The organism is Pantoea sp. UBA7232 (assembly GCF_002473195.1).
GTDB lineage: Bacteria > Pseudomonadota > Gammaproteobacteria > Enterobacterales > Enterobacteriaceae > Pantoea > Pantoea eucrina.
This window is the reverse complement of the sequence record NZ_DKTK01000006.1, coordinates 475938-532160: the sequence shown is the minus strand read 5'-3', so window position 1 is coordinate 532160 and position 56223 is coordinate 475938. Positions and strand designations below refer to the sequence as shown.

Annotated in this window: 53 protein-coding genes, 5 tRNA genes and 7 pseudogenes (1 of these 65 cut by a window edge); 25 read left to right on the top strand and 40 right to left on the bottom strand. The window is 53.6% G+C overall.

From position 1 onward, the window contains the following. Positions 1–194, top strand: the final stretch of a protein-coding gene (mdoC, locus tag B4056_RS05875; protein ID WP_039385787.1) for a glucans biosynthesis protein MdoC. It extends 937 nt beyond the left edge of the window; 194 of the gene's 1131 nt are visible here — the last part of the coding sequence; the start codon falls outside the window, past its left edge; it ends in the stop codon at positions 192–194. Between the two features lie 31 nt (positions 195–225). Here mdoC and B4056_RS05870 read toward each other — a convergent pair whose 3' ends face one another. Beyond that, the gene (locus tag B4056_RS05870) at positions 226–1686 is read right to left on the bottom strand and encodes a phospholipase D-like domain-containing protein (RefSeq protein ID WP_094111364.1); all 1461 of its coding nucleotides are present in this window, start codon (positions 1684–1686) and stop codon (positions 226–228) included. 148 nt (positions 1687–1834) lie between these two features. On the opposite strand from B4056_RS05870, the gene B4056_RS05865 reads away from it, so the two are divergent. Further along, on the top strand, positions 1835–2977 hold the full coding sequence (locus B4056_RS05865; protein WP_104084763.1) for a beta-glucosidase: 1143 nt from the start codon (positions 1835–1837) through the stop codon (positions 2975–2977). Here B4056_RS05865 and B4056_RS05860 read toward each other — a convergent pair. The 6 genes from B4056_RS05860 to B4056_RS05835 form a co-directional block, all read right to left on the bottom strand. Continuing rightward, the gene (locus B4056_RS05860) at positions 2965–3138 is read right to left on the bottom strand and encodes a hypothetical protein (RefSeq protein ID WP_158086437.1); all 174 of its coding nucleotides are present in this window, start codon (positions 3136–3138) and stop codon (positions 2965–2967) included. The two genes, B4056_RS05865 and B4056_RS05860, sit on opposite strands and share 13 nt — an antisense overlap. 39 nt (positions 3139–3177) lie before the next feature. Further along, a complete protein-coding gene (locus tag B4056_RS05855; protein ID WP_190289138.1) occupies positions 3178–3321 on the bottom strand; it encodes a hypothetical protein in 144 nt (47 codons plus the stop codon). Between the two features lie 143 nt (positions 3322–3464). Then, positions 3465–4838, bottom strand: coding sequence for an efflux transporter outer membrane subunit (locus B4056_RS05850; RefSeq protein ID WP_039383739.1), 1374 nt, complete (start codon positions 4836–4838; stop codon positions 3465–3467). Beyond that, the gene (locus B4056_RS05845; protein ID WP_113655738.1) at positions 4835–5926 is read right to left on the bottom strand and encodes an HlyD family secretion protein; all 1092 of its coding nucleotides are present in this window, start codon (positions 5924–5926) and stop codon (positions 4835–4837) included. Before B4056_RS05845 ends, B4056_RS05850 begins: the two co-directional genes overlap by 4 nt. Positions 5927–5937: 11 nt before the next feature. Continuing rightward, complete coding sequence (locus B4056_RS05840; protein ID WP_094111363.1) at positions 5938–7608, bottom strand: MFS transporter; 1671 nt, start codon at positions 7606–7608, stop codon at positions 5938–5940. Between the two features lie 2 nt (positions 7609–7610). After that, positions 7611–8042, bottom strand: coding sequence for a MarR family winged helix-turn-helix transcriptional regulator (locus B4056_RS05835; protein ID WP_039383731.1), 432 nt, complete (start codon positions 8040–8042; stop codon positions 7611–7613). Between the two features lie 430 nt (positions 8043–8472). Here B4056_RS05835 and B4056_RS05830 point away from each other — a divergent pair, with 430 nt between their 5' ends. Both B4056_RS05830 and B4056_RS05825 read left to right on the top strand, forming a co-directional pair. Beyond that, the gene (locus B4056_RS05830; RefSeq protein ID WP_288654102.1) at positions 8473–9972 is read left to right on the top strand and encodes a SulP family inorganic anion transporter; all 1500 of its coding nucleotides are present in this window, start codon (positions 8473–8475) and stop codon (positions 9970–9972) included. A 176-nt stretch (positions 9973–10148) separates the two neighbouring features. Continuing rightward, positions 10149–10319: a hypothetical protein gene (locus tag B4056_RS05825; RefSeq protein WP_039383726.1), complete on the top strand. Its 171-nt coding sequence runs from the start codon at positions 10149–10151 to the stop codon at positions 10317–10319. Between the two features lie 102 nt (positions 10320–10421). On the opposite strand, the gene B4056_RS05820 is transcribed toward B4056_RS05825, so the two are convergent. From B4056_RS05820 to uvrY, 7 genes are all read right to left on the bottom strand, one after another. Further along, the gene (locus B4056_RS05820; protein ID WP_288654101.1) at positions 10422–13235 is read right to left on the bottom strand and encodes a hypothetical protein; all 2814 of its coding nucleotides are present in this window, start codon (positions 13233–13235) and stop codon (positions 10422–10424) included. A gap of 461 nt (positions 13236–13696) precedes the next feature. Beyond that, a tRNA-Leu gene (locus B4056_RS05815) sits at positions 13697–13782 on the bottom strand. Positions 13783–13793: 11 nt separating this feature from the next. Further along, positions 13794–13867, bottom strand: a tRNA-Cys gene (locus B4056_RS05810). Positions 13868–13909: 42 nt separating this feature from the next. Next, a tRNA-Gly gene (locus tag B4056_RS05805) sits at positions 13910–13985 on the bottom strand. Between the two features lie 149 nt (positions 13986–14134). Then, complete coding sequence (gene pgsA, locus B4056_RS05800) at positions 14135–14683, bottom strand: CDP-diacylglycerol--glycerol-3-phosphate 3-phosphatidyltransferase (protein WP_039383718.1); 549 nt, start codon at positions 14681–14683, stop codon at positions 14135–14137. Positions 14684–14751: 68 nt separating this feature from the next. Beyond that, complete coding sequence (gene uvrC / locus B4056_RS05795; RefSeq protein WP_094111360.1) at positions 14752–16584, bottom strand: excinuclease ABC subunit UvrC; 1833 nt, start codon at positions 16582–16584, stop codon at positions 14752–14754. Continuing rightward, on the bottom strand, positions 16577–17236 hold the full coding sequence (gene uvrY, locus B4056_RS05790) for a UvrY/SirA/GacA family response regulator transcription factor (RefSeq protein ID WP_039383715.1): 660 nt from the start codon (positions 17234–17236) through the stop codon (positions 16577–16579). The genes uvrC and uvrY overlap by 8 nt, the downstream gene beginning before the upstream one ends. Positions 17237–17637: 401 nt before the next feature. Between uvrY and B4056_RS05785 the strand changes: the two genes are divergently transcribed. Next, a complete protein-coding gene (locus B4056_RS05785; RefSeq protein WP_039383713.1) occupies positions 17638–17865 on the top strand; it encodes a DUF2594 family protein in 228 nt (75 codons plus the stop codon). A gap of 29 nt (positions 17866–17894) precedes the next feature. On the opposite strand, the gene B4056_RS05780 is transcribed toward B4056_RS05785, so the two are convergent. The 3 genes from B4056_RS05780 to B4056_RS05770 form a co-directional block, all read right to left on the bottom strand. Continuing rightward, entirely contained in the window at positions 17895–18506 is a 612-nt protein-coding gene (locus B4056_RS05780) for an acyl-homoserine-lactone synthase (protein WP_094111359.1), read from the bottom strand. A gap of 123 nt (positions 18507–18629) precedes the next feature. Further along, positions 18630–19352, bottom strand: a complete 723-nt coding sequence (gene sdiA, locus B4056_RS05775; RefSeq protein WP_094111358.1) for a transcriptional regulator SdiA — start codon at positions 19350–19352, stop codon at positions 18630–18632. An 826-nt stretch (positions 19353–20178) separates the two neighbouring features. Further along, positions 20179–20877 carry an extensin family protein gene (locus B4056_RS05770; RefSeq protein ID WP_039385784.1) on the bottom strand — a complete coding sequence of 233 codons (699 nt, stop codon included), beginning with the start codon at positions 20875–20877 and terminating at the stop codon, positions 20179–20181. 286 nt (positions 20878–21163) lie between these two features. On the opposite strand from B4056_RS05770, the gene cycA reads away from it, so the two are divergent. After that, positions 21164–22555 (top strand): D-serine/D-alanine/glycine transporter, encoded by a 1392-nt coding sequence (cycA, locus tag B4056_RS05765; protein WP_039383706.1) that lies wholly within the window; start codon positions 21164–21166, stop codon positions 22553–22555. Between the two features lie 41 nt (positions 22556–22596). Here the strand turns inward: cycA and B4056_RS05760 are convergent, their stop codons facing one another. Next, complete coding sequence (locus B4056_RS05760) at positions 22597–23571, bottom strand: metal-dependent hydrolase (RefSeq protein WP_094111356.1); 975 nt, start codon at positions 23569–23571, stop codon at positions 22597–22599. 19 nt (positions 23572–23590) lie between these two features. Further along, positions 23591–24226 carry an HTH-type transcriptional regulator RutR gene (gene rutR, locus B4056_RS05755; RefSeq protein ID WP_071668717.1) on the bottom strand — a complete coding sequence of 212 codons (636 nt, stop codon included), beginning with the start codon at positions 24224–24226 and terminating at the stop codon, positions 23591–23593. Between the two features lie 292 nt (positions 24227–24518). Between rutR and rutA the strand changes: the two genes are divergently transcribed. From rutA to rutG, 6 genes are read left to right on the top strand one after another with little or no spacing between them, the layout of a single operon-like run. Next, complete coding sequence (gene rutA, locus B4056_RS05750) at positions 24519–25610, top strand: pyrimidine utilization protein A (RefSeq protein WP_094111354.1); 1092 nt, start codon at positions 24519–24521, stop codon at positions 25608–25610. Continuing rightward, positions 25610–26323 (top strand): pyrimidine utilization protein B, encoded by a 714-nt coding sequence (gene rutB, locus B4056_RS05745; RefSeq protein WP_039383697.1) that lies wholly within the window; start codon positions 25610–25612, stop codon positions 26321–26323. The genes rutA and rutB overlap by 1 nt, the downstream gene beginning before the upstream one ends. Positions 26324–26348: 25 nt before the next feature. Further along, positions 26349–26744, top strand: a complete 396-nt coding sequence (gene rutC, locus B4056_RS05740; protein ID WP_039383696.1) for a pyrimidine utilization protein C — start codon at positions 26349–26351, stop codon at positions 26742–26744. Further along, positions 26744–27547 (top strand): pyrimidine utilization protein D, encoded by an 804-nt coding sequence (gene rutD / locus B4056_RS05735; protein WP_039383693.1) that lies wholly within the window; start codon positions 26744–26746, stop codon positions 27545–27547. The genes rutC and rutD overlap by 1 nt, the downstream gene beginning before the upstream one ends. Before the next feature lie 16 nt (positions 27548–27563). Further along, a complete protein-coding gene (rutF, locus tag B4056_RS05730; protein ID WP_039383691.1) occupies positions 27564–28085 on the top strand; it encodes an NADH-dependent FMN reductase RutF in 522 nt (173 codons plus the stop codon). 45 nt (positions 28086–28130) lie between these two features. Beyond that, positions 28131–29456 (top strand): pyrimidine utilization transport protein G, encoded by a 1326-nt coding sequence (gene rutG / locus B4056_RS05725; protein WP_094111353.1) that lies wholly within the window; start codon positions 28131–28133, stop codon positions 29454–29456. On the opposite strand, the gene B4056_RS05720 is transcribed toward rutG, so the two are convergent. After that, on the bottom strand, positions 29453–30367 hold the full coding sequence (locus B4056_RS05720) for a DMT family transporter (RefSeq protein ID WP_039383685.1): 915 nt from the start codon (positions 30365–30367) through the stop codon (positions 29453–29455). The two genes, rutG and B4056_RS05720, sit on opposite strands and share 4 nt — an antisense overlap. A 269-nt stretch (positions 30368–30636) precedes the next feature. On the opposite strand from B4056_RS05720, the gene wrbA reads away from it, so the two are divergent. Genes wrbA through B4056_RS05705 form a run of 3 tightly spaced genes read left to right on the top strand, consistent with a single transcriptional unit; the run spans position 30637 to position 32912 of the window. After that, the gene (wrbA, locus tag B4056_RS05715; protein ID WP_065649652.1) at positions 30637–31236 is read left to right on the top strand and encodes an NAD(P)H:quinone oxidoreductase; all 600 of its coding nucleotides are present in this window, start codon (positions 30637–30639) and stop codon (positions 31234–31236) included. A gap of 18 nt (positions 31237–31254) precedes the next feature. After that, a complete protein-coding gene (locus B4056_RS05710) occupies positions 31255–31485 on the top strand; it encodes a YccJ family protein (RefSeq protein ID WP_039383674.1) in 231 nt (76 codons plus the stop codon). Positions 31486–31538: 53 nt separating this feature from the next. Beyond that, on the top strand, positions 31539–32912 hold the full coding sequence (locus tag B4056_RS05705; protein WP_288654096.1) for an NAD-dependent succinate-semialdehyde dehydrogenase: 1374 nt from the start codon (positions 31539–31541) through the stop codon (positions 32910–32912). 50 nt (positions 32913–32962) lie between these two features. Here B4056_RS05705 and agp read toward each other — a convergent pair whose 3' ends face one another. From agp to B4056_RS05690, 3 genes are all read right to left on the bottom strand, one after another. Further along, a complete protein-coding gene (gene agp, locus B4056_RS05700) occupies positions 32963–34522 on the bottom strand; it encodes a bifunctional glucose-1-phosphatase/inositol phosphatase (protein ID WP_288654094.1) in 1560 nt (519 codons plus the stop codon). 223 nt (positions 34523–34745) lie between these two features. Beyond that, positions 34746–34833, bottom strand: a tRNA-Ser gene (locus B4056_RS05695). A gap of 34 nt (positions 34834–34867) precedes the next feature. Further along, positions 34868–34955, bottom strand: a tRNA-Ser gene (locus B4056_RS05690). A gap of 223 nt (positions 34956–35178) precedes the next feature. Here B4056_RS05690 and yccA point away from each other — a divergent pair. Both yccA and B4056_RS05680 read left to right on the top strand, forming a co-directional pair. Then, complete coding sequence (gene yccA / locus B4056_RS05685) at positions 35179–35835, top strand: FtsH protease modulator YccA (RefSeq protein WP_039383670.1); 657 nt, start codon at positions 35179–35181, stop codon at positions 35833–35835. 100 nt (positions 35836–35935) lie between these two features. Further along, positions 35936–36262, top strand: a complete 327-nt coding sequence (locus B4056_RS05680; protein WP_094111453.1) for a TusE/DsrC/DsvC family sulfur relay protein — start codon at positions 35936–35938, stop codon at positions 36260–36262. Here the strand turns inward: B4056_RS05680 and yccX are convergent, their stop codons facing one another. Next, the gene (gene yccX, locus B4056_RS05675; protein ID WP_094111454.1) at positions 36263–36541 is read right to left on the bottom strand and encodes an acylphosphatase; all 279 of its coding nucleotides are present in this window, start codon (positions 36539–36541) and stop codon (positions 36263–36265) included. An 85-nt stretch (positions 36542–36626) separates the two neighbouring features. On the opposite strand from yccX, the gene rlmI reads away from it, so the two are divergent. Together rlmI and hspQ are read left to right on the top strand one after the other, a co-directional pair. Next, a complete protein-coding gene (rlmI, locus tag B4056_RS05670; protein WP_094111455.1) occupies positions 36627–37817 on the top strand; it encodes a 23S rRNA (cytosine(1962)-C(5))-methyltransferase RlmI in 1191 nt (396 codons plus the stop codon). Between the two features lie 59 nt (positions 37818–37876). Continuing rightward, positions 37877–38194: a heat shock protein HspQ gene (hspQ, locus tag B4056_RS05665; RefSeq protein ID WP_039383664.1), complete on the top strand. Its 318-nt coding sequence runs from the start codon at positions 37877–37879 to the stop codon at positions 38192–38194. Between the two features lie 38 nt (positions 38195–38232). On the opposite strand, the gene B4056_RS05660 is transcribed toward hspQ, so the two are convergent. Then, positions 38233–38649 (bottom strand): CoA-binding protein, encoded by a 417-nt coding sequence (locus B4056_RS05660; RefSeq protein ID WP_039383662.1) that lies wholly within the window; start codon positions 38647–38649, stop codon positions 38233–38235. 177 nt (positions 38650–38826) lie between these two features. Here B4056_RS05660 and B4056_RS05655 point away from each other — a divergent pair, with 177 nt between their 5' ends. Continuing rightward, complete coding sequence (locus B4056_RS05655) at positions 38827–39447, top strand: DUF2057 family protein (protein WP_039383659.1); 621 nt, start codon at positions 38827–38829, stop codon at positions 39445–39447. Positions 39448–39475: 28 nt separating this feature from the next. On the opposite strand, the gene helD is transcribed toward B4056_RS05655, so the two are convergent. From helD to B4056_RS05625, 6 genes and pseudogenes are all read right to left on the bottom strand, one after another. Then, a complete protein-coding gene (gene helD / locus B4056_RS05650; RefSeq protein ID WP_113655741.1) occupies positions 39476–41530 on the bottom strand; it encodes a DNA helicase IV in 2055 nt (684 codons plus the stop codon). A 228-nt stretch (positions 41531–41758) separates the two neighbouring features. Further along, positions 41759–41961 (bottom strand): annotated as a pseudogene (locus tag B4056_RS05645) (ogr/Delta-like zinc finger family protein); the annotation flags it as partial. Between the two features lie 239 nt (positions 41962–42200). Then, positions 42201–42966 (bottom strand): annotated as a pseudogene (locus tag B4056_RS05640) (phage tail sheath C-terminal domain-containing protein); the annotation flags it as partial. Positions 42967–43007: 41 nt separating this feature from the next. Beyond that, complete coding sequence (locus B4056_RS05635) at positions 43008–43166, bottom strand: hypothetical protein (protein WP_288654217.1); 159 nt, start codon at positions 43164–43166, stop codon at positions 43008–43010. A gap of 114 nt (positions 43167–43280) precedes the next feature. Further along, a pseudogene (locus B4056_RS05630) lies at positions 43281–43558 on the bottom strand (recombinase family protein); the annotation flags it as partial. A 556-nt stretch (positions 43559–44114) separates the two neighbouring features. After that, on the bottom strand, positions 44115–45107 hold the full coding sequence (locus B4056_RS05625; protein ID WP_113655742.1) for a hypothetical protein: 993 nt from the start codon (positions 45105–45107) through the stop codon (positions 44115–44117). A gap of 810 nt (positions 45108–45917) precedes the next feature. On the opposite strand from B4056_RS05625, the gene B4056_RS05620 reads away from it, so the two are divergent. Next, positions 45918–46097: a hypothetical protein gene (locus B4056_RS05620; protein WP_288654089.1), complete on the top strand. Its 180-nt coding sequence runs from the start codon at positions 45918–45920 to the stop codon at positions 46095–46097. 51 nt (positions 46098–46148) lie between these two features. Here B4056_RS05620 and B4056_RS17020 read toward each other — a convergent pair whose 3' ends face one another. The 4 genes and pseudogenes from B4056_RS17020 to B4056_RS05605 form a co-directional block, all read right to left on the bottom strand. Next, entirely contained in the window at positions 46149–46391 is a 243-nt protein-coding gene (locus B4056_RS17020; protein ID WP_376780637.1) for a tail fiber assembly protein, read from the bottom strand. A gap of 28 nt (positions 46392–46419) precedes the next feature. Next, a complete protein-coding gene (locus tag B4056_RS05615; RefSeq protein ID WP_233496311.1) occupies positions 46420–46737 on the bottom strand; it encodes a hypothetical protein in 318 nt (105 codons plus the stop codon). Positions 46738–46866: 129 nt separating this feature from the next. Then, positions 46867–47363: pseudogene (locus B4056_RS05610) on the bottom strand (baseplate J/gp47 family protein); the annotation flags it as partial. Continuing rightward, positions 47355–47885 (bottom strand): annotated as a pseudogene (locus B4056_RS05605) (phage baseplate assembly protein V); the annotation flags it as partial. The pseudogenes B4056_RS05605 and B4056_RS05610, both read right to left, overlap by 9 nt. A 150-nt stretch (positions 47886–48035) precedes the next feature. On the opposite strand from B4056_RS05605, the gene B4056_RS05600 reads away from it, so the two are divergent. Both B4056_RS05600 and B4056_RS05595 read left to right on the top strand, forming a co-directional pair. Then, positions 48036–49139 carry a ParA family protein gene (locus B4056_RS05600; protein ID WP_288654086.1) on the top strand — a complete coding sequence of 368 codons (1104 nt, stop codon included), beginning with the start codon at positions 48036–48038 and terminating at the stop codon, positions 49137–49139. Continuing rightward, positions 49136–49825 carry a RelA/SpoT domain-containing protein gene (locus B4056_RS05595; protein ID WP_288654084.1) on the top strand — a complete coding sequence of 230 codons (690 nt, stop codon included), beginning with the start codon at positions 49136–49138 and terminating at the stop codon, positions 49823–49825. The genes B4056_RS05600 and B4056_RS05595 overlap by 4 nt, the downstream gene beginning before the upstream one ends. 26 nt (positions 49826–49851) lie before the next feature. Here the strand turns inward: B4056_RS05595 and B4056_RS05590 are convergent, their stop codons facing one another. The 3 genes from B4056_RS05590 to lysC are packed head-to-tail and all read right to left on the bottom strand — an operon-like array spanning position 49852 to position 51021. Continuing rightward, entirely contained in the window at positions 49852–50304 is a 453-nt protein-coding gene (locus B4056_RS05590; RefSeq protein WP_288654082.1) for a phage virion morphogenesis protein, read from the bottom strand. Further along, entirely contained in the window at positions 50301–50768 is a 468-nt protein-coding gene (locus B4056_RS05585; RefSeq protein ID WP_288654080.1) for a phage tail protein, read from the bottom strand. The genes B4056_RS05590 and B4056_RS05585 overlap by 4 nt, the downstream gene beginning before the upstream one ends. Beyond that, a complete protein-coding gene (lysC, locus tag B4056_RS05580) occupies positions 50701–51021 on the bottom strand; it encodes an Rz1-like lysis system protein LysC (RefSeq protein WP_288654077.1) in 321 nt (106 codons plus the stop codon). Before lysC ends, B4056_RS05585 begins: the two co-directional genes overlap by 68 nt. Positions 51022–51093: 72 nt before the next feature. Here lysC and B4056_RS05575 point away from each other — a divergent pair. Beyond that, a pseudogene (locus B4056_RS05575) lies at positions 51094–52098 on the top strand (terminase large subunit domain-containing protein); the annotation flags it as partial. Further along, a pseudogene (locus tag B4056_RS05570) lies at positions 52098–53118 on the top strand (phage portal protein). The pseudogenes B4056_RS05575 and B4056_RS05570, both read left to right, overlap by 1 nt. Positions 53119–53184: 66 nt before the next feature. Here the strand turns inward: B4056_RS05570 and B4056_RS05565 are convergent. Both B4056_RS05565 and B4056_RS05560 read right to left on the bottom strand, forming a co-directional pair. After that, positions 53185–54213, bottom strand: coding sequence for a hypothetical protein (locus tag B4056_RS05565; protein WP_288654074.1), 1029 nt, complete (start codon positions 54211–54213; stop codon positions 53185–53187). Position 54214: 1 nt separating this feature from the next. Beyond that, a complete protein-coding gene (locus B4056_RS05560; protein ID WP_288654072.1) occupies positions 54215–56134 on the bottom strand; it encodes an AAA family ATPase in 1920 nt (639 codons plus the stop codon). Between the last annotated feature and the right edge of the window lie 89 nt (positions 56135–56223).

Sequence of the window (56223 nt, the reverse complement as noted above, 5' to 3'; positions counted from 1 at the left end):
TCTATCTCGTCCATCATCCGCTCACTATCCTGTATGGGATATATGTGACGCCGCACATCAGCAATAACACGCTGGGTTTCTTTGTTGGGCTGATAACGGTATTTGCCGCAGCGTTTGCGCTTTATGAGATCCACCTGCGTATCCCGCTGCTGCGCTTTCTGTTTTCCGGCAAAAAGGCGGCGCAGAAAGGGTGAGGCTGCACCGGCGGCGCGTTTCAGCGCGCCGCTACAGCAGCCACTCTACCGGCAGCCGCCATACCAGCCGCACCAGCAGGCGCTGCAGCAGCGTTGACTGCGGTTCATGTTTATGTACCACTTCTGCGCCCTGCTCATCCTGTTCTATCCAGTTCACCCGGCCCCACTTGTCCAGCCGCAGCGTCCAGGCCCGATGTTGCATACCGCGACTGAAGCGATCATGCGTCTGGCGCGCCAGGGCTTCACTCTCAATGACCAGTCCCATTTCGGTGTTCAGCACCGCAGAGCGGGGGTCAAAATTAAATGAACCCACAAAGACTTTGCGATTATCAACGGTAAACGTTTTTGCATGCAGGCTGGAGCCGGAGTTACCCGTTAACCCGCGATCGTGCGGTGGTTCGCCGGCGTGTGCCTGAGGTTTCAGCTCATATAGCGCAATACCGTGACGCAGCAACTTTTTTCGCCAGCGCGCATACCCGGCATGCACCACGGTGACATCATTGGCCGCCAGTGAGTTGGTCAGTACGGCGATACGCACGCCGCGCCGGCGCAGTGACAATAGCTGCGCCACCCCGGCGCGGGTCGGGACAAAATAGGCTGAGATAATATCGAACTGCTGCTGTGGCGTGCCGATGACCTCCAGCATCCGCTGCGGCAGCAGGCTGCTGCGTCTGGCTTTGCCCAGCCCTTTGCGCGGATCGTCGCTCAGCAGGCGCGCCTCAGCCCAGGTCATCGCCAGCGCGCCCTGCTCCAGCTGGCTGACAAAATCGGAGTGGTTAAGACGCGCCAGATAACGCTGCACCGCCTTGCTCTGCTGCCACTCCGGCGGCAGGCGCACCGCTTCGCCCTCATCGCTGCGCACGTCCACTACGCTGCGCAGCGGCGATACCGCCTGGCTATGCCAGTAGCGCTCGAAATCTGCGGTAACCTCATCGACGACCGGCCCGATGGCCAGCACGTCGAGATCGGTAAACAGGGGCTCATTGCCGGTACCAAAATATTCATCCCCGACGTTGCGCCCCCCCACCAGCGTTGCGGCGCCATCTACCGTCAGACTTTTATTATGCATCCGGCGATTGAGGCGCGCGAAGTCAGTCAGGTAGCCCAGCGCGCGCAGCGTGCGGAATGAAAACGGGTTAAACAGCCTGACCGAAATGTTCGGATGACGTTCCAGCTCCGCCAGCGTGTTATCCAGCCCCGGCGTATTGTTATCATCCAGCAGTAAGCGCACCCTGATACCGCGGCCGGCAGCGTCCAGCAGCGCGCTGAACAGCAGGCGTCCGGACATGTCGTTATGCCAGATGTAGTACTGCACATCGATAGTGTGCCGCGCCATGCTCATCAGCAGGTAACGCGCAGCAAACGCGTCAAGCCCGTCGTTAAGCGGATGGATGCCGCTCAGGCCGGGATGCTGCGCGCACTGCTGCGCCACGCTTTGCCGTAATTCATCGCCCGCGGCTAACTGGCCGGGCAGCGCTGCTGCTTCGCTCATACTGGATCCCTGAATACGTAATCACGCTTATTATTGGCATTGTCGCTGTGGCAGGCAACCTGCACGCCTGACCGGCAGAGCCGGCTGCTAATTTAGTCTAGACTTAGCCCGTGGTTCTGCATCGGGCGATTACCCTGAGGAGTGAAATATGACCGCGTTACTGCCTCATTATCAACCCCGGCTTTTTCGCAGTTTTTTTCAGGGCAGCTTTCCCTGCTCTACCGCCTGTCGCAGCGGCGGCCGCCGTCTGGATATGGTTGTCAGTAGCGGACACGATATGCTGCTGGACAAAGATTACGCCGCGCTGGTGCGGGAAGGTTTGCTCACGGCGCGCGACGGTGCGCGCTGGCATCTGATTGAAGCGACGCCTGACCACTACGACTGGCGCTCCTTTCTGCCAATGATCCATGCGGCCGCACGCCACAATATGCAGATTATCTGGGAGCTGGCGCATTTTGGTTATCCGGCACACCTCGATATCTGGAAACCGGCGTTCGTTGAGCACTTTGCCCGCTATGCACGCGCTATGGCACAGCTGATGCGCGATGAGGGCGTGGAGCAGCCGTTTTTTACCCCGATTAATCAAATCTCATTCTGGGCCTGGGCCGGGGCTGATGTTTCATGGCTCGATCCTTACGCCAGCGAACGCGGACGCGATCTGAAGCGCCAGCTGGTGCGCGCCTCGCTGGCCGCGATGCATGCGATCCGCGATGTCTATCCTGAAGCACGCTTTGTGCTGACCGATCCGCTGGTGCAGATCGCTGCGGATCCGGATAAGCCAGAGAGTGCCGGGCATGCTGCCCGGCAGCATGAGATGCAGTTTGAAGCATGGGACTGGCTGGCCGGGCGCGCTGAACCGGGACTCGGCGGACAGGCGGACTTTCTCGATATTCTGGGCCTGAACTACTATCCCGACAACCACTGGTTCTGGTCAGGCGATACCCTGCCACCCGATCATCCGCAGCGTCAGCCCCTGCACCAGCTGCTGCTGGCGTGCTGGCAGCGCTATCAGCGTCCGCTGCTGCTGGCGGAAACGGGGGCTGAAGGCGATGCGCGCGCGCCCTGGCTGCGGCACGTCAGTGCGGAAGCGCGGCTGGCGCTGGCTCAGGGCGTTGCGCTGGAGGGAATTTCACTCTATCCGGTGGTGGAGTATCCCGCCTGGGCGGACGATCGCCGCTCTCCCGGCGCCCTGTTCGGGCTGGGCGATCCTAACGGTAATCGTACTCTGCATGAGGGACTGGCCCTGGAGCTGCGCGGTCAGCAGATCAAATGGCAGCGTCAGGAGCGCTGAGCGTGACGGGAAGCGGGCGCACAGCTTCTGGCGTCCTGCAGCGTATCGGCAGGACGGCGCACATCGGTAAGCCAGGTCATGGTAACAAGAAAAATCACGCCAATCAGACAGGCACAGAGTAAGGCGATGATAGCGATCAGTTTATCGTCGCGAGCGTCCATTTAGCTCTCCTTGCAGGCGTTGATACTGCGTTGCAGGCGTTAGCTCATCCACAGAGTGAGCATCAGGACAAAGATTATAAGCGTTACCGAAGTGACCGCAAGAACCACGATAGCGAAGTGCGCATCATCAAGCGGTTGACGGTGAGACTCGTCGTTATCGTCAGGTGGGGACGGCAAACTCATGAAAACTCAATAGCGTAAGCAGAATCAGGGCAAAATTGCGCGCTGAGTGTAATGGAAAGTGATAAATATTTCACGACTATTTCTGTGCGAAACAGATACCGCGCGTGACTTTATTACTTTCCTGCTACCGCCAGGATCCCGCTTCAGGCGGCGTGCCAGCCGCCACCCAGCGCCCGATAGAGATCGATTTGCGCCTGCAGCAGATTATTTTTTACCGAGACAATATTAAGCTGCGTGCTGAACAGCGTACGCTGTGCATCAAGCTCATCAAGATACGAAGCATAACCATTCTGATAGCGATTCCGGGCAATCCGGTACGCTTCCGCTACAAACTGCTCCTGCTTTTGCAGTTCCGCCAGCTGCTCCTGATTACGGCGGATCGCATCCAGCGCATCCTCTGTTTCTGAGAAAGCGTTACGCACCGTTTTTTCATAGCTATAGAGCGCCTGATTGCGCGTAGCCATCTGCACGTCAACCTGTGCCGTCAGCGCTTCGCGATTAAGCAGCGGTGCCAGGATACTGCCCCCCAGGCTCCAGAGACGAAACGGATTATCCAGTAGCGTATGCAGCTCGCTGCTTTGCAGCGTGCCGCTGGCGGTGAGGTTGAGTGAAGGCAGCAGTCTGGCGCGTGCGGACGCCAGAGAGGCATCTGCTGCCAGCAGCTCACGCTGCGCCTGAACAATGTCGGGACGCCGGTTCAGCAGCTGCGACGGCAGCAGCGCGGGCAGAGCGTGCGGCCGGATGTTGTCAAAGCGATGGCTGCGTGCGATTTCACGCGGGTTCATGCCCGCCAGAACGCTTAATGCGTTCTCCTGCTGCGCGATCTGATGCTGCAGCTGCGGAATTTGCGCGCTGGCCGTCTGGTACTCTGACTCCGCCTGCATCCACTCCAGTCGCGACGTATAGCCGGTTTCAAACTGGCGCCGGGCAAGCTGGCGGGAGTTTTCGCGCGTTGCCAGCGTCGCCTGCGTCACGCGCAGCTGTTCATCCAGCGAGGCAAGCGTAACGTAGCCCGATGCCACTGAGCTGGCAACGGTAAGCTCAGCCGCCGCCGCAGCAGCGCGCTGCGCCTCCAGCGTCGCCTCCGCCGCGCGTATGCTGTTACTGCGGCTGCCCCAGAGATCGACCTCATAATTAGCCTGCAGTAAACCCTGAAACACCGCGCTTTCATAAGGCTGGCCGGTTGCCGCCGAGAGCGAACGCTGACGGCTGGCAGCCACACCGGCAGAGAGCGCCGGAAAGTTATCGCCCTGCGCCGCGCGCACCTGCGCCCGGTACTGATCGACCCGCGCCCGGGCAAGAAGAATATCGCTATTATATTTCAGTGCCTGACTGACCAGACGATTCAGATCGCTGTCGCCAAAGGTGCGCCACCATGCGGCTTCCGGCGGCGCCTGCGGTCCGGTCCGATCGCGCCACTGCTCCGGGATGGGCAGCGAAGCGGGCGCTTTTTCAACCTGGGTCGCACAGCCGCTGAGCAGCAACAGCGCAAGTGATAAAGGTAACAGTGGCTTCACGGCGTCTCCTTCGCCGGCTCTGCGGCAGTATCGATGCTGACCTCCACTGACATGCCCGGACGCAGCAGCTGCTGCGCATCGGGATCGAGGCCGATCCGTACCGGAATGCGCTGCGCAATCTTCACAAAGTTTCCGGTGGCATTGTCGGGGGAGATGGCGCTGAACTCTGAGCCAGCCGCAGGAGAGATAAACTCTACTCTGCCGCTGAAGCGACGGCCGTTAAGCGCATCAACGCTAAACGTTACCGGTAAGCCCGGGCGAATATGTGCCAGCTGCGTCTCTTTAAAATTGGCAATCACCCACTTTTTATCCGGCACCACCGAAGTGAGACGCGTACCGGCGGTAACATAGGTTCCTTTACGCACGGAGAGCTGTCCCAGCTGACCACTATCAGGTGCCACAATCCGGGTGTTAGCAAGGTCGATATTCGCCAGCTCCAGCGCCGCACGGGCGTTAGCCACGTCAGCTTCCAGCGAAGCGCGGTTTACTACCACGGTTTGCAGATTCTGTTGCGCTACGGCAACCTGCGCTTCGGCCTGCCGCATCTGCGCCTGCGCCTGCGCATCCGCGGCACGCGACGCATCACGCTCGCGCACCGAAAGCGACCCATCCGACGCCAGATTTTCCACCCGTTTCAGGTCGAGCCCGCTTTTCTGCCTCTGTGCCCGGGCATTCTCCAGCGCGGCTTTATTGCTGAGAATGGTCGCTTCAGCGCTTTTTCGCTGCTGCTGATTATTTTTCAGTGCCGCCACTTTCATCTCCAGCTGCGCCTGAGCCTGATGCACGCGCTGACGATAGATACGATCGTCAATGGTCATCAGCAGCTCGCCCTGCTTCACCGGCTGCAGATCCACAACTTCAACGCCGGTCAGATAGCCGCTGACCTGCGGACTGATAAAGGTGATCTGACCGCGCACATAGGCGTTTTCCGTGGTCTGTACGCTGCTGGTAAACGGCCAGAGCTGCCAGGCATAAAGAATTACCAGCACACCCACAATCACAATTCCCGCGCCAGCGGCGATGGAAAGCGTGCGGCGGCGATGCGTACGTTCGCGCTCAGCCACCTGCAGATCATCCTGTTGACTCATCTCTTCTCCGTTTAGTTCGCTGAGGGCGCTGTCTGACGCGGCTCATCATGATGATTTTTCGCCTGCCGCCACGCAAGATAACGCTGACGCGACAGCCGCCATAATACCCACAGCAGCGTGCACATCGCCAGGGCTGCCGTGAGCAGATAAGTGTCATTATACGCAAGGACGTTCGCCTGCAGCGTGGCGACGGTCTGCAGCTGGCTGCTGCTCTGGGCGCCCAGCAGCACGCTATCGGTCAGCTGACTGCGAAACAGCGCGCTGTACTGATCCAGCCGTTCCGTCACGTTAGGATCGAGCTGCGAGAGTTGGTCGGCCAGCAGGCTGGAGTGATACTTCTCCCGCCAGGTCTGAAACGTTCCGAGAATGGCTGAACCAATCAGCCCGCCCAGATTCTGGCTCATACCAAACAGCACCACAAAGCTGACCAGGTTTTTCGGCTGCGTCACCACGCTGCCGATCCCCAGCAGCATCGCTGGCGCCAGGAAAAAGGCGCTGCTGAAGCCCAGCAGGAACTGGCTAAAATAGAGGTTGTGCGCGCGCGTCAGCGGATTTGACTGCGCGTCCATCAGCGAAGCCACAATCATAATTGCCAGCGAGGTTACAATTGGCCAGTTAAGCTGGCCAGGCTTGATGGTCAGCGCACTGGCGATGATGCCGCAGATGACGCCGGCAATAATGGCCAGCGCCAGGCCATGCAGCTGATCGTTAAGCAGCCCCAGCTGCTGCAAAAAGCCGATCGCCCCGGTGTTCTGCTCAGCCAGCACAATACGGATCATGATCATGGCGATACCCAGCCGGACAATCATGCCGCTACTCAGCCAGCGGGTGTTGATCAGTGGATTGGTCCGGTTATGCTCCACCACAACGGCTGAAACAATCAGCACCAGCGCCAGCGCCAGACAAACACCCAGCCACGGCGTGGTAAACCACCATTCGATGCGTCCCAGTGACAGCACACCGCACAGCAGCGCCATACCCGGTGCCAGCAGCAGAAAGGTGACAAAATCGAGTTTTTCAAACGCTTTAATGCGGTCTCCTGGGGGCAGCCTGACCACCAGCACGCAGCCGAGCGCAATCAGCGCCAGCCCGAGCTCAAACAGATAGAGACCACGCCACTCCTCCAGCTGCAGCAGCTCGGTAGAAAAGAGTCGCGCCAGCGGGATCGCCAGCTGGGAAGCCGTGATACCGATCACCAGCGCTTTCAGCCGGTGTTTTGCCGGCCACGCCTGTACCTGATAGTAGATCCCCAGCGAACTGAGCGCGGCAGCCACCATTCCGTGTGCGGTGCGCACAATAATGGCGGAACTGAGATCGTTGGCGAACAGATGAAAAAACGCCACGATGACATACAGCACCAGAAACGCTTCGGTAAACAGCCGCAGGCCAAACTGCTGGCGAAATTTTACCAGCAGCAGGTTAATTGAAATGTTTCCCATCACATAAACCGCCGGCAGCCAGGCGATCTCATTGCTGTAAGCGGCAAACGTCCCCTGCAGATTGGTCAGGTTTGCCGTGACCAGCGCGTTGCTGAGCGCGCCGGTCAGCGTGATCAGCAAGCCAATCAGGCCAAACGCGACGCGCTTGCCTGGCGAATGCAGCGGCGTGGAGGGGGAGCCTGGCAGCATCGGCTTTTCATGCGGCAGCCATTCCCGCTGCGCGTAGGGATTACGTCTGGCCATGCTCAGGCGCTACCCAGACGATCGAGCAGCTGCTGCAGCACCGTCTCCGTGACAGCCAGCGCAGCGGGATCGATATCAGCCAGCAGCTGACTGCGCAGATCGTCTGCCTGCGCTTTGACCTGAGTAAACGCCTGCTCTCCCTGCGTCGTCAGCACCAGCAGACGCTTACGCCGATCTTCGGGCGTTTGCAGACGAGCCAGCAGCTGCTGCTTCACAAGCCGATCCACCAGTGGCACCACGCTCGCGTCCTCCAGACCCAGCTGCTGCGCCAGCGCTTTCTGCGTCAGCGGCTGACTGGCGGTGGCGACGCTGGCAATCGCCATCCAGCTGCTCATACTCAAATCGCTCTCTTTCAGCCGGCGATCGACCGCCAGCCGCCATGCGTGAGCCGTCTGATGTAAAAGCCGGGAAAAGGGCTGCGGGTAGTCGGTCAAGATTAGCCACCTAATGGTTAGATACCTAACTAAAAGAAGGCGTAATTATAATTCACGCCGCTATAAAAGGGAAAAGGTTGTATCGATTTGAGATAAACACCTGTACATGTCAGACCACAGCCTGCCGTAATCCCCGCTAACCGGCTAATATCGCACAAAATGCTTAAGAAATTAGTTGTACACAAACCCTGTTTTTGTATAACTTTAGCGCCATGAATCGGCTGACGATTCAGTAACGAATGATGCTTTTGCGTCGCCTCTGCAGGTGTTTTTGGATTTCCACCTGCAGAGGTTATTTTTTTACCCTGCTGCTCTCTCTCTTTCGCTGGTCTGGACCACCAATGACCGGTAACATTCGCACGCTAAACATCCTGTTTTTCTGCTGCCTCGCTGCCGCATACGCTTTATAACTTAAGAGTCCGCACACGTTATGAATTCACAAACCGATCGCAATAGTGCTGACGCGGGCGATTTAACGGTCGCCCGCGTTCTGCGTTCACCCGCCCTGCTTACCCGCGAATGCCTGGCCGGGGTGATCACCGCGCTGGCACTCATTCCTGAAGTTATCTCTTTCTCTGTTATTGCGGGTGTTGATCCCAAAGTCAGCCTGATCGCTTCGGTCGTGCTCTGTCTGACGCTTTCACTGCTGGGCGGGCGTCCGGCGATGGTGACCGCGGCGGCCGGTTCAGTGGCGCTGGTTATTGGCCCGATGGTTCATGCGCACGGCGTGGCCTATATTCTGCCTGCCGTGATTCTGGCGGGCGTTATTCAGATTGTGTTTGGCGTCACCGGCCTTTCGCGCATGATGCGTTATATCCCGCGTTCGGTGATGCTGGGCTTTGTCAACGCGCTGGGCGTACTGATTTTCTTTGCGCAAGTGCCGCACGTCTGGGGCCATTCCGCGCTGGTCTGGGGCCTGTTTGCCGCCACGCTGGTCATTGTGCTGCTGCTGCCGCGCGTACTGAAAAGTGTTCCCTCACCGCTGGTTGCCATTGTCGTGGTTACCGCCGTCGCTCTGCTGCTCGGTTATCGCGTACCCAGCGTGGGCGATGAAGGTCCGATGAGCGCCGGGCTGCCCGGGTTTACCGAACTGCTGGTGCCGCTGAACCTGCAGACGCTGCAGATCGTCTGGCCCGCCGCGCTCTCCGTTGCGTTTGTTGGCCTGATGGAGTCGCTGCTGACGGCAAAGCTGGTGGACGATCTTACCGACACGCCGTCAGGAAAACGGCGCGAATCCTGGGCGCTGGGCATTGGCAATATTCTCGCCGGTTTCTACGGCGGCATCGCCGGCTGCGCCATGATTGGGCAGACAATTGTCAACGTCGAACTGGGCCGCGCGCGTACCCGGATTTCAACCATAGCGGCGGCACTGGTACTGCTGCTGCTGGTTACTGGCCTGAGCCATATCATGGCGCAGATCCCGATGGTGGTTCTGGCGGGCATTATGATGGTGGTGGCGGTGAAGACCGTTAACTGGCACAGCCTGCAACCCGCAACGCTGAAACGGATGCCGTGGTCAGAGACGCTGGTGATGGTGGTGACTGTCGCGATCACCGTCTGGACCAGCAACCTGGCGATTGGCGTGCTGCTCGGCGTGATTCTGGCCATGATGCTGTTTGCCCGGCGTATCGCCCATGTTATTCATGCCGAGCGCACGCTCAGCCCGGAAGGGGATCGGGTTCACTACACCGTACGCGGTCCGCTATTTTTTGCCAGCAGTAATGACCTGTTCGAGCACTTTGATTATGGCCACGATCCGAGCCAGGTCACTATCGATCTGACGCACGCTCAGATCTGGGACGCCTCCAGCGTCGCCGCGCTGGACTCTATCGAATACCGTTATCAGCGTCACGGTGCCACAGTTACCTTTACCGGTCTGGATAACCGCAGCAGCGATTTTCGCGATCGCCTGAGCGGCAACCTCGGTTAATCCGCCTGTCAGCAGGGCGCCTCTGAGCGCCCTGCCCGCGCGCTCCGCGCTGTTTCTGCCCGTCCTTATGTCTTAAATCTCCCGTTTCGCTTGCAAGTTAGCCCTTCAGCGGCTTTGCTTAACGGCGCAACGCGCTGATTGGCAGGCGTATAAAAGCAGTTTATTAAGGGGATTGTATGTCGTGGATTATGAAAGCAGGTCTGGTAGCGGTTACGCTTTTTTCACTGGCAGGCTGCATGCAGCATAGTGATGCCGTGGGTGCCGACGGTCGTCCGCACGCGCCAAGTAACCAGCCGGTGCCAGGCGCCAGCGAAGGCGAAGGCCCGGTCGGCCAGCCGCAGGGTTAATTTTCGCTACCCGGCTGCGCCGGGTAGTTATTGCCCATTCGGGGTATTGACAGGCTCTCTTTGCTGACATTCCGCGTATGAAATCGGGGTTAGCTGTTAGCTTTACTCTTTGCCGACTTTGTCATAAGCAGACCGCGCCAGGGCTATTTTTTGCGGCTCTCTCTCAGCTCTTCTCTCCGATGACAGGTCCTGAAGCCCGTGAGTCCGGTTAATATCAGGGAGACGCTCTGTCATGACTTCCTGAGCTAATTGGCCTAACAACGTATCTACTTCTCTCTCATCCGGTCGCGCTACGGATACCTTTTTTTCTATCAGGCCTGCTACCTGATTGAACAGGTGCTGCTCTTCAGCAACCAGCTTTTCAGTAACCCTCTCCATGTCAGTCAGACGTTGCTTTAGCTCTCCCTCAGTGAGATTTTTCTGCAGAGCCCAGGTGAAAGCCGTAATAGCAGCGTCAGCTTCATTTCTTAACCGGTCTGCCGTACTGATAATCGGCCCCAGATTAGCCGGCACACTCGTCTTACGCGCTGCAGCCGTTCCGGATTTGGCTGCCAGCGCTTGCAGTATGGCCTGCATTTTCTTCCCCATCTCTTCTCTTGTACTCTGCCAGGCATCCATGCGGGCATGATAATCCCGGCTGACACGGGCATCGATTTCGCTTCTCTCACGGGCATGTCTGGCCCTGAGATCCTGCCCCCCGGCAACCATATTATCAACGTGGCGATTGAAGGCGTTCCACGCCTGGCGGTCCGCTTCCCTGCGTTTTGCCCGATCTGCTGCTGCCTTAAGTGCCAGCCTTTCTCTGTCCTGCTGAATATTCCTGTCTCGTCGCGAAAGAAGCCCGGTCAGCCTCTGCTCTTTCTGTATAAAACCTTCACGAGTGCTCAGCTGGGTCAACTTTTCTCTGATGCGCTCAGCTTCAGGCGATGGCGCTGCAGACGATCCGGGCTTCCATGCCGTGCCAATGTCAGGATCCCGCTCCAGCTCCGCAGATAATGCGCGCGCAGCTCGCTGAGCCTGCGCACCCTTTCCTGCCGTACTCAAAGTGCGGATTAACCCATCATTCCAGGGGTGCATATTTTGCTGACCACGGTTTTCCAGCAGATGATCCTTTAGCGGGTTGAGCATTGAGGCCAGGGGTGGGTCGCCTGTCGGGTTTTCTTCACTTTTAAGGGTATCGTCTAGTGTCTCAAAGTAATCCGTCGCCAGAGCCTGGCTGAACTCACTGCTCATTTGTGAATAGCCGGCAGGGGAAATATCTTTATCTAAAATAGTCTCAAGCATCTCTTTACCCGGATGGCGCGCCACATCAGCCAGCTGCGGACCCAATTTAAGCAGGGCATTGAGTTCGCGCTGCCGATCCTGGTTCGACATTCCGTGCTGATGTTTCAGCGTTGTCAGGATTCTGATTGAGCGTAATTTCTTTATTTCAGGTGAGGCGATCTCAGAAGAGGGGTTATCCGGCGCTGAGGCGAAACCAGCATGGCCGGCCGGCAGTGCATCGGACCAGGCCTTTTTCAGCTGAGAAGCGGTGACCGCAAAGCCAGCCTCTTTTAAATCCTTTAATACCTGTTCTTCACTGCTGCGGGAGGGTAATTCAGTTTCCTTTAGCCAGGTGCTCAGTGCTGAGCGCGTTACCGCACCACTGCTGCTGCTCGCCAGTGAGGCTAAGGGCGTCGGCCTGTTTGGCAAGACGGTTTCAGCGGTTTCAGCGGTTTCAGCGGATTTTGCGAAGGCTGATACATCGGGACAATGGTTGCCGATAACTCTGAAGTTGCTTTCGTTTACGTACTCAAGGCTATTTTTACTGACCAGAATATGGGACAACCGTATATCGGAGGTGTCAACCAACCGGATTGACGTATCCGGAAAAATCCTGCCTATGATTTTTTTTAACTTTGAGCGGGTATTTAACTCTTTATCAGACACGCCGATTTTATAAACAGAAAATGGAGAAGCGACAATAATCTCAATGGGTTTATTCGGGTTAAGCGCTTTTATTTCTTTCAGTACATCTTTAAGGGCGTTCTTATCTGCGGCTATTGTTAAGTGCGCTCCTGCTAAAAAATTTTCATGTCTGAAAGTAATCGTAAGGCAGCTGCTGACTCCCGGATAGCAGATACGATCGCGGGCTACGCCGGTTTTATCTTCTCTGAGCACCACGGCTGCCGCAACAGGCTCCTGGTCACGGGCCGCAACATGCGTAGTAACCGGCTGCGCCGCTTCACCAAAAGCCAGTTTATACGGGGGTAATTCGCCATATCGATAGCCATGAGGTTTACCAATATAAAAAAACTCACGCTCTCTGTTGTTGAGCTGATCGAGAGCAGAAAGCAGCGTTAGCTTGTCTATCTTTCCTGCTTTGAGCAATCGCCCGCCATGCTGCAGAATCAGTTGTGGTACGGAAATAAACTCGTTTTTATCCGCCTCACTATCAGCATCTACTTTGAGGAGGAGTTTCCCTTCTGCCATAAATTTTTTAGCTGTTTTCTCATGGCTACTGAAAGATAATATGGCTCCCTGGCTGCTGTGCCCGGCAGTATGCTCAAACAACTTTGCCAGATAATCATCAAAACATTCCTCCTCGTTTTCCTGCGTATTGCGGGTTACCCCCGCGCTTGTCACAGTATGCGGATCCGCATAGTGGGCACGATACAGAAACCCATCTTTTATAGCGTAATCGGCGTCTATTATTTTCTGTTCAGAATCAAAACAGACATCCCGCTTATTAAAAATATTGCTTAACAGCGTTCCCGACTGGTTTTTTTTCAGCGTCGCCGCCAGCGCCAGGTGCTCTATGACATAGGGATCGCTAAAGAATGAGTCCAGAGATACACAGTCCTCTGGTGCAGTGGCATCTGCCGGAGGCTGAGCAACAGGAACAGACTGCGCCGATGCTTTGTTAATAGTAAACATAGTAATCTCCATATCTTTACTGGCTTCGCGCCGGGATCCCTTCCGGCAGCAGCAATCACATTTTAAAGCGCAGACTTCTGACGTGAAAATCCGGAAAAATTGGGTTTATCGATAAGGTGGATGACTGGTTTGCCCGAAATCCGCGATGCGGCAAAAAGTATAGATGCGGCTTTTGAAGAACAACTTTCATAAATCGACCATTAACTACGCTATGCAGCGTTGCCAGCACCTGCCCGGCGCTTTATCAATTAATCGCAGGAAAAACATGAATCATGTCACCTGCGCAGGTTCTGTTTTGCAGTGAAAGATCAAAACGGCTGTTATCCAGGTATTATGATTTGGGATTGGTTATGCAGGCACGCACGGTGGGGCGTCAGGAATGAAAAACAGCAGACACAAAAAAACCGCCTGAAGGCGGTTACGACATTACTTATAGTGCTTTTTTAATTCGGTGTTTTGTATGGTGCCCGGGGCGGGACTTGAACCCGCACGACCATAAGCCGAGGGATTTTAAATCCCTTGTGTCTACCGATTTCACCACCCGGGCAGGGTATAAACTGGAGGCGCGTCCCGGAGTCGAACCGAGGTAGACGGATTTGCAATCCGTTGCATGGCCACTCTGCCAACGCGCCTTTATTCTGATGTGCAACCGGTCAGTGACCCATTGCTGAAACTGGAGCGGGAAACGAGACTCGAACTCGCGACCCCGACCTTGGCAAGGTCGTGCTCTACCAACTGAGCTATTCCCGCATAACTGCTGCTTTACCGAACTTGCTGTTTTTATTCAGCTTCTTGCAGCTGTGCTGCCGTTCGATGCGATGCATTCTACTTATCTCACGCAGTGAGTCAATAAAATTATCACCCACTGCGTCTGTTTGCTGCTTTTTGAATCGTATCGATCAGCTATCGAGCAGATCGCCGCGTGCTGCGCTCAGATACTGAAACATCGACCAGAATGTCAGCACTGCCGCGATATAGAGTGCGACCACGCCAACGCCTACTACCGTAGCATCAGGACGCCACAGCAGCGCAACCAGTGAGAGCATCTGCGCCGTGGTTTTGACTTTACCAATCCATGAGACGGCAACGCTGCTGCGCTTGCCAATTTCCGCCATCCATTCACGCAGCGCAGAGATAATAATCTCGCGGGCGATCATGGTGGCAGCAGGCAGGGTTATCCACCACGCGTGGAAATATTCCGCAACCAGCACCAGCGCCATAGCGACCATGACCTTATCAGCCACCGGATCGAGAAATGCACCAAAGCGCGTGGTTTGTTTCCAGCGACGCGCCAGAAAGCCGTCAAACCAGTCCGTTATGGCGGCAATAACAAAAATCAGCGCTGTCGCAAAAGGCGCCCAGTAAAACGGCAGGTAGAACGCCAGTACAAAAAAAGGAATCAAAAAAACGCGAAACAGGGTAAGACACGTTGGGATGTTATATTGCATATGCCAGTAACTGTCTGGTGTGTGTAGGGTTTAACGTATGTTCCTACATTGCCCCCCCTGTTTCAATGTTAGTGTTTCAGCGAGTGGTATATTTTTTCAGCCAGGGCAAAGGAGATACCGGGCACGCGGGCGATTTCATCCACGCTGGCGTTCATCAGCGGCTGCAGGCCTCCCATATACTTCAGCAGCTGCTGACGCCGTTTAGGTCCGATGCCTTCAATACTTTCCAGCGCGCTGGTGTTCTTCACTTTGGCGCGTTTTTTACGGTGGCCTGAAATTGCATGATTGTGAGCATCATCACGAATATGCTGAATGACATGCAGGGCTGGCGAATCCGGCGGCAGAGAAACGCCCTCACCTTCCGCTTCAAAAAACAGCGTCTCCAGTCCCGCCTTGCGATCGCTGCCTTTAGCGACACCAAGCAGAATCGGGTGCTGTTTATCCCAGCTGACATCCAGTTCCGCAAATACCTCTTTCGCCTGCGCCAGCTGACCCTTACCGCCATCAATCAAAATGACATCCGGAATTTTATCCTGCTCCAGCGCTTTGCCATAACGGCGGCGCAGCACCTGATTCATCGCCGCGTAATCGTCGCCCGGCGTGATCCCCTCGATATTGTAACGCCGGTAATCAGAACGCAGCGGGCCATCCTGATTAAACACCACGCAGGAGGCGATAGTCTGCTCACCCATGGTATGGCTGATATCAAAACACTCCATGCGCTGAATGCTCTCCAGCTTCAGCCAGGAAGCCAGCGCGGCAAGCCGCTGCTGAATAGTGGAGTGCTGCGACAGCTTAGTGGTCAGCGCCGTTGCCGCGTTGGTGCGCGCCAGCTTGAGATAGCGTGCCCGATCGCCGCGCGGCTTGGTCTGTATATTGACTTTGCGACCAGCCAGCGTACTGAGTGATTCAGCCAGCAGGTTGCGTTCTGCCAGGTTAAAATCCAGCAGGATCTCTCCGGGCAGGGTGCGCGCCTCGCTTCCCTGCAGATAAAACTGCCCGACAAAGGTCTGCACCACTTCCGTCAGCTCAGTGTCAGGCGGGACTTTGGGGAAATAGCTGCGGCTTCCCAGTACTTTCCCCTGGCGGATAAACAGCACGTGCAGACAGGCCATGCCCGCATCATAGGCCACGCCCATGACATCAAGATCGTCACCCTGATTTGAGACAAACTGTTTTTCAGTAATGCGGCGTACGGCCTGAATCTGATCGCGCAGCCGCCCCGCCTCTTCAAAACGCAATCCCTGACTTGCCGCCTCCATATGCACTACCAGCTGGTTGATGACCTGATCATCTTTACCGGCCAGAAACAGCCGCACATAGTCTGTCTGCCGGGCATACTCCTCTTCGCTGACCAGACCGGCTACGCACGGACCGAGGCAGCGTCCAATCTGATACTGCAAACAGGGACGCGAGCGATTGCGGTAGACGCTGTTCTCGCACTGGCGAATAGGAAAGACTTTCTGCAGCAGGCCGAGCGTCTCGCGTACCGCGTAGCCATTCGGAAACGGACCGAAATATTCACCTTTGGCGTGTTTGGCACCGCGATGCATCGCCAGCCGGGGGTGTGTATCACCGCTGAGAAAAATATATGGGTACGATTTATCATCGCGCAGCAGCACGTTATAGCGCGGCTGGTAAAGCTTGATGTAGTTATGCTCCAGCAGCAGCGCTTCGGTCTCAGTATGCGTAACCGTAACGTCGATATTGCAAATATTACTGACCAGCACATCCGTTTTACGGCTGCCAGTCTGCGCACGAAAGTAGCTGCTGAGGCGTTTTTTAAGGTCTTTGGCTTTACCGACATAGATCACCGTACCGGCCGCGTCATACATTCGGTAGACGCCAGGCTGGCTGGTTACGGTGCTGAGAAAGGCTTTGGGATTAAAGAGTTCACTCACTACTTATTAATGGCTCCGCGTTGAACAGACCATGACGAATGGCCAGATGCGTTAACTCTACATCACCGCTGATGTTTAGCTTACTGAACATACGATAGCGGTAGCTGTTAACGGTTTTCGGGCTCAGGTTCAACTGTTCGGATATCTCCGTAACTTTTTGTCCCCGGGTAATCATCAGCATAATCTGCAATTCCCGTTCCGACAAACAACTGAAGGGCGATTCCGCTTTCTGCGGCTCGATTTGGCTCAGCGCCATTTGCTGAGCGATATCTGAGGCGATATAGCGCTGTCCAGCGTGGACGGCGCGAATGGCGCTGACCACCTCCTGAGGCGCAGCGCCTTTGCTCAGATAGCCTGAGGCGCCCGCCTGCATTACCCGGGCCGGCAGCGGGTTTTCGGTGTGAATAGTCAGCATAATGATGCGAATATCGGGGTTGTAGCGGACAATTTTGCGCGTCGCTTCCAGTCCGCCGATACCCGGCATATTCATGTCCATCAGAACGACATTCACCGTGTGCTGACGGCACCATTTTACTGCATCCTCTCCGCACGCCGCTTCGCCGGCAATGACCAGTCCTTTGATATCTTCCAGAATGCGACGAATACCGGCACGTACCAGTTCATGGTCATCAACAAGCAGCAGGCTGATCAACGGGACATACTCCGCAGGTTAGAAAGGTAATTAAAAAAGAGCGTAATCTTAGCGTTTTTTATGCGCATTGAACATCAGACATACCAGAACAACCTGCGACGCAATGATCTAAATCAAATAATTAAATCTTTTCAGAAAAAAATCCATTTTCTGCAAACTAAACAGCTTTTTTATTTAACATTTCATTGAATAACAGCATGTTGTAATAAATCTGCCTGTTTTCTTTTTTTAAGCCGAAAAAGTATCAGGCGAGCCAAAACGGTCTGCACTGCCCTGCCTTTAACTGGATCGAATAATGATTTTTCTGGCCTCTGAATGAGAAAGCAAACCTATGATATACTCTCTGTTTTATGCACGGAAAGACAGAATCTGTGTAAATCGATACCACCAGGGAGTTGAAGATGAGTGATGAAGATTTCGTAACGTCGCGTGACACTCAGGCACTGGCTGATGAAGTTGCCTGCCTCAAAATGATGATTACTCTGATTCTCAAAGGCATGGGACAGGCAGACGCCGGTAAAGTAATTATCAATATGGAACGCTATGTGCAAAATGCGCTGGCTGATAAGCCCCAGGCTGAAGTATTCAGCAACACGATCCGTCAGATCAAAACCGCTTACCGTCAGTAAGCGGCCAGCCCCGTGCGCTGCACGGGGTATTAATTGTGCGCCTGCCAGTTAACGGAGACGCCGAGCGAAGGCAGCACCTCTTCCGGACTAAAGCGCCGCGTGCCGCGATATTTTTCCGCCAGTGCCGGCTGTTCAACCGGGATACGGATAGCGAACAGATTATCCTCCGACTGGATCAACCCTGGCGTCAGCGGTTCATAAACCACATTATGCTGTGCAAACATCTTCTCCAGCATCGGCGTGGCCGAGCTAATCAGATACTCCATGCCGCTCAGCTCTGCCAGCTGCACCGAGTGCCACAGGATATTCAGCGGTAATTCCGCATCCACCTCCAGCCGTGCTGAGTAGCGTGACATCTCCCAAACCTTATCCTGCGCAAACGGCAGAAGAATACCTTCAGCCACTTCCGGTTCATGCCACGGCAGTAATCGCGCGCAGCCACAAATGCCTTTACGTGCATTCCAGGCGATAAGCCAGGTCACGTCTGAACGGTCGTAGCGATCGTACTCCTGCCCCGGTGTGCTCAGCCGCGGAGGAATTGACCAGCCTTCGCCACGCGCAAACACGCTATAACGATAGGTACCCAGTTCGGCTAGCAGTGAGGAAGGCATATCCTTTAGCTGTGTTTGAATTATTTTCATCATGCGCCTCTGACATCCCCATGTGTGCAATGATTTTTATCGTGCCAGCCTGGCTAAGTTTCCGGCGCAGGGTAGACAACTCAATACGGATAGGGAACTACCAGTATTAGTAGTTGCCTTTTGCTATATCAGACCTGTCGCTGCGGCATAACACGCTATCTGCGTTTTATTTGAAACGTTAAAACGTTTTTGCATGTTTTTTTGGTGAAAATTCACCGTATGTTCTGATATTGCCAAAATAAGCGAAATCTCTGCCGAGGTTTTTCCTTCAGCTGTCCATTTCAAAATTTCCAGCTCCCGCTCGCTAAATCCCTTAGCCAGCACCACCATTGAGCTATCTTTTAAGCGCTCAAGAACCCGTAAGCTCAGGTCCGCCAGAAAGTTTATCTGTACCTCAAGCTCAACGGTGCGGTGCCTGGAGCGTCCGGGCTGACGTGATGCTATTGATAATATACCAATGGCACGATTTGATGCCATCGCTGAGCAAGAAAAGCCGCTCAGGATTCCCGCTGCCTGCGCATCTGGCCAAAGATTAGCCGCCCCGGTGAAAATCTCAGCACACCACTCAATCCCTTTTCCGGGCTGCTGACAAAGCCGCAGTACAGGATCGACGGCATAGTAGTTATGCCGCTCATAATGCAGGATCCAGGATTCAGGGTAGGTGCTGAACAGGAAAAAACGCGGTCGGGTGAAGGGAACCGGCTGCTGCACAAAAAAGGCAAAGAAGTCGAATCCCAGAGCGACGATTTGCTTTTGCAACAGTGCTTTTAATTGCACCACCTCCGTCAACCCCTGAAACGCTTTTGCTGTTTCGGCTCGCCAGACAAAATAATTATCGGTAGTCATTATTATCCTGACGTATTTAACGTCTTTTATTAACCTGATGCTTGTCCGATTATATCGGTGAGACGTAATCTGAACAGAATGAATAAAAAGGCTCCTGCTGTAGATTGCGTTATACAGCCGGAAAGTTATCGAATTGTTGCCATAAAGCGAGCGCCGCAGTGACCTGACTGCCGGGCCTCAGGCGCATAAAGATACGTGAAACCAGCATAGGATTTTTCTGATAAAGTTTCAATCTTCCACCCATTAAAATTAATTATTAGATGGATAAAAGTTTAGCATCGATTTTAAGTAAAATAATGATTAGCAGAGACATTTACCTTCAGTTAAAAGCGCTAAATGATTTAGTCATGGACGATTTTTAATTCCACTGATAAATAAAGTTACCTCCGGCAATCGGCAACCCTGAGCTATCTGTATCCGCACCACGCTGATGCCTGCGCCATGCGCGACTACGCATTTTATCGGCATAAACTGCCTGCCGCAGTTGCATACGCTGTCATCAGCCGCTGGAATGAAAACAGAGTGAGGCGGATAACCAATATAATTCTGTTTTAACGCGATGATGTCCGCTGCAGATAGCCTGAACAATCTGACGCTGGCACCCGGTTTTTCTTTTGGAGAGTAAATAAATTCACCGGAGATATCTCATTATTAAAACAGATGAGTGTTATTTAAGGCAGACTTATTTCAAACATAAAAATTAGTCGGGTAATGGTTCTCATTTGTAATCACGCCTTCTGCGTCTTTGAGGAACTGGATCTAAAATAGCGTTGGCGCAAATTAACTATTAAGCCTGCCCGGCTTTTAAAATTAACAGCCTGCCGCATCAGCGGCAGAATCCACCGCCGCGCATGCCCAGATGAAAGTGTGTGGTATGAGCTGCGTTGTAGTCTGGTCCCAGTGCGTTTCCAAAGCTGGCACAGCCGTTGCGCCAGAGTGCATGCAAACCCGCCGCGCTGCTGGCGGGCTGCTGCCAGTTTCTGGCGACCCGTAACCAGCGGCCATCGGCCAGCTGAAAAGCGGTGACATCCCACGCCTCTGCCGTAGCGTGTTCGCTGCGGCGTCCCTCCTGGCGATGATAGACGTTGCGGCAGGCGTAGCTGCCAACATGCTCAATACGCCGCAGCGGACTGGTGATACCCGCCTGCTGTAATGCAGCATTACTGCGCGTGACATACATCGTACTTGCCACGGCCATCGGACAGCTGGCAAGAAAACTGCTGCTGAGCGTAACCGGCCCAAACTGGCTGATACGAACCGGCTGTTCAATTGTGCAGTTACCCCGCACCGGAGGCGTCGTGCGAAAACTTACCCGTCCCTGCGCACTGGCGCGCTCCAGCACCGCCAGACAGGCGGCTGGATCGTGACGCAGTTTCTCCAGCTTGTAACGTGTTATCCAGCCTGGCGCATCCGTGACGTTAAGCGGAATAAACGGATTCCACTGCGCCGGAAGCTGCGATTTCAGCCAGGGCAAGCTCCACCACCCCACCAGAGCAATTATTCCTGTCGCAATGAGTGCGCGCACGGTCTCTGCCTTATCACTTTGCAAACCTGTGACTAAGTGTAGCTGGCTTGCCTCATCTGCCTGTTCTTCCGGGAAAAAGTGCTGCTTATTTACGCAAAGTGACTAAAAGAGCAACCATGTAAATATTTGCTGACAGAGCAAAAAACGCAAAAGGTCACAAAGGTTAAAAAACAATTACCAGACCCGGTGGCCTTTCCTCTATCTTATGCGCTCTAGCCCTGTGCAAAGGCACGTATTTCAACAGCCATCAGAGCTGACACAACATCAAGACAGGAAAGCTATCTTTATGGTTGATCAATCCAAAGCAGCCCTCAGTGAGGCTGAACAGCCGGAAAAACTCCGGCGCAACCTGCATAACCGTCATATTCAGCTTATTGCGATTGGTGGCGCTATCGGAACCGGGCTCTTTATGGGGTCAGGCAAAACCATCAGCCTGGCGGGGCCGTCGATCGTTTTTGTTTATATGATCATCGGCTTCATGCTGTTTTTTGTTATGCGCGCAATGGGAGAGCTGCTGCTCTCTAATCTGGAATATAAATCGTTCAGCGATTTCGCGGCCGATCTGCTCGGCCCGTGGGCGGGCTATTTTACCGGCTGGACCTACTGGTTCTGCTGGGTCGTTACCGGCATCGCTGACGTGGTTGCCATCAGCGCCTATTTTCAGCTCTGGTTCCCCGGATTCTCTATCTGGATGAGCGCGCTGCTGTGCGTCTTTGTCTTTCTGGCGCTGAATATTGCCACCGTCAAACTCTTCGGGGAAATGGAGTTCTGGTTCGCAATTATCAAAATTGTCGCCATTGTTGCCCTGATTATTACCGGTATTGTGCTGGTCAGTACGCACTACCCTTCACCCGGCGGCAGCACGGCATCGCTCAGCAATATCTGGCAGCATGGCGGGATGTTCCCGAAAGGGCTGAGCGGCTTTTTCGCCGGCTTCCAGATTGCCGTGTTCGCTTTTGTCGGTATTGAGCTGGTAGGCACCGCCGCGGCAGAGACCAAAGATCCGCACAAGGTCCTGCCCCGCGCCATCAATGCCATACCGCTGCGCATTATTATGTTTTACGTGCTGGCACTGCTGGTGATCATGGCCGTTACGCCATGGAATCAGGTGATGCCGGATCGCAGCCCGTTTGTAGAGATGTTTGTGCTGATTGGCCTGCCCGCTGCTGCGAGCATCGTTAACTTTGTGGTACTGACCTCAGCGGCCTCGTCAGCCAACAGCGGCATCTTCTCTACCAGCCGCATGCTGTATGGCCTGGCAGAACAGGGGGTAGCGCATAAGGCGTTTGGTCGTCTCTCCGCGCGCGCCGTGCCCACCACCGGCCTGTTCTTCTCCTGTCTCTGTCTGCTGGGCGGCGTCGCGCTGATCTACCTGATCCCGGACGTGATGACGGTGTTTACCATGGTGACCACGGTATCCGCCATTCTGTTTATGTTTGTCTGGACCATCATTCTCTGCAGCTACCTGGCCTACCGTAAACAGCATCCGCAGCGTCACGCGTCGTCAACGTTTAAGATGCCGCTGGGCAAAATTATGTGCTGGGTCTGCATGGCATTTTTTGCTTTCGTGCTGGTGCTGCTGACGCTGCAGGAGGATACCCGTCAGGCGCTGATGGTTACGCCGCTGTGGTTTATGCTGCTCACCATGGGCTGGCTGCTGCGACGCCGTAAAGCCTGATCCCGTTCTGTTTAAGGCCCGCATCAGCGGGCCTTTTTCATTTATAACCGCTGCCGGAACTGATGCCAGGCACGCTGGAGTGACGGGTGTGCGGCCGCCTCACGCTGCGGCGCCGCTGCTGGCGCTTCCGGCCTGCCAAGATTAAAAGTAAAGGTGTAATCGGGCGCCTCACCCATACGCAAATCGCTAATCAGCGTATTGCCTGCCTGCTGACGCAGCGCGTAAAAACCGTGACTGAACCAGACAACGCGCTCCGCATGCCACTGCCCTTTAAAAGGGGTCAGCAGCGCCATCTGACGATCGTGCCACGCAATCTGTAACGGCCGCCCGGGTGAAAACAGCGACCAGTACGCTTCGCCATAGCGATCGGGCGTAATAATGACCGTGCGCCAGACCAGCGTGTTGAACGCCGTCGGCGTGACCAGCAGCCGCTGTGATACAACGTGTTGCTGCGCCAGCTGCTGTTCAATCTGCCGCGTGGCGACGCCCTGTATCACCATGCTCCAGCCCAGATAAAGCGTGCTGATTAACAGGCCCAGGCGGGTCCAGCGCACGCCGGTGGCATCACGCCGCCATAGCGCTACGCCCAGTGCGATAAGCAGCGGCAGCGTATAGAGCGGATCGACAATAAACATACTGCCGATGGCAAACGGATAGTCAGTGAGCGGCAGCCCAAGCTGCGTACCATACACGGTAGTGAGATCGAGCAGCGGATGGGTGATCAGCGCCAGCCAGAGGGCCAGGCACCAGCTGCGCCAGTGCGCTTTGCTGCGGGTGATCCCGGCGGCCAGCCAGCCGGCCAGCGGCGCCAGCAGCGTCAGGATCAGCAGCGCATGGCTCTCGGTGCGATGCAGCGTCATATTGCGTATTGCGTCGCCGTGATCGACGAACACATCCAGATCCGGCAGCGTGCCGGCGACTGCCCCCGCCAGGGCCGCCTGCCATACCGGTACCCGGCGGTTCATGACGGCAACGGTAACTGCAGCGCCCAGCGCCAGTTGCGACAGCGAATCCATGCTTCTCCTCCCTCAATCGTTAGCGCACGCGAATGCCTTCGATAATCATCCGCTCTACGTTCTGCAACGTCTGTGCAAAAAAGTCGGGATCCTGCAGCGTCTGCCCGGTGACCGCCTCAACCTGGGAGGCAAAGTCAGCATAGTGCTGCGTGGTGGCCCAGAGCATAAAAAAGAGATGCTGCGGCTGAACGGCAGCCAGCTGTCCGGCGCTGATCCACTGCTCGACTATTGCCGCCTTACTCTCTACCAGTGCTTTCAGGTCGCCCGCCAGTTCACCACGCAGCAGTGGTGCGCCCTGCAGCATCTCCAGACAGAACAGCCGCGATGCCTGAGGATGATCGCGGGAGACCTCAAGCTTCAGGCGAATATAGTGGCGAATGGCCGTCAGGGGATCCTGGTCGGCGCGCAGCGCGCGCAGCGGTGCCAGCCAGACATCCAGAATCTCTTTCAGCACGGCGACATACAACACTTCCTTTGAAGGGTAATAGTAGAGCAGATTCGTTTTTGACACCTCTGCTCCCTCAGCCACCCGGTCAAGGCTGGTGCCATGAATACCGAACTGGGAAAACAGCGCCAGCGCCGCCTGCAGGATAGCGGCGCGTTTTGCGGTCGCCGCCTGCGAACGACGGCGCGGTTTTTTCTCATCATTTTTCATGCTGTTACCTCTCCCTGTCGTGAATTCACATCATAACACAGCTGGCAGATATGGCGGGCTGCACCTTTTTTGCCCGACGGCTGCCTGATTGCTGTGCATTTGTTTTGACCAAATGGTCTGAAAATCGCGGTGCCGTCCCGGCTGGCCGATCGGCGGTTCATATCCTGATGATAAATATAAAAATTATTTATGTGGCACGCGACTTGCAACTAAGAGAGAGCGCCGCCCGCAGGATGCGTGCAGGAAGCAGCGCAGCGCGTGAAACCGTCCTATCAATGCAAAGAGGTGACATATGAAAATTGGTGTCTTTGTTCCGATTGGCAATAACGGCTGGCTGATCTCTACGCATGCGCCGCAGTACATGCCTACTTTTGAACTCAATAAAGCGATTGTGCAGCGCGCTGAGCACTATCACTTCGATTTTGCACTCTCAATGATCAAGCTGCGCGGCTTCGGCGGCAAAACGGAGTTCTGGGATCACAATATGGAGTCCTTTACGCTGATGGCCGGCCTGGCGGCGGTCACCTCGCGGATTGAGATCTACGCCACGGCTGCCACGCTGACGCTGCCACCCGCCATCGTGGCGCGTATGGCTGCGACCATCGACTCAATTTCTGGCGGACGCTTTGGCGTAAACCTCGTCACCGGCTGGCAGAAACCAGAGTATGAGCAGATGGGGATCTGGCCGGGCGATGACTATTTTGCCAGCCGTTATCAATACCTGACTGAGTATGTCACGGTGCTGCGCGATTTATGGGGAACCGGCCAGAGCGACTTCAAAGGTGATTTTTTCACGATGAACGACTGTCGCGTCAGTCCACGGCCGCAGAAGCCGATGAAGGTGATATGCGCCGGACAGAGTGATGCGGGCATGGCATTTTCAGCTCAGCATGCCGACTATAACTTTTGCTTTGGTAAGGGCGTTAATACGCCAGCCGCCTTTGCACCGACCGCAGCCCGCATGAAGCTTGCTGCTGAGCAGGCGGGCCGCGACGTCGGCTCCTACGTTCTGTTTATGATCATCGCCGCCGAGAGCGACGAAGCGGCCCGCGCAAAATGGGAGCACTACAAAGCGGGCGCCGACGAAGAGGCACTCGCGTGGCTCACGACTCAGAGCCAGCAGGATACCCGTTCAGGCAGCGATACTAACGTGCGTCAGATGGCTGACCCGACCTCCGCCGTTAACATCAATATGGGCACGTTAGTTGGCTCCTTTGCCAGCGTGGCACGCATGCTGGATGAAGTGGCTCAGGTTGATGGTACGCACGGCGTGCTGCTGACCTTTGATGATTTCCTGGAGGGTATTGAAGCGTTCGGCCAGCGCATACAGCCGCTGATGCAGTGCCGTCGCAACGTGATCGCCGCGGCGCAGGAGGTAGCATAATGAAAACCGTCACCTGCGCACACACCGGCACCACACCGCATATCACTCTGCCCGCCCGTCCGGAGGCGATCGCCCTGCCTCCGGCTCAGAGCGCGCTGATTGTCGTCGACATGCAGAATGCCTACGCCACTAAAGGCGGCTATCTCGACCTGGCGGGATTTGATGTCTCTGCCACCGAGCCGGTTATCGCCAGAATTCATCAGGCGGTCACCGCGGCACGCGCTGCCGGCGTACAGATTATCTGGTTCCAGAACGGCTGGGACAGCGATTACACAGAGGCGGGCGATGCGGGCTCCCCCAATTTTCACAAATCTAATGCGCTGAAAACCATGCGCCGCCAGCCTGAGCTGCAGGGCACCCTGCTGGCGAAAGGCACCTGGGATTATGCGCTGGTGGATGCGCTGACGCCCGAACCGGGCGATATCGTGCTGCCAAAACCGCGCTACAGCGGCTTTTTCAATACGCCGCTCGACAGCATGCTGCGCAGCCGCGGGATCCGTCATCTGATTTTTACCGGCATCGCCACCAACGTCTGCGTCGAGTCCACGCTGCGTGACGGCTTCTTTCTGGAATATTTCGGCGTGGTACTGGCTGACGCCACGCATCAGGCCGGACCTGATTTTGCGCAGCAGGCCGCGCTGTTCAATATCGAAACGTTTTTCGGCTGGGTCAGCGATACACAAACGTTCTGCGAAGCCCTGCAGGGTCAGTAACTTTTCGTTATCAGGAGATCAGACTATGCCCAAACGCGTCATTATCCCGGCTGGCAGCAGTACGCCGATCGCCCCGTTCGTACCCGGAACGCTGGCTGACGGCGTGGTGTACGTTTCCGGCACCCTGCCGTTCGATGCGGACAATAACGTGGTTCACGTCGGCGATGCGGCCGCGCAAACCCGCCACGTGCTGGAGACCATCAAAAACGTCATTGAAACCGCCGGCGGCTGCATGGCAGATGTCACGTTCAACTCTATTTTCATTACCGACTGGCAGCACTACGCCGCCGTGAATCAGGTCTATGCCGACTATTTTCCCGGCGATAAGCCCGCGCGCTTCTGTATTCAGTGCGGTCTGGTAAAACCTGACGCGCTGGTTGAGATTGCGTCTGTGGCGCACATCGGACAGGCGGAGGCGTAATGAAGCTGGATATCCACGGGTTGACCACTGCCGATGCGCCCACGCTGGTCCTCGCATCAGGCCTTGGTGGCGTTGCCGGATTCTGGCAGCCACAGCTGGCGGCGCTCAGCACCCGCTACCGCGTTGTCACATACGATCAGCGCGGCACCGGGCGCAGTGCAGCACCGCTGCCTGAGGGTTACAGCCTGGCGATGATGGCAGCCGAGCTGGCGGAGGCGCTGGAACAGCATCAGATCGCGCGCTACAGCGTGGCTGGCCATGCGCTTGGGGGGCTGATTGGTTTGCAAATGGCGCTGGATCACCCCGATCGGGTTGAGCGCGTGGCGGTCATTAACGGCTGGCTGACGCTCAGCCCCCATACCGCGCGCTGTTTTAAGGTCAGAGAGGATCTGCTGCTGCAGGCGGGTACCGAAGCCTTTGTACGCGCTCAGCCGCTGTTTCTCTATCCTGCCGAATGGCTGGCGCAGCATCAGGCGCGCGCTGAGGCAGAAGAGAGGCATCACCAGCAGCACTTTCAGGGCGCAGAGAATCTGTTGCGTCGTCTGCACGCGCTGAAAACGGCAGATTTTCGTGCCTGCGCCGCGCGCATCACCCAGCCGGTGCTGGCGATCTGCAGCCAGGACGATCTGCTGGTGCCGTGGAGCTGTTCAGCACAGCTGGCGGCAGCGCTGCCGCAGGGCCAGCTGCTGACCATGCCGTGGGGCGGCCACGCCATGAGCGTGACCGATAGCGATAATTTTAACACGCTGCTGCTGCGCTGGCTGGCTGAGACCGCTCAGCCCGCCTGTCTGGCAGCGGGCTGAGATCAGGAGTCTGAACATGAGCCTACATGCCCTTCCGGATTTACCCGCAGTCGATCGCGACACCTTTCGCAACGCTATGGCGCAGCTGGGTGCAGCCGTTAATGTTATCACCACCGATGGCCCGGCAGGCGTGGCTGGCTTTACCGCCTCCGCCGTCTGCAGCGTGACCGACTCCCCGCCGACGCTGCTGGTCTGCCTGAACCGCTCCGCCTCAGCCTGGCCGGCGTTTCGCGATAACCGTGCACTCTGCGTCAATACCCTCTCGGCAGACCAGCACGCCCTCTCCACGCTGTTCGGGGGCAAAACCGCGATGGCGGATCGCTTTGCCGCCGCGCAGTGGCAGACGCTTGCCAGCGGTGCTCCGCTGCTGGAGGCCGCGCTGATCTCCTTTGACTGCGAGATAACACAGCGGGTCAGCGTTGGCACACACGATATTCTGTTCTGTACGGTGCTGGCCGTGGCCCAGGGCGAGGCACGCCAGGGGCTCGCCTGGTTCGATCGCGGTTATCACACCTTCTCCCGGCAGGATGCCCGCTGATACCGCATAACGCGGCCTGTTCTACTCACTCTCAGGAGATGATCTATGGCGAGTACCTGGTTTCCACGCTGGCGCGTTAAGTCAGCAATGACCGACGACGGCTTGATTGCCCCGGACGAGACGCTGCCGCTCGGGCAGACGCTGGTGCTTGGGCTGCAGCATGCGGTCGCAATGTTTGGCGCAACGGTACTGATGCCGCTGCTGATGGGGCTGGATGCCAATCTCGCTGTGTTACTCTCCGGGATCGGTACGCTGCTGTTCTTTTTTATTACCGGCGGGCGCGTACCGAGCTATCTCGGTTCCAGCGCCGCTTTTGTGGGCGTAGTGATTGCGGTCACCGGTTTCACCGGCCAGGGCCTTAACACTCACCTCTCCGTGGCGCTGGGCGGCATTATCGCCTGCGGCGCGCTCTATACCCTGATTGGTCTGATTGTGATGAAAGTGGGTACCGGCTGGATTGAGCGCCTGATGCCGCCGGTCGTCACCGGCGCCGTCGTTATGGCGATTGGCCTGAACCTGGCGCCGATTGCGGTGCACAGTGTTTCTGCCACCCTGTTTGACAGCTGGATGGCGGTGCTGACGGTGCTCTGTATCGGACTGGTGGCGGTCATGACGCGCGGGCTGGTACAGCGCCTGTTGATCCTGGCAGGGCTGATCGTGGCCTGGGCGTTCTATGCGCTGCTGACCAATGGCTTCGGCCTCGGTAAACCGGTGGATTTCAGCGGCGTGGCGCACGCCGCCTGGTTTGGCGTGCCGCATACGACCGCCCCTGTGTTCGACCTGCAGGCGATAGTGATGATTGCGCCGGTCGCCATTATTCTGGTCGCTGAAAATCTGGGGCATATTAAAGCGGTAGCAGCTATGACCGGACGCAATCTCGATCCGTGGATGGGCCGGGCGTTTGTTGGCGACGGTCTGGCCACTATGCTCTCTGGCTCTGCCGGCGGCAGCGGCGTGACAACCTATGCCGAAAACATAGGCGTCATGGCGGTTACGCGCGTCTACTCTACGCTGGCGTTCGTCGCCGCGGCCTTGATCGCAATACTGCTGGGTTTTTCACCGAAATTTGGCGCACTCATCCATACCGTGCCAGCACCGGTCATAGGCGGCGCGTCTATCGTGGTATTTGGCCTGATTGCGGTGGCCGGTGCCCGTATCTGGCTGCAGAATCAGGTCGATCTCGGGCAGAACGGTAATCTGATCATGGTCGCTACCACGCTGGTTCTGGGCGCCGGCGATTTTGCGCTTAAGATCGGCAGCTTCACGCTCGGCGGTATCGGCACCGCGACCTTTGGCGCCATTATCCTGAACGCCATTCTGCAGCACCGTAGCCGCGCGCCGGCCGGTTCAGCTGCACAGCCACACGGTTAAGGCTTCTGCGGTGCCTCATCGGGCACCGCTTTCTTACGCCGCAGCCGCAGCTCACTGACAATCACGCCACAGACAATCAGCGCACCGCCCAGCAGCGCGGCCGCAGGCAGTCGCTCCCCCGCGAGACGCCCGACAATTCCCGCCCAGACAGGCTCTCCGGCATAAATTACCGTAGCGCGTACCGGTGACACACTGCGCTGGGCCCAGTTCATCGTCACCTGAATCAGGGCGCTGGCGGCGCCCAGGCCTGCAGCGCTCAGCACCAGCGGCAGAGAAAACGACGGCAGCGCTTCACCATTCGGGATCATAAACAGAAAGGCGCAAGCGGAGGCGACCAGCAGCTGCACCAGCGTTACCCGCCGCACATCCACCTGTCCGGCATAGCGGCTAATCAGAATGATCTCGGCAGCAATCGCCAGCGTGCTCAGCAGGGTCGCGCTCTCCCCGGCGCTGAGGGCGATGCCGCTCTGTTGCGGCCCCGCCACCAGCACCAGGCCGCTGAACGCCAGCGCAATGCCCAGCCATGCCATAATGCCCGGCGGCCGGCGCAGCACCAGCCACTGCAGCAGCGGCACCACCGGAACATAGAGCGCCGTCAGAAAGGCAGACTGGCTGCTGGAGATAGTCTGCATCCCCCAGGTTTGCAGGCCATAACCGCCCGCAATAGCCAGGCCAATCATTGTGCCCGCTCTGATTTCAAGCCAGGTCAGCGCGCGCAGATAGCGCCAGAAAAAACAGGCCAGCAGCAGTGACGCCGTGGCAAATCGCAGTCCGACAAAAAAAAACGGACCGGAGTATGCCATGGCGCGGTGCACCACCAGAAACGTGCCGCCCCAGACCATGGTGATGAAAATCAGCACCAGTTCCTGACGGGTAATGCGCAGATAAAGACGTGCAGGTAACGCAGACATAGAACACCTGATAAGTAGCCAGGCGTCATTCTGGCGTAACCCGGCCCGCAGGCGCAACAGCCGGCCGGGGTTATCTGCTCAGCGTGCAGCAATGTGATTCGCGTTCAGAATTACGACTCATCTGAAAAAATGCCATTTTAATACTAAAAATCATAACGTTAAATTTTTAAGCGTGCTAAATCTCAGCGGGCAGCAGCGCCATTTCCCGGCAGCCCGCGCATGCTCTTCTATACTCTTTTTACTTATCTTACCGGGAGGTTAGAACCACAATGGCAAAAGTTCTGGTGCTCTATTACTCAATGTATGGACATGTGGAAACCATGGCGCAGGCGGTTGCAGAAGGCGTGCAGCGCGTCAGCGGAGCCGAAGTGACTATTTTGCGCGTGCCGGAGAGTATGGATGCGGCGCGCTTTGCTGAGGTTGGCGGCAAGGTCGATCAGCAGGCAGCTGAGGCAACGCCGGACGATCTGACGCAGTATGATGCCATTATCGTCGGCACGCCGACCCGCTTTGGCAACATGTCAGGCCAGATGCGCAACTTCTGGGACCGTACCGGCGGGCTGTGGGCCTCAGGCGCACTGCATGGAAAACTGGCCAGCGTGTTTACTTCTACCGGTACCGGCGGGGGCCAGGAACTGACGATAACGTCAGTATGGACTACGCTTGCCCATCACGGCATGGTCATTATTCCAATCGGCTACGGCACTAAAGAGATGTTTGATATCTCACAGGTGCGCGGCGGAACGCCTTATGGTGCGTCGACGCTGGCAGGCGGCGATGGTTCACGCCAGCCCACGCCTGAAGAGCTGCAAATTGCCCGCTATCAGGGTGAACATGTCGCCACTCTGGCGGTAAAACTCAAAGGATAAACTCAACAGGAGATCATTATGTCTACAGACCAGTCCAGAGCACATCGCGTCGGCGAATGGGCGAAAATTCGTCAGACGTCCCCGGAAATTGCAGAAGCGATCTTTGAAGTTGCCAATTACGATGAAAAACTGGCAGAGCAGATCTGGGAGCAGCAGGGCAATGATGATGTGCTGATGCGCGCGTTTGATAAAACCGATCAGGATGTTCTGACATGGGACAACGTCCCTGTCGAGCGCAAAAACGTGTGAGAACCGGCGGGCATGGCCCGCCTTTTTTATGGCAACACCAACAGGGGGACGCGATGACGGCTTACCAGAGCATCAATCCGGCAAATAATCAGCTGCTGAAAAACTGGGAGACACATGATGACGCCCGGGTGTACCAGGCGCTCGAAACCGCAGATGCGCTCTACCACTCAGCCTGGAGCAAAGGTGACATCCAGCCACGCCTTCAGGTGCTGAGCCGCCTGGCCGATCTCATGGAGCAGCGCAAAGAGGAGCTGGCCACCATAGCGAGTCGCGAAATGGGCAAGCTGATTGGTCAGAGCCGTGGTGAAGTCAGCATCTGCATCAGCATTGCGCGATATTACGCTGAGCATGCCGCTGCTTTTCTGCAGCCTCAGCCCTACGCCAGCGAAATCGGGGAAGCCTGGGTGGAATATCATCCGATTGGCGTTATCGTTGCGGTTGAACCATGGAACTTCCCTTATTATCAGCTGATGCGTGTTCTGGCACCTAATCTGGCGCTGGGTAATCCGGTGCTGGCAAAACATGCCAATATTGTGCCGCACTGCGCGGATATCTTTGAGCAACTGGTACGTGAAGCGGGTGCACCAGAAGGTGCCTGGAGTAATTTGTTTATCTTCAATGAGCAGGTGGCGGATCTTATCGCTGACGATCGCGTTCAGGGCGTGGCGCTGACCGGCTCCGAACGCGCCGGCAGTGCGGTTGCACAGCAGGCGGGCAAACACCTGAAAAAATCCACTCTTGAACTGGGTGGCAATGACGTCTTTATTGTTCTGGACGATGCTGACCTGGATGAAGCGGTACGCCAGGGCGTGCAGGCACGTCTGAGCAACTGCGGACAGGTCTGCACCGCTGCTAAACGGTTTATTGTGCACGCGCAGATCGCCGAGGCGTTCATGAGCAAATTCAGCGCCGCGCTGCAGTCCGCTGTGCCGGGCGATCCGCTGGATGAAAAAACCACGCTCGGACCGCTCTCTTCCCTTGATGCGCGCGACCGGCTGGCGCGACAGGTTGAAGAGGCGGTAGAGCATGGCGCAGAGCTGCGCTTTGGCGGGCGCGTTATTGAAGGCGTCGGATGCTACTATCAGCCCACTCTGCTGACCGGGCTGACGCCCGATAATCCCGCTTATTATCAGGAGTTTTTTGGCCCGGTTGCGCAGCTCTATATTGCAGAGAGTGATGAGGCTGCCGTGGCGCTGGCGAACGATTCACACTATGGCCTTGGCGGATCTATCTGGACGCGGGATATGGCGCGCGCGCGCCGGCTGGCGTCACAGATTGAAACCGGCATGGTGTTTATCAATTCACAGAGTGACACCGCAGCTGAGCTCCCCTTTGGCGGGATAAAACGCTCCGGTTACGGGCGTGAACTTTCCGATCTCGGTCTGAAAGAGTTTGCCAATCAGAAGCTGGTGGTTATTGCCGGCTGACGACCAAAAAAAACCCCGCCAGAGCGGGGTTTTTTATAGCCTGCTGCCGGTTAACCTGCGGTAGCAGGTTGCTGAGCTGGCTTTGCCTCAGCGGCGGGTTTACCGGATGCCGCCTCCGGCTGCGCGTTTTGCGCTGCAGCAGCATCAGCTTTCGCTTTATCTTCTGCTGCTTTGTCCGCTTTCGCTTTATCAGCCGCCGCTTTATCAGCGGCGGCGTCTGCTTTCGCTTTATCAGCAGCCGCCTGTTCAGCTTTAGCTTTAGCGTTATCGTCAGCCGGTTTCTCTGCGGCAGCTTTCGCGTCCGGCGCATTGTCTGCTGCCTGCTGCGGCTTCGCTTCCTGCGCGGCCGCAGGCTGCATAGGCGTCCCCTGCAGTGCGCTGTTCAGCGCCGCAGAGAACTGCTCCCAGCTGCAATAGCCATTGGCATCAGTATCACAGCCGGCAAGCTGCAGCGTGACACGTTTTGGCGGATTTTTGAGGCTCAGCACATCTGCGTTACGCAGCTGATCGGCGGTCTGATAGACATACTCTATTTTCAGCAGATCTTTGTTATTTTTGCCATCGTGCCAGCGTTCAAATACAACCTGTCCGCCGATAGGGGTTTTCTCATCGTTGCCCGGCAGAGTGTAAGGCTTCACCTGCAGCGCGCTGAGCAGCGAGGCGATATTTGAATCGTGCCCTACCATCAGCGTTACTTTAGGTGCGCCGGCCTTATCTTCATCAACCAGCTGGCTGCGGATGTAATCCACCAGCGGTGCAGCAACTTCACGCGCAACCTCTGGCGAGCTGAAGAGCGCATCCTGATAACCGTTTTTGACTGACGCCAGCTCTTTCCACTGCTCAGGCGTTTTAATCTGCCCCCAGGCAACCTGCTCTGCCGGGAAACCTTCGTAATATTGCAGCGTGAACGCATCAACAATGGAATTACCGATTTTCAGCGGACCGCTGACGCCTGGCTCTTTGCCATTATCTGCGCTGAAAGTGTTATCACCGCTGTCCAGCGTGCACTGCTTTTTACCATTGCAGGCAGGCGACGATTTATAATCAACAATCTTTTCCAGACGCTGCAGCGCAGGCTTCAGTGCCAGCTTCTCATTCTCTGCCGTCATCGCCGCCAGCGCTTTTTTGTTAAACGCTTCGCTGTCATCGGTAATCACCGGATTAAAGATGGGATCCATCGTTCCCATGGCATCCTGATGCGTTACCGCAACGTCACAGCCAGGAAAGGCACCCGCAGCAAAAAACTGTGCGGTCGCAACGGTGCGCTGAAGGCTATTTGCATAAATGAAAACATCGCTGGTATCCGGGCAATTGCCGCCAGCCAGCAGCCCCTGCTGCGTCAGCCACTGACGGGTATATTTACCCATATAGACTTCCAGCACGCCACCTTTGGTGGTGAGTTCACCGCCCGGCACATCCCATTGCGGCCAGCTCTTTTTAGTGGATTGCTCCAGTGCGCTGCCGTTTGTCGCCAGCGGCGCACGCAGATTGTGACGGCTCAGCATCAGCACCTGCTGCAGCTGCATATCCCCTTCTGCTGCGGTCGCTGACAGGCTTACCGGAAGCGCCGCAACAACTGACAACGCGCAAAGACTCAGTTTTTTGATCATTGTGCCCATTCCATAATTCATCAGTGAAACACTCTGGCATTCAAACGATTAGCCCGCCAAAGAGCGAATTACCGCACAGTGTAACTCAGCTTGCTGACGAAAATCGCCCGCTGTTTATAAAAACTGTGAATGGACTATAGCAGCAAACGTCAGGGTTAGAGCAGCAGGAAGGGTCGGGGCGGGAAAAGCAAAAAGCCCGCATCGCTGCGGGCTTCTTTAAATTTGGCGGAGGAAGAGAGATTCGAACTCTCGGATGGTTTCCCATCGGCGGTTTTCAAGACCGCTGCCTTAAGCCACTCGGCCATCCCTCCGGATACAGATTGTACTTTATCTGCAGAGATAAAGTGGCGGAGGAGGAGAGATTCGAACTCTCGGATGGTTTCCCATCGGCGGTTTTCAAGACCGCTGCCTTAAGCCACTCGGCCACCCCTCCGCAATGAGGCGCACTATAAACATCCCCCAGGATGATGTAAAGCGGTGAATGAATCGTTCGGCTGAAAAACAGCCAGATTTGTTTTTTTTGCCGTCAAAAACAGCATTCTGCTTACTGAAACAGCAATTTATCGCGTAAAGATGGGTAAAACGCCTTTGCTGTTCTGAGCCCGCTGCGTATTCTCAGCGCATGTAAGGTGTCCTCTCTCTTTAAGGAGTAAATGATGGACAAAATTATCAGCTCATCACAGCAACAATCTCTGATCGGCACTCATAAAGTCCTGCGTAATACCTATTTTCTGCTCGGCCTGACGCTGGCGTTTTCTGCAGTGACCGCCACGCTGAGCACGGTCTATGCACTCCCCTCACCCGGCCTGATCCTGATGCTGGTAGGTTTTTATGGTTTGATGTTTCTGACCTACCGTCTGGCAAATAGTCCGGCCGGAATAGCAGCAGCGTTCGCCTTCACCGGCTTCCTCGGCTACTGCCTGGGGCCTATCCTCAGTTCATTTCTGAGCGCGGGTATGGGCGATGTAATCGCCATGGCGCTGGGCGGCACGGCACTGGTCTTCTTTTGCTGTTCAGCCTATGTACTGACTACCCGCCGCGACATGTCATTCCTTGGCGGTATGATGATGGCAGGCTTTGTCGTTCTGCTGGTTGCGGTCGTAGCAAACCTGTTCCTGCAGCTGCCGGCCCTGCATCTGGCTATCAGTGCGCTTTTCATTCTCTTCTCTGCAGGGGCTATTCTGTGGGAGACCAGTAACATTATTCATGGTGGCGAGACCAACTATATCCGCGCGACCGTTGGACTCTATGTCTCTCTCTATAACATCTTTGTCAGCCTGCTGAGCCTGCTGGGTTTCGCTAACCGCGACTAACGCTGCAGCGCACAAAAAGCAAACCCCGCTCTGGCGGGGTTTTTGCTTTTTCAGGCGGCGGGAATTTACAATAAGCGCAGATAACAGATGAGGAAAACGCGTGATTGTTAACGGCAGTGAGATTGTAACGGATGCAGAAGGCTATCTGACTAACCACGCAGACTGGTGTGAAGAGGTAGCGCTGGCGATCGCCCGGCAGGAAAACATTGAGATGAGCGAGGCTCACTGGGAGGTCGTCCACTTTGTACGCGACTTCTACCAGGAATTTAACACCTCGCCTGCAGTACGCATGCTGGTAAAGGCGATGGCGAAAAAGTATGGCGAGGAAAAAGGCAACAGCCGCTATCTGTTCCGCCTCTTTCCGGACGGCCCGGCAAAGCAGGCGACAAAAATTGCCGGCCTGCCTAAACCCGCAAAGTGTCTCTGATCAGCCAGTGGTAAAGCTGGCCGGTCGTTCGGCCGGCTCACAGGACTCAGTCACGACGTTGTCCACCCGCGCACTGCGCGGCCCGCCTGCCTGAAGCCAGCTGATTAGCGTTTCGACCTGCCGTTCCGGACCGCAGGCCAGCACTTCGACGCTGCCATCGGACTGATTACGGGCGTAACCGGTCAGGCCCAGCGCTTTCGCCTGCTGCTGGGTGTGATAACGAAAGCCCACGCCCTGTACCATGCCATATACCCGGATTGTGCAGCTGCGTTCAGCCATAGTGCCTTTCCCCTATTCCGCGTTGCAATTTGGCGCCATCCGCCGGAAAATAGCGCCTCATTTTTTCAGGTAAGCATAGCAAACTATGACCGTTCGATTGATTCTCACCAAGGGACGTGAAAAATCCCTGCTCCGCCGTCATCCCTGGGTCTTTTCCGGCGCCGTTGCGCGCATGGAAGGAAAAGCGCAGTCTGGCGAAACTATTGATATCTGCGACAGCTCTGGCAAATGGCTGGCACGTGCCGCTTATTCACCGGAGTCGCAAATTCGCGCACGCGTCTGGAGCTGGCAACAGGATGAATCAATCGATATCGCCTTCTTTGTTCGCCGTTTAGAGCAGGCGCAACAGTGGCGTGACTGGCTGGCGACCCGCGACGGACTCGATAGCTATCGCCTGATCGCTGGCGAATCAGATGGTATGCCCGGCGTAACCATCGATCGCTTTGGTCATTTTCTGGTACTGCAGCTTCTGTCCGCAGGGGCAGAGTATCAGCGGCCTGCCATTGTCTCTGCGCTGCAGCAGTGCTATCCGGAGTGCGCTATCTACGATCGTTCCGACGTCGCCGTGCGCAAGAAAGAGGGGCTGCCGCTGGCGCAGGGCCCGGTAAGCGGCGAACTGCCGCCTGCCCTGCTGCCTATTACCGAGCACGGTATGAAACTGCTGGTAGATATTCAGGGCGGCCATAAGACTGGCTACTATCTTGATCAGCGCGACAGTCGTTATGCCACCCGTCGCTATGCGCAGGACGCGCGCGTGCTTAACTGCTTCTCTTATACCGGTGGATTTGCCGTTTCGGCGCTGCTCGGCGGCTGTCGCGAAGTGCTGAGCGTGGATACCTCACAGGATGCGCTGGACGTAGCAAAACAGAACGTTGAGCTGAACGGGCTCGATGTGTCGCGGGCACAGTTCCTGCGGGATGACGTTTTTAAACTGCTGCGCCGCTATCGTGATGCAGGCGAAAAGTTTGATCTGATTATTATGGATCCGCCTAAATTCGTTGAGAACAAAAACCAGCTGATGGGCGCCTGCCGTGGCTATAAAGATATCAATATGCTGGCGATGCAGCTGCTTAATCCAGGCGGTATTCTGCTGACGTTCTCCTGCTCCGGCCTGATGGCTACGGATTTATTTCAGAAGATTGTGGCCGATGCGGCGCTGGATGCCGGACGTGATGTACAATTTATAGAGCAGTTCCGTCAGGCGGCCGATCACCCGGTAATAGCCAGCTATCCGGAAGGTCTTTATCTGAAAGGTTTTGCCTGCCGCGTACTGTGACTTGAAAACCCGATCCCTGCCCCCATATTTAGTGGCAGGTAAAGTTTTGGGAGGTCGCAATGATTGCCAGTAAATTTGGAATTGGACAGCAGGTCCGGCATCGTCTTTCTGGCGTGCTGGGTGTCATCGTCGATGTTGACCCTGAGTATTCGCTGGATGAGCCGGAACTGGATGAAGTTGGTGCAACGGAAACGCTGCGTGCCGCCCCCTGGTATCATGTGGTGATGGAAGACGAAGAGGGCGAACAGGTTCACACCTACGTTGCAGAAGTGCAGCTGGCAGGTGAAACGCTGTTCGAGCATCCAGAGCAGCCCTCTATGGATGAGCTGGCCGCCTCTATCCGGCAGCAGCTGCAGGCACCCAGCCTGCGACATTAATTATATCGGCGACGCAGGTCGCCGTTTTATTGTCTGATTCAGGCTGGCGTAATATTCAGACGCGGGATTTCAATCTTCGGACAGCGGTCCATAATCACCGTCAGGCCAGCATCACTTGCCAGCACGGCCGCCTGCTCATTGATAACGCCGAGCTGAAGCCACAGCGTTTTCGCGCCAATCGCAATAGCGTCCTGTGCCACCTCCCATGCCGCCTCAGCATTACGGAATACATCTACCATATCGACTTTACCGGGGATTTCTGCCAGTGAAGCGTAGGCGGTCTGCCCCATCAGCTGCTGCCCGGCCAGTTTAGGGCTCACCGGAATCACCTCATATCCCTGATCCAGCAAGTAACGCATCACGCCATAGCTGGGACGAGCCGGTTTGTCGCTGGCCCCCACCAGTGCGATACGACGGGTATTCATCAGCACATCACGAATTGTTTGATCGTTCATTCATTTCCCCTTCTCTTTATTGCCAGAGTGTAGCTGCCCTTTCCGCTCGCGGCGCAAGCCGCAAAGATGAAATGTTTGCGCCAGGGCACGAATAAATATGTTTAAATGTAAATTTAGTGCCATAATGAAATACTTTGCTACACATCACTGATTACCCGCCATATTTCGGGAGTAGAAATGAAGCTGTCACCGGCTGTCACAGGCATTATTGCGCTGCTTGTCACAGCATCCTGCCCCGCCATTACGCTTAAACTCGATCCGCAGATTGATTTGCTGGTGCTGGACGGGCGGAAAATTGCCGGCTCACTATTAAAAGGCGCAGACAGCCTTGAGCTGGAACAGGGGCAGCATCAGTTTCTGTTTCGCGTTGAGAAACCCTGTCCTGACGCAACCCATTTCCAGTCAGTGCCGATGATTGTCACATTTACCGCGGAAGCACACTCTGTGGCGATCCACCTGCCCTCGCTGAACAGCCGGCGTGAACGCAGCACGTTTAATAAGCTCCTGAACTTCAGGCTGATTGATGAGCGGGGCACAGAAATTGCCAGCCTGCGCGATCGTCTGCCGCAGAGCAGCAGCGGTGACATGATGCAGGCGATGATGGCTTACAACCGCGCAGCACAGACGGCATCCGTACTGCGCTTTGCTGCTCCTTCGGCGACAGCAGTAAGCGAAAACCCCGATTTTGCCTGGCAGGATGCCAGCGATTTGCCCTCAATACAGCGCTGGTTTAAACGCTTTGATGCAGCAACCCGTCAAAAGTTACTGAGCTGGATGAAAACGTTACGCACCAGCTAGCGCCTCACTTTTCCTGGCGCTGCCTGGCTCAGGCTTTACGCGCTACCGGTACACCCAGCTCACGCAGCTGTTCAACAAAGCGCGACGGACAGGCTTTATTAAACAGCAGCCACACCTGTTCACGTGCCCGCGTCATAGCCACATAAGCGAGGCGCCGCTCTTCCGCATCGGGAAAATCTTCCACGGGTGGCAGCAGCCCCTCCTCCAGCACCGACTCACGCGCCGGAGCCGGAAAGCCATCGGCTCCCTGATGGAGGCCGGTCAGGATGACGTACTCCGCCTGCTGACCTTTACTGGCATGGATTGTCATAAACTCCAGCTGTAATCCGGGCCAGCGCGTTTTTGCCCGGTCCAGCAGCGCCGGACGCAGATGATGGTAGCGCGCCAGCAGCAAAATCCTCTCTTCCGGTTTCGCAAATCCGCTGAGTTTGTCCAGCAGCCCCTCCAGCTGATCGTCCGGCAGCAGCGTTACCGCCTTTTTACTTCCTTTGCTCAGACTGGTGAGCGTTTTTTTCAGCTGGTGCGGATTTTGCTGGATAAAACCATTGGCAATGTCAGCAATGCGGCTATTGAAGCGATAGGTGGTATCCAGCACGCAGCTGTCGCCGTCGCCAAAATAGTGGTGAAAAGCGGTGGTCAGATTGAGCTTAGCGCCGCTAAAACGGTAGATTGCCTGCCAGTCATCGCCTGCAGCAAACAGGCTGGTATGAGCATTCTGCGCGCGCAACGCCTTTAAAAGTGCGGCACGCTGCGGCGAGATATCCTGAAACTCATCGACCAGAATATGCTTCCAGGGGCTGATAAAACGTCTTTTTTCCAGCACCTCTGTCGCCTGCTGGATCAGGCCGGCAAAATCAACGGCGCCCTCCGCTTTAAGCGCACTTTTCCAGGCTTTCAGCAGCGGAGCCATCAGTTTTATCCGCTTACTGAAGCTATCGCGCCACGCTTCCGGAACGGCCGCGATTGTTTCCGCCTGATTACCGCTCTGCATCCGCAGCAGGCCCAGCCACTGCTCAAGACGCGGCGCCAGCCGCTGCGCGATAGCGCTATCCTGCCAGAATGCGCCGTCCGGCAACGTCCACGCCAGATCCTCCTCCAGCCACTGACGCCAGCCGCTGGCCTGCGCCTTTTTAGCCGCGCACTGCTCGCGCCAGCTCTCCAGCAGCAGCTGGCGACGGGCAGCGCTGTCACTCTCCAGCTGGCTGATAACCGGCGGCTTGCGGCCACTCTCGCGAATAATATGCAGCGCCAGCGCATGAAAGGTACGCGCCTGCAACGCCTTTACGTTAAGTTGCGTGTCCAGGCGTTGATTTATCTCTTCTGCAGCCTCCCGGCCAAATGCCAGCAGCAGTATCTGGTCAGGATGAGCCAGTCGCCGCTGCAGCAGCCAGCCAGCACGTGCCACCAGCACGGCGGTTTTACCGCTGCCTGCACCCGCCAGGACCAGCAACGTCTCTTCACCATTAACCACCGCTTCTGCCTGCGCACGATTAAGCGGTGAGCGCTCAACCGTGGCGAAAAAATCCGGATTTGCCTGAATCACCTGCTCGCTCCAGCGACGGTTACGCTGGCGAATTGTGGCTTCGCCCTGCTCCAGCCACTGCTGGCAGCGATGCCAGCGTTCACGACAGTTATCCAGCGCCTCCAGGCGCGCCAGCGGCAGCGGCAGTGCCGCAATCGTCTCGTTAACCCGGGCCAGGATAGCAGCCAGCTCACTTCGCTTCAGCCAGCGATCCTCTGCGGTCAGCTGCGAAATATGCTGCAGCAGCTCATCCAGCACGCCCGTACTGATATGGCTCATTTCAGCGCTCCACTGCTGCCAGGCGTGCTGCAGATAGTGATAAAAACGCTGCGTCTCCTGCCACTCGGTACCATGCAGCCGCACCACCTGATTCTCCGCCAGCAAAAACTCCAGCTCGCCCCATACCAGACCGCGTTTGCAGCTGATATCCAGCAGCTGATTAAACGGAATAAGGTATTCATGACGATCGCCGCTGACTTCAACACCGGCGGTCAGCAAACGCACCCGGTTGTAAGGATGCTGCGCCAGACGTTTACCCATTGCTGTTGCTTTCAGTTCCATGTCCGCATCATCAGGTGAAATTCAGTTATTGCGCAGTTTACCTGTCAGACACTTGGCGCTCCAGCCTTAAAACAACGTAAACTTTTCAGAACAGGATGTTTATATTTACTTTTATTAAATTTTATATCTTTATAATAAGATACCTCATTCTTATTATTCATATGATAGCAAATTGGCAGCAGATATAGAAAAACCCGCTTTCGCGGGCTTCGTCCAATGCAGCTGTAAGGGCTGCTGTTCTTGATTTATATGCAACGGAACTCTATTCACCTCAACAGGGTAAACTATGATTTCAGTGAGTGATTCATGCGTCTTAAAAGTGCAGCTACAGTTGATATTTATGCACTGATAATACGCTCCTTTGTTTCCTTTGAAATATAACGGCTGCTTTCAGCGTAAGCAGCGGTGCTGCAGAGTGGGCAGTGCATCATGGTGGCAGTCCTGTAAAATCGAGAGGTGAAAGCAGTATGAATTTTTATTAACCAAACTTAAATTTGCAACTTTAAGTTTTATCTAACTCTTCTTCAATTATTTCCACTTTATTCTTCCTGATACTCAACATCGGACAACAGCACCTCAGACTCCAGCTGCGTCGTGTAGCCGCTGTCACTCAGGCTGTACTGATCAGACAGGGCTGCGCATCAATCACCGGCTTAAAGCCGCTGACCTTCACTGGCGTATAGTCGTAATCAATAAAGAGCTTGCCCGCCTTCGGTGACTCTTTATCGTTGGCGCTTTCGACATACCAGGCAGACGTGCCGATCAGATAGCCGGCGCTAACCAGCTCACGAAGCCTGGCGTTTATGCCCGCGACAATTTCCTTAACGAGCATCGGCGTCAGCGGCTTATCAATCACCCACATATGCGTGTCGGCCAGCACCTGCGCCGTGCGGGTGTAGTTCTCAAACTGGAAAAGCGGATCGTCGCTGCAGGTGCGTTTGCGTATGCCACGTCGGACTTGTTTGCAGAGGTATTCCACGCGATGAAGTCAGGCCAGATAACCATGATTTCGCGCTGGCTGAAATTCTGACGGTACAGCCGGGCCTCGGAAATAGTTTTCTACCCCCACGCCGACACGTAGGCGAAGGCGAGCAGCGCCTTCATGCCGGTGTACTGCCCGTTTTCGTCCGTGCCCCCGATGATGCTGGAGGGGGTTCGGCCTCGTCGGCACCTTCGGCCATGCACACCACGACCGTGAGGAGCTTTTACTGATCGGCGATGGCCTGGAGCGCGGCGGCGAGCGTGCCTTTTTTGCCCGCTTTGCAGATGGCGCTCTGCACGTTAGTGATCAGCACCGGCGTGTTCAGCGGAAACGCGGTCGCGTCCGCATCCTGCGCGGTGCAGACCATACCAACGATAGCGGTTGATACGGTGGAGATGGTGCGCGTGCCGTCGTTGATTTCGACGACGCGGACACCGTGATGATAATCAGCCATTCTGATGCGCTCCTGATAAAAGGTGTGCTCAGGGTGTCAGGTCAGCCGGGGCGCTGCATCTGAAGGGGGTTTGCTGAGCCGTCAGCAGACAGATTTATAATCTCCCGCTGCCGGCCTGCCGTTATGTATCTGTAAAGCGTCTTAACGGACACCTCAAGCACCAGGGCTATCTGCTGCAGCGTGGCGCCGTTCGCCAGCATTCTCTCAGCGCGTCCGATAATTTCAGGCGTCATTACCCGGCGCCTGCCTCCGATGCGCCCTTTTTCCCGCGCGGCGGCCAGCCCGGCGCGGGTGCGTTCGACGATCAGCTCGCGCTCCATTTCAGCAAGCGTGCCCATAACGTGAAAGAAAAAGCGCCCCATCGCTGTGCAGGGGTCGATGCTGTCCGTCAGGCTGCGGAACCGACGCCGCGCTCGCGCAGTTCTTCGGTGAGCATAACGAGATGTCGCATGCTGCCTCTGAGCCGGTCGAGCTTCCTGACGACCAGCGTGTCGCCCGCCTTCAGGGTCCGCAGCGCTCTTTTCAGGCCGGGCGTGTCCCGCGTCTTTTCGCTTTTTTTATCCTCGAAAATCAGCTCACAATCTGCACTCATGAGCGCATTGCGCTGCAAATCCGTGTTCTGGTCATTTGTTGACACCCTGATATAGCCGATTAGCACCGTTAACCCCTGCAAAATGCCGGTGAGTGTGCCAGCGGCTAACGCGTCAGGGCCAGGGGTTTCTTTCCCGTTAATTGAATTTAGGCAAATCAGCAAAACTATCAGTCGGGTTGCCTTTAACTAATAATATTAATTAGATCGTTACCTTAACAATTAAAAGTGGAATGCATTATGCTATCAATTTATAGTGAAATCCTGTTAATTTTCACTACTCACCAGACTAAAGCTCGCAAACAGTCAAGTCAATTTGACCAATGTCATCCTTAATTATTAACCGTCAGATTAATCAACATTCACTAACTTATTTATAAGTAGTACAACTTATAAATAATAAAAAATAAATTTTAGCTACTACAAGCAAAAGCTAAAAATAAATTCAGACAACTAAGAATCCAATGCTATTTTATTTAAATTAAAAATCATGCCGGGTATCATAACCGCTCAGCCAATCAACCCATAGCATGTAAGCATGAGCGACACATGCCATATTTTAGCCTAGAAAAATAAAATTTAAAAATACAAAAGCAGTGTAAATAAATAAAATCAGCAATACGGTCGTAGCAATCAGATAGGAAAATCTCTTCTCATCCACAGGAGATTTAACAAATTTATCTTTTAGCACCTCGTATTTTTCCTCAAGATCTCCACGAGTTACTGTACTAGTGTGCGGGTTATTAAAAGCCAGGTTTAATAATTTCCTGTTTTCCAGTTCCGAATGAACATCCCAAGGAACTAAGTTAACAACAATAAGCTGAGAATAATGTTTTACACTCAACACATGTTCTTGCAGCGTGACATTGTTAAGAGCTTGATTTGCACTCTCAAGATAGTGTAAAAACTCTTCAATATCTCCGGGGTTTACTAAGACATTAGACTTACCCTTGATACTATCAAGTGTCAAGGATGCTTTATTTAACAAGGACAGTGCGCGCTCAGCTTTTACTTTACTTTCAGAGGAACTTAATAATAGCATACCCCACACTGCCGAAATAATTAAGAAAAGAAGGCTAAATATGCTTTTTATGCTATTCTCGTTAAGTACTTCTATTATAGTTTCCAGCCTTGATTTAGGATCAGCCTTTTTATCAGGCTCACCTTCCATTTTTTTATCTGAACCTTGGTGGTTATAACTAGAAAAAATGATATTACCATTAATTAAAATATAATTTGAATATTGATATTTTAAGAGAGAATCAACATCCATGCTTGTATCAAATTTAAAATCATGCTGCGATGATTTTTCATAGTCAACGTGATAATTTGGCCTTTCCGATAAATCATTGTAATTATAATTGTAGTTAAGAAACTCTCTTGCATTCAGCTGAAAAGCTATAGACATTTCGTTTAGATTTTTGGAAATCATTAGATGAGAAGGTTTTATCCCATCCCAATGCGAATAGTCGTTAAGACTCTGCTCTGTTGTTAAAGATTTGTATCCACATGAGCACAAGATAAAAATTAAAAACGGCATTATTTTTTTCATAATTCATCCATGTCAGGTTTCATATCTATCTATTTTAATTAAATTAAAAAATGCAATTTTTAAGCAACACCAGGAATGCCATTCATTAAAAACCATAACAGATATAGCAATCAAGGTGGAGGAATCACCTTCCCCGACAGTGATCTGGATTTTTTAAACTTGCCACTGAAAGGAGTTAAGATTGACTGTAGTACTAACTCACACCATCCAGACCCTAAGGCCATTAGCCAATACAGAACTTTTACGCCAAAGCTCAATGGCTCACTATAATAAAATGCATAAAAATATTTCCTGACAGCAGGATCTATTCTCACCGATACTCAGTTCGCACCTCATGATTAAGCGCATAAAATATGATACTTAAATTAAAAATCCAATCAATATTTTCTATCTCGCATACGTAGAATTAAACAATACATATGAAATAAAGTCCACATTCAATACAACGCATGCTGTGAAAAAGAAAAATTTAGGTCGTCTTAACGTCGGTTTGATCGAAGCCCGCTATGTAATCAATCGAGGGCGTAACGCAAACGGCGTCTGGGCCATTTGGTCTGATGGGGCGATTGAATTATTTGGGTCGGGTGTCAACCCTATAATGGCCTGGCTACTGTGACCTATCCGATTGAGCTGCCTGAGGTTAGCCGCTTTATCAGTATCGCTGAGCGGCTAAGCGGCGATACGGGAAGCGCTAACTCAGCTAACTCTTCAATGATTGTTGATCAGCTGACAACATCAGCCGGGTTAAAGCCCGCTGCATAAGGGCAACGGACGGCATATCATCTTACGGCTTTGCATGGAGGGTTTATTATGCGCCTGTTTAATCCGGCAACAATGACAGAAATTATCCCTGGCCTGAACGACACGATTGGAGCCGTAGAGCTGCTCTCAGATAACTGGTTTTTCACATCATCGGAGATTCCGAAGGGTGCGATGTTGCGTGTCAATGAGAGGGGCGAGCCAGAGCTTAAGGAGATGGCTCAGTCCTGAAATGTTATTGCTTTGTCTGAATCAGGTCCGCACTTGCGGGCCTTCTGCCGCTCAGGCTGCGGGCGGCGTCGGCCATTTGATATCCGCTACAGAGTAAAATTCAGCAGCGCTGAGATCATCAATATAATCCAGACAGGCATTAAGGCTCGTTTTCTCCTGCTCGTTAATCTTTCCAGGCAGTAACTTTGTTTGCCAGATGCTAATTACGTTCTGCGCCTGATTAAGAAGGCTGGCTTTGCTCTGCTGCCCTGCTCTAAAAGCCTGGCATCCGTGGGCGGCGGGAGACCTATCCATGCCGGCAGCCCGTCAATGCCTGCAGCCATCATCTTGCCCTGCGGAGCAGCTGCCATAAACTCGACAGCATGCTGCTCACTAAGCGTGAACGCATCATCCGGCCATGTGTCAGCCAGCTGCTGTTTACAGTTTGCATTGAGCCGTCCGGCGACTTTGGAACAGTGACCTGCTTCCACTGCAGGATGAAATTTCGCTGCTCACCGTCAATCACGATAGGAATAGATACCCAGCCTGCATAGTTCATCATGGCCGATGCGGCAGGCATTTTTGCCCCTTCTCCTAAACCGAGGTTTTTAAGAAACTCGGCAACGTCCGCAATGTCGCTGCCGTTCTTCGCAATCTCCATCTTTCCGGACAGGGCATTCAGCACCGTAGTTGAGAATTCAGCGAGCCGAGGCCCACAAGCGCTTCGGCGGCGGCCACCTCAGGCGGCGAGGAGCCGGTCGGCAGCAGGCGGTCATTCATCCGAGCCTCCCACGGTCAGCAGATCGCCGGCTGCCGCGCCGTTTCCCTCGCGCGCCAGCACGGTGACGGTGACAAAGGCGGGCTGATGGCGGACGCATCCGCCACGCGGCCGTCGACGCTTTTCGCGTGATACTCATACGCTCCGGTCGGCCCGGCCACGCTCAGCCCCTCAAAGGCTGCCGCAATGCGGGCGCGAAAATCGTCGTTACTTTCCATCACGGCCGGCGTCGGCGGGATCGTCGTGTCGTCCGCCGGCGTAATAGTCAGGCGCTCAATGCCGTTGTTGGCGCCGAGCTGGTCGAGGTCGCCGTCCATCGCGTAGGGCAACATAACGCCCTTTGCCGCCTCGTTGATGCGCTCGCGCAGGATCAGCTCGCGGTAGGCATTTTCCTGCAGCAGCTTAACGATGGGTTCGGACTCCAGCGACAGCGTGCGGGCGATGGCCTCCTGCTGCTCTTCCGGATAGAGAGAAATCAGCGTGGCTTTGCGCTCTGCAAGCAGCGCCTTGCCGTTTGAGGAAAGGCTGCCGCCGGTATGCGTGATATCACCCTTCATCGTGCCGCCCTCCGTTACTTCAAGCTGCGCGGCTTTAAGCAGCTTCGTGCATTCCACCTCTGGCGCGTCGAACAGGATTTTTACGGCGGCACTGATGGTTGCCGTCTGTATGCCGGTCGCCGTCAGCGCGCCGCTTTTCGGCTCATACTCGATCACGGCGCCGTCAGGAAACGACCAGTGCAGGGCGTCCGCCGAGGCCGACGGCGCCGGGTTAGCGTCGGAGTAAACGCCGGGCAGCACAAAGCCGGTGTCGAGTTCGCCGCCGAGGCATAAAACGAGCACCTGCTCGCCCACCGATGGCGCGTTCCACGACCGCGTTTTGCCCGCGCGGGCGCTCAGCCAGTGCAGCCAGCCGGTTGTGTTATTTCCCGTGTCCACGCGGCACTTTCCGTCACTGAGGTTTACCTCTGACACGGTGCCGATGCGGATCAGGTTGCGCAGCAGGCGCAGGATTTCGGAGAGTTGTTCGTTCATATTTAGATTTTTATTTTCTTCACGAGTTAAAGCTAACTAAACCTGTTTGCTTAGTGATGAGTAAGCACGCAACACAATGATAAATTGCTTGAAATGCAAACAGCAGCGAAGTAAATTGCTTATAAGATTATTCTCACACAAGGAGCGGTCATGAATATAATTTCAATTTTTAATAACAAAGGTGGAGTTGGAAAATCGACTTTAACTTATCATTTAGGCTCAGCATTAAGTGAAATGGGGAAGAAAGTTTTACTGGTTGATTTAGATCCGCAATCAAATTTAACTTTGTATGGACTTTCAGAGCCTGAATTGGAATCGATTTGGGAAAAGGAAGATGCTTTTATTGATGATTTTTCTTCAGCTAAAAAATCTATGTCGTCAAAGGATTTTGAAGACTATCAAAAAAGCCATCACTCGATACACTACCTTTTGAAACCAGTCGAGGACGGTGAATCGGATGAAGCTGCCTTGGCTGCTCCGTTCATGCTTAGTGACAACCTTGGCCTTTTGCCAGGGCGTCTTACATTGCACATGTTTGAAAGTAAAATAGCTAAGCAATGGAGTGAAGCATTTTTAGGTGAACCGCAAGCAATAAGAACTGTTACAGCCATAAGAAAAAAATGTGAGGATTATGCAAAGGAATTTAATTTTGAAATAATTCTGATTGACACCTCACCAAGCTTAAGCGCCTTAAATAAAGTTATAATATCAACATCTGATTGCTTCATAATCCCATGTGCCCCAGATATGTTTTCAGACTATGGCATAAGAAACATAGGTAACTCTTTAAAGGTTTGGAGCAAAGAACTGCAAACAATGATCTCTCTATTAAACGATACTAAAAGAGATTACTTCCCCAAGAAATTTGTTAAACTGCTAGGATATACAATTTATAACGCAAGAAAACGTTCAGATGCTCAAAACGGTTTGAAAATAGCTGCGGCCCATGCCAACCATGCAAAAAAACTACCAGAAACCATCAATAATTTCGTCCCAAAAGAGTGTTATGATTTTCTAGCTGATGATGCGATATTTAAATCTATTGGTGAAAATGCTCTCATTCATAGCCATAATACGTACCCTGCAAGTTCTCAGAAGTATAAGCTTCCTATGTGGAAAGTTCCGGAAAGTCCCATCCTTGATGATACCGATGCTGGTACTATTAAGGCAGCTGCAAAAGATTATAGAGCAACGAGAGATAGTTATATTGCTTTTGCTGAGGATGTCCTAAAAAGATTGGAGGCGTTGAAATGAGTAATTTGAATGCGCCAAATATAAATAACTGCATTGACCATATAAACCGCAACATTCATCTTTACGAATTATTCAATGACAAAATAATATCTATAATAAATCGTGATAAAAGATTAAAAAGCTTGATTCATAGCTTTAAAAATAGATTTAAAGATGAAGAACACTTACGTAAGAAAATTATTAGAAAGAACCTAGAGGATCTAGGACGACCTGCTAAAGAGCAAGTTGGTCCAATTACACCTCAAAATATTATGAACCGCATTACAGACATTTGCGGCGTCAGGATCATACACCTTTATCAAGCTCAATTTGAAAGTATTCATCAAGCCATAATGGATTATGTAGAACAAGGCGAGATTTTTTTGTACGAACAACCTAAAGCATATACCTGGGATCCAGAGTATAGAGAGTCTTTCAGCGCATTAGGTTTAGACTCTATATTGCGTGGGAGTTTATATACCAGTGTCCATTATGTAGTCAAACCTAGAGCTGATAGTGATGTTACTTGTGAAATACAGGTTAGAACATTATTTGAAGAGGCCTGGGGTGAGATTGACCACACCTTAAATTATCCGACTGAAACTAATAACATTGCAGTCCAAGAGCAGTTAAAGGTCTTGGCTAGAATTGTAGGTGCAGGCACAAGATTGTCTAATGCCATTTTTAAGATATCTGAAGCAAGTTAGCCCAACAATAAGGCACCTCTGGTGCCTTATTGTTTCATTAATGCATTAAGTAATAAATATTTGATAGTTAACCCATCCATTTTATTTAACCCTAGTAATGGCCTAGGTGCATAATGCACCTCTTTGCTTTTGCGTGATGGGCGGTCACGCAGCCCGTAATGATGCACGCGGGCCATGCGCTGAACCTTCCCGACAAATCCGACGGCCGCCTCGCTGTCGGTTGCCGTGGCTTTCATGTATTTAGCGGTGCGCAGCTTCGCAAACATCTCCCGCTTTACGCGGCCTTTTTTGTTGCGTGCCGCCTCTGCCCGTCGGGGCTTAAACGGTGTCCCGTCCGGCGCCCGCTGGCTTTTGATGTTCTGCTGCTGACTTGCCCGCAGCTTTTTAGCGATGGCGCGCGCCATCTCTTTACGGGCGGCAGGTGACAGGTTATTTATCAGCGCGCTGAGCCGGTCGTCAAAAAGCTGCAGCCCGCTCATGGCTGCCACTCGCTGACCAGCGCCCCGCATGCGAACAGCTGCAGCGGGCGCGCGTCGTCGTCAGGCGGCGGATTTTCCCCCACGTGCTCAACGTGCAGGGTGTCGCCCACGCGCTTTACGATTACGCGCTCGCTCAGCTGCAGGTCAATGCTGATATCACTGGTCGTGTCGCTGATAACGTCGGCCTTAAAGGTAAAGCCCGCCTGCTGCTTTTCCTTCGTCGCCATCATGTCAGGCTCATTCAGCCGCAGCCATTCCAGCATCGGCACAATCAGCAGGTCGATATCGCCAGCGTAGTCCGTTATTACCAGGTTGAGCCGGTACTGGTACTCAAACGACAGCGAACTGGCGAGCGTTGAGACAATGCGCCCGCTGTCGATGAATACGTTCAGGCTGTCAGGGTTTCGCTGCAGCAGCGGGACGCTGCCGGTCAGAACCTGTCGCAGTTGTTGCGGTTTCAGCATCGTGTTGCTCCTGGCATTCTTTAATAATTTCCACCTGCAGCCCGCAGGACGCGAGCGCCGCCTCTAACTGGCGGTTATCCGCCGCCAGATCCCCCGCCGTTCTGAGGTTATTTGCCGGCACCGGGCAGCTTGTCACGCGCGGACAGCCAGTCAAGATAATCTCTGGCGCTGGCAAAGGCCGGTCGGGCGTGCAGCCGTACAACGTCGTCAGGCAGAGCTGCAGAAGACCACTCGCGTAGTAGCGGGTTTGCATCGGTTTACCTCTGTATGTGTGCCTCACGGGTCAGGGCGGCCATGCTGGCCCTGCCCTGCATGAGCCGCAGATTTCTGGATCCCGAAGTTTCAGGAGCTGCGCAAGGTTGCCAGCGGTATGTCGCTACACAAGAAGTGGCGCACGACGTACTTTTCCACGCCGTCGAGCCTGTCGCACAGCGCGTACCCGTTCTGGTCAGGCGAGCTGTTCAATAAGGGACGGCGCAACCGGGACGACCGCATCGAGCTGGACCTGTCGCACGCTCACCTGGCGAAAGGCGCGCTGTGCGGTGACGGGCAGTGGCGCCAGATTGTCACGGTTGAGGACGCGCTGAGCGGCGGCTGCAACCTGTTTGATATCGACCAGCTGCAGCTTGAGTACAGCCCGGCGGAATACCAGAACCTGCTGATGTGCGAGTTTGTGGACGACGAGGCGAGCGTGTTCCCGTTTGCCGAGCTGCAGACCTGCATGATCGACAGCCTGGAGGAGTGGGAAGATTTTAACCCGTACCTGCCGCGCCCGTTTGCGTACCGGCCGGTCTGGATTGGCTACGACCCCTCGCACACCGGCGACAGCGCCGGGTGCGCCGTGATTGCGCCGCCGGTTGTCGCGGGCGGCAAGTTCCGCGTGCTGGAGCGTCACCAGTGGCGCGGCATGGACTTTGCCGCGCAGGCGAAATCCATCGAGGACTTAACGAAAAAATACACGGTTGAGTACATCGGCGTTGACGCAACCGGCATCGGCCAGGGCGTTTTCCAGCTGGTACGCCAGTTTTTCCCGGCGGCGCGCGAGATCAAATACTCGCCCGAGGTCAAAACGGCAATGGTGCTCAAGGCAAAAGACACCATCACCAGCGGCCGGCTGGAGTACGACGCTGGCGCCACCGATATCACGCAGTCGTTTATGGCTATCCGCAAAACCATGACGGCCAGCGGAAACCGCTCAACCTATGAAGCGAGCCGCAGCGAGGAGGCCAGCCACGCCGATGTCGCCTGGGCCATCATGCACGCACTGTTAAACGAACCGCTTACCGCAGCCAGCGGCGGCGCCAGCCCTTCTATTGTGGAGTTTTACTAATGAGCAAACGCAGGGGCCGCAAGGCTCACACCGCCACCGCGCAGCCGGTACAGGCAGCCGCAGCACGCCGAGGCGTTTACCTTTGGCGATCCGACGCCGGTTATGGATAAGCGCGACATTCTGGATTATGCCGAGTGCATCGGCAACGGCCGCTGGTACGAGTCGCCCGTAAGCTTTCACGGCCTGGCAAAAAGTTTGCGCGCGGCCGTGCACCACAGCTCGCCGATTTACGTGAAGCGCAACATTCTGGCGTCCACCTTTATTCCGCACCCGATGCTGAGTCAGCAGGAGTTCAGCAAATTTGCGCTCGACTATCTGGTTTTCGGCAACGCCTTTGCCGAGTTGCGCCGCAACGGGCTCGGCAAACCGCTGCGCCTTGAGACGTCGCCGGCTAAGTTCACGCGCAGAGGCATTGCCGATGGCGCCTGTTGGTTTGTGAACGACTGGAAGGAGCCGCACGAATTTGCGGCCGGCAGCGTATTTCACCTGCTGGAGCCGGATATCAATCAGGAACTGTACGGCCTGCCGGAGTATCTGAGCGCGCTTAACTCGGCCTGGCTGAACGAGGCGGCCACCCTGTTCCGCCGCAAGTATTACCAGAACGGCGCCCACGCGGGTTACATCCTGTACATGACCGACGCCGCGCAGAGCAGCAGTGATATAGACCGAATGTGTCAGGCGATGCGCGACACGAAAGGGATCGGCAACTTCCGCAACCTGTTTATGTACGCGCCGAACGGCAAGCCGGACGGCATCAAGATTTTGCCGCTCAGCGAGGTGGCAACGAAAGACGATTTCTTTAACATCAAGAAAGCCAGCCGCGACGACCTGCTCAGCGCGCACCGTGTGCCGCCGCAGATGATGGGTATCATCCCGGACAACTCCGGCGGGTTCGGCGATGCGGTAAAGGCGGCGCAAGTTTTTGTAAGGAATGAACTCACACCTTTACAAGCAAGAATGAAAGAAATAAATGACTGGTTAGGGATGAATATAATATCCTTTACAAACTACTCATTATAAAATAGGCGAGCAAGTAGTTAAAATAATGTTATTGTAATATTTTGCCGCCTACAGGCGGCAAACGCTTCATGGATTAGAAATATATAACTCATCCTTATTTCCAATGTTTGAAATTATCCAACTGTTATTTTTTTCATTTTTCCAAGTTAATAACCTTAAGGCACGCCCAGCCTTGGTAATATGTGTTCTATAAGCTGTAAAGTGCTCAACTCTTCTAAGTTGGTCACTATCGTCACTACGATAAAATAAATTTACTTCAGACTTGCCAGTTTTTGCCAGGAAGTTAATTACTGCCTCATAGGTTGCAGAGCTATACCTTCTATCGGCATTCGCTTCATTTTCAATCAACGACTCAATAAAACAATCACCTATCTTAAAATCATCCCATTCTATGCTAGTATCTAGATTATTAACCTTTATCAATTTCTTAGCACCAACAAATAGTGATAATTTATAGTCTGCTATGGTAGTTGATTCTTTGTAAAGCTCAAACCCATCTAATTGAAGCAGGTAATCTTCAATGCTTGAAAATATCTCAACAGCAGAAGAGAAATCCTTATCATCTTCCTGTAAGGGGGGAAATGCATCTTTAATCTTCCCTTCGAAAATAATATTACACTTCCCCAAAGGATTAGTTGACTCATAATATAATATGCTGGTTTTCTCATTTGAAAATTGATTGGATATTGCATGCCCTAAAAGCTGTTCAATAACTTGCTTTCCTCTGTCATCCGAAAGAGAACATATGTCACCCTTAGGGATGGCCTCTTTTTCCCACTCGATTAACTGGTCGACATTTTTTTCATCAAACTGGATCGCTTTGCTTAAAAAAACGTTGACCATTCTAACTATGTCATCTGCACCAAAAACTGGCTCATCATCTAATTTAGCAACAACACGTTGAAAGATACTTTTACTTGGATAATACCCATTGTCTTGCATTTTTATAATAATATTGTTTTCAACAAAAAGAAAATCTAGGTCATCAGAATAAATTTCTGACAATAATCTCATACCGTGCACGGCTTTGTTGAAATACTTAGGCTCATAAAGAGCAGCTGAAATTAAATATTCAAAGTTTATGACTCCATTCATATTAAGCACCGCCTTCTTTTTCTTTTTCTTTTTCTTTTTCTCTTTTCCTTTTTAAACTTGCTTCATAAAGAATTCTCTCTATTTCACGATCTGTTTGATCAAAAAAGTCTTTTGGCCATTCAATGACACTGCCATACTTGTTTATCGAAACTGGTTGAAATTCTGAGTATCCTTTCTCTTTAGTTATAAAGTAAAGTGATGTTTCATCTTTGATTGATGTATTATCTTCCTGGGCTATTCTTAACCGAAGCCGATTTATCATGTATTCACTATGAGTTTCAATAATGCACTGTCTACGTGATTCAGCTAAAGCAATAAATAGATCACACAAACGCGACTGTACTTGAGGGTGTAAATGAAGCTCTGGCTGCTCAAATATTAAGATTTCATCTTCTTCAGACAATAAAAACATTAATACAATTGGTAAAACTTGACTTACCCCTACCCCTACATGAGTCAAATCCTGCCAAGACTCATGCTTATTAATTTTAACATTAATTTCATACCCTAACTTACCTCTATCACGTGTATAAAAATCTTCAATTACACCTAGATAGTTTAACCATTCAAGACATGCTGTCTTTAACGGCTTCATTCTCTTCTCAAAAAATAATTCACCATCAAAAGTTTTAGGTGATAAATAAGCTATAGGTTTATCTCTATATTTATGTAAAACCGCAGCCGTAAACTCACCTTTAAGTCCGACAGAACTCGGATCGTAGTGCCCTAAGGAAGAATAAATTGCTTGCGGCTCCATCCTTAACGGGCCAAGATACTTAACAGACCGCGTAAAATAGAAACTTAATATTTGCTCTAATTCTAAAAAAACATGTGAAGTAAATGTGGTTCGCTCACGTTGCTGTGGCATTAACTCACACCACTTATCTTTTAAGTAGTTTCTATTTTTATCTATTAATTCATATAAATTCTTTTTAACTCTCCCTTCAAGCTTTGATGCAAATATCTTCCAGTCACTTAAAGATATATATTCATCCCGAAAAAATGCTCTCGGCATTAAATTTGGCTTAAGAATATAAGTGGAATCAACAACATCGTCTTTAATTTGCTTGATGATAGCATCCCTATCAACGCTACTATCTTCATATTCTTTAGGGCTGAATATATTCGAGGGCACTGTTATAGAGTCATACATTTCTTGACGCTCACTTTTTATTAAATCAACCAGCAGCACCAAGAATGATTTAGGTAAAATACGAATTTCCTTTTCAATAAACTCCTTGCGCATTGTCCTTTTTTGCTGCGCCTCCTCAATTAAATCATTTATGATAAATGGACTTAGTTTTTTAATATAGTCATATTCTATTTCAATAGTGCTAGGAATTAGACCACCTTTACAACCTATTATTCGGTAATCTGGATAATCTAGCGCAATTCTGTTTTTTTCAGATGTATCAAAACAGTCAACAGAATAATAATTTTCTCGGTTGCTTTTATCATTAAGAGAAATTACAACTTTATCTGTCTCAATGCTATTCCCATTTTCATCTAGCACGGATAGACTTACGCTATTACTTAAAATTAATGGATGATACTCTTCCTCTCTTCTACTTGGTTTTTTGTTTCCATATCCAACTGTTATTTCTGAGGTAAATATCCTATTATTCCCTTTACCGAAAAACCTATCATTAACTGGAAGAGAGAATGCAAAAGTTATCTGCTCATTTTTCGATGAGTGCTTCTTAATATCCTCAAAAGAACCAAGTCTTACTAAGGGGCCATTAAGAGTGATTGAATCTTCTTGGTACCTATTGGAAAAGCTTTGACTTAGCATTAAAATAGCTTGAATTAAAGAACTTTTCCCGCTGCTATTAGAACCACATAAAATTGAAAAAGGATTCAAATTAATCGGGCTTTGCATTTCAATAGATTTAAAATTTTTGATAAATAACTCGTTAAGCATAATATTTTCCTTTGCGAAGAGTTTTACATAGAATACTGTTGTTTTGCCATGCGCGCAATGCTATCCCCGCCACGCCTGCCCGCTTTATG

Excerpts from the sequence above, each read along its gene's own strand:
- B4056_RS05870 (WP_094111364.1), bottom strand. The coding sequence starts at position 1,686 with ATGAGCGAAGCAGCAGCGCTGCCCGGCCAGTTAGCCGCGGGCGATGAA.
- rutB (WP_039383697.1), top strand. The coding sequence starts at position 25,610 with ATGAAAACCGTCACCTGCGCACACACCGGCACCACACCGCATATCACT.
- B4056_RS05625 (WP_113655742.1), bottom strand. The coding sequence starts at position 45,107 with ATGAAAAAAATAATGCCGTTTTTAATTTTTATCTTGTGCTCATGTGGA.
- B4056_RS05830 (WP_288654102.1), top strand. The coding sequence starts at position 8,473 with ATGAATTCACAAACCGATCGCAATAGTGCTGACGCGGGCGATTTAACG.
- rutG (WP_094111353.1), top strand. The coding sequence starts at position 28,131 with ATGGCGAGTACCTGGTTTCCACGCTGGCGCGTTAAGTCAGCAATGACC.
- lysC (WP_288654077.1), bottom strand. The coding sequence starts at position 51,021 with ATGCAAACCCGCTACTACGCGAGTGGTCTTCTGCAGCTCTGCCTGACG.
- B4056_RS05620 (WP_288654089.1), top strand. The coding sequence starts at position 45,918 with ATGCGCCTGTTTAATCCGGCAACAATGACAGAAATTATCCCTGGCCTG.
- B4056_RS05585 (WP_288654080.1), bottom strand. The coding sequence starts at position 50,768 with ATGCTGAAACCGCAACAACTGCGACAGGTTCTGACCGGCAGCGTCCCG.
- agp (WP_288654094.1), bottom strand. The coding sequence starts at position 34,522 with ATGATCAAAAAACTGAGTCTTTGCGCGTTGTCAGTTGTTGCGGCGCTT.
- B4056_RS05785 (WP_039383713.1), top strand. The coding sequence starts at position 17,638 with ATGAGTGATGAAGATTTCGTAACGTCGCGTGACACTCAGGCACTGGCT.
- yccA (WP_039383670.1), top strand. The coding sequence starts at position 35,179 with ATGGACAAAATTATCAGCTCATCACAGCAACAATCTCTGATCGGCACT.
- B4056_RS05710 (WP_039383674.1), top strand. The coding sequence starts at position 31,255 with ATGTCTACAGACCAGTCCAGAGCACATCGCGTCGGCGAATGGGCGAAA.
- B4056_RS05600 (WP_288654086.1), top strand. The coding sequence starts at position 48,036 with ATGAATATAATTTCAATTTTTAATAACAAAGGTGGAGTTGGAAAATCG.
- B4056_RS05840 (WP_094111363.1), bottom strand. The coding sequence starts at position 7,608 with ATGGCCAGACGTAATCCCTACGCGCAGCGGGAATGGCTGCCGCATGAA.
- pgsA (WP_039383718.1), bottom strand. The coding sequence starts at position 14,683 with ATGCAATATAACATCCCAACGTGTCTTACCCTGTTTCGCGTTTTTTTG.
- rlmI (WP_094111455.1), top strand. The coding sequence starts at position 36,627 with ATGACCGTTCGATTGATTCTCACCAAGGGACGTGAAAAATCCCTGCTC.
- helD (WP_113655741.1), bottom strand. The coding sequence starts at position 41,530 with ATGGAACTGAAAGCAACAGCAATGGGTAAACGTCTGGCGCAGCATCCT.
- B4056_RS17020 (WP_376780637.1), bottom strand. The coding sequence starts at position 46,391 with ATGGATAGGTCTCCCGCCGCCCACGGATGCCAGGCTTTTAGAGCAGGG.
- B4056_RS05865 (WP_104084763.1), top strand. The coding sequence starts at position 1,835 with ATGACCGCGTTACTGCCTCATTATCAACCCCGGCTTTTTCGCAGTTTT.
- B4056_RS05825 (WP_039383726.1), top strand. The coding sequence starts at position 10,149 with ATGTCGTGGATTATGAAAGCAGGTCTGGTAGCGGTTACGCTTTTTTCA.
- rutR (WP_071668717.1), bottom strand. The coding sequence starts at position 24,226 with ATGAAAAATGATGAGAAAAAACCGCGCCGTCGTTCGCAGGCGGCGACC.
- B4056_RS05635 (WP_288654217.1), bottom strand. The coding sequence starts at position 43,166 with ATGCTGGCGAACGGCGCCACGCTGCAGCAGATAGCCCTGGTGCTTGAG.
- B4056_RS05615 (WP_233496311.1), bottom strand. The coding sequence starts at position 46,737 with ATGGAGATTGCGAAGAACGGCAGCGACATTGCGGACGTTGCCGAGTTT.
- cycA (WP_039383706.1), top strand. The coding sequence starts at position 21,164 with ATGGTTGATCAATCCAAAGCAGCCCTCAGTGAGGCTGAACAGCCGGAA.
- B4056_RS05660 (WP_039383662.1), bottom strand. The coding sequence starts at position 38,649 with ATGAACGATCAAACAATTCGTGATGTGCTGATGAATACCCGTCGTATC.
- rutC (WP_039383696.1), top strand. The coding sequence starts at position 26,349 with ATGCCCAAACGCGTCATTATCCCGGCTGGCAGCAGTACGCCGATCGCC.
- sdiA (WP_094111358.1), bottom strand. The coding sequence starts at position 19,352 with ATGACTACCGATAATTATTTTGTCTGGCGAGCCGAAACAGCAAAAGCG.
- rutD (WP_039383693.1), top strand. The coding sequence starts at position 26,744 with ATGAAGCTGGATATCCACGGGTTGACCACTGCCGATGCGCCCACGCTG.
- B4056_RS05655 (WP_039383659.1), top strand. The coding sequence starts at position 38,827 with ATGAAGCTGTCACCGGCTGTCACAGGCATTATTGCGCTGCTTGTCACA.
- yccX (WP_094111454.1), bottom strand. The coding sequence starts at position 36,541 with ATGGCTGAACGCAGCTGCACAATCCGGGTATATGGCATGGTACAGGGC.
- B4056_RS05860 (WP_158086437.1), bottom strand. The coding sequence starts at position 3,138 with ATGGACGCTCGCGACGATAAACTGATCGCTATCATCGCCTTACTCTGT.
- B4056_RS05780 (WP_094111359.1), bottom strand. The coding sequence starts at position 18,506 with ATGAAAATAATTCAAACACAGCTAAAGGATATGCCTTCCTCACTGCTA.
- B4056_RS05760 (WP_094111356.1), bottom strand. The coding sequence starts at position 23,571 with ATGGATTCGCTGTCGCAACTGGCGCTGGGCGCTGCAGTTACCGTTGCC.
- B4056_RS05820 (WP_288654101.1), bottom strand. The coding sequence starts at position 13,235 with ATGTTTACTATTAACAAAGCATCGGCGCAGTCTGTTCCTGTTGCTCAG.
- hspQ (WP_039383664.1), top strand. The coding sequence starts at position 37,877 with ATGATTGCCAGTAAATTTGGAATTGGACAGCAGGTCCGGCATCGTCTT.
- rutF (WP_039383691.1), top strand. The coding sequence starts at position 27,564 with ATGAGCCTACATGCCCTTCCGGATTTACCCGCAGTCGATCGCGACACC.
- B4056_RS05720 (WP_039383685.1), bottom strand. The coding sequence starts at position 30,367 with ATGTCTGCGTTACCTGCACGTCTTTATCTGCGCATTACCCGTCAGGAA.
- B4056_RS05705 (WP_288654096.1), top strand. The coding sequence starts at position 31,539 with ATGACGGCTTACCAGAGCATCAATCCGGCAAATAATCAGCTGCTGAAA.
- B4056_RS05845 (WP_113655738.1), bottom strand. The coding sequence starts at position 5,926 with ATGAGTCAACAGGATGATCTGCAGGTGGCTGAGCGCGAACGTACGCAT.
- B4056_RS05855 (WP_190289138.1), bottom strand. The coding sequence starts at position 3,321 with ATGAGTTTGCCGTCCCCACCTGACGATAACGACGAGTCTCACCGTCAA.
- rutA (WP_094111354.1), top strand. The coding sequence starts at position 24,519 with ATGAAAATTGGTGTCTTTGTTCCGATTGGCAATAACGGCTGGCTGATC.
- B4056_RS05565 (WP_288654074.1), bottom strand. The coding sequence starts at position 54,213 with ATGAATGGAGTCATAAACTTTGAATATTTAATTTCAGCTGCTCTTTAT.
- B4056_RS05560 (WP_288654072.1), bottom strand. The coding sequence starts at position 56,134 with ATGCTTAACGAGTTATTTATCAAAAATTTTAAATCTATTGAAATGCAA.
- B4056_RS05590 (WP_288654082.1), bottom strand. The coding sequence starts at position 50,304 with ATGAGCGGGCTGCAGCTTTTTGACGACCGGCTCAGCGCGCTGATAAAT.
- wrbA (WP_065649652.1), top strand. The coding sequence starts at position 30,637 with ATGGCAAAAGTTCTGGTGCTCTATTACTCAATGTATGGACATGTGGAA.
- B4056_RS05595 (WP_288654084.1), top strand. The coding sequence starts at position 49,136 with ATGAGTAATTTGAATGCGCCAAATATAAATAACTGCATTGACCATATA.